Source organism: Pseudomonas cichorii, assembly GCF_003700275.1.
GTDB lineage: Bacteria > Pseudomonadota > Gammaproteobacteria > Pseudomonadales > Pseudomonadaceae > Aquipseudomonas > Aquipseudomonas cichorii_B.
Map to the genome: position 1 here is coordinate 1 of NZ_RBRE01000079.1, position 56,323 is coordinate 56,323.

At 59.4% G+C, this 56,323-nt stretch carries 52 protein-coding genes, 1 tRNA gene and 1 pseudogene (1 of these 54 cut by a window edge); 31 read left to right on the forward strand and 23 right to left on the reverse strand.

Annotation, left to right across the window (positions count from 1 at the left end):
- Window positions 1–9: 9 nt before the first annotated feature.
- Together ALQ04_RS20110 and ALQ04_RS20115 are read left to right on the forward strand one after the other, a co-directional pair.
- Window positions 10–411 carry a ribonuclease domain-containing protein gene (locus tag ALQ04_RS20110; protein WP_122317493.1) on the forward strand — a complete coding sequence of 134 codons (402 nt, stop codon included), beginning with the start codon at window positions 10–12 and terminating at the stop codon, window positions 409–411.
- Window positions 412–421: 10 nt separating this feature from the next.
- Window positions 422–799, forward strand: a complete 378-nt coding sequence (locus ALQ04_RS20115) for a barstar family protein (protein WP_122317494.1) — start codon at window positions 422–424, stop codon at window positions 797–799.
- 18 nt (window positions 800–817) lie between these two features.
- Here ALQ04_RS20115 and ALQ04_RS20120 read toward each other — a convergent pair whose 3' ends face one another.
- Window positions 818–1,222 (reverse strand): DUF4124 domain-containing protein, encoded by a 405-nt coding sequence (locus tag ALQ04_RS20120; RefSeq protein WP_122317495.1) that lies wholly within the window; start codon window positions 1,220–1,222, stop codon window positions 818–820.
- A 156-nt stretch (window positions 1,223–1,378) separates the two neighbouring features.
- Between ALQ04_RS20120 and ALQ04_RS26965 the strand changes: the two genes are divergently transcribed.
- A complete protein-coding gene (locus tag ALQ04_RS26965) occupies window positions 1,379–1,543 on the forward strand; it encodes a DUF6021 family protein (RefSeq protein ID WP_183142233.1) in 165 nt (54 codons plus the stop codon).
- A gap of 6 nt (window positions 1,544–1,549) precedes the next feature.
- Here the strand turns inward: ALQ04_RS26965 and ALQ04_RS20125 are convergent, their stop codons facing one another.
- From ALQ04_RS20125 to ALQ04_RS20135, 3 genes are all read right to left on the reverse strand, one after another.
- Entirely contained in the window at window positions 1,550–1,918 is a 369-nt protein-coding gene (locus ALQ04_RS20125; RefSeq protein WP_122317496.1) for a c-type cytochrome, read from the reverse strand.
- A gap of 87 nt (window positions 1,919–2,005) precedes the next feature.
- Window positions 2,006–2,095, reverse strand: a tRNA-Ser gene (locus tag ALQ04_RS20130).
- Between the two features lie 166 nt (window positions 2,096–2,261).
- Entirely contained in the window at window positions 2,262–3,011 is a 750-nt protein-coding gene (locus tag ALQ04_RS20135; protein ID WP_122317497.1) for a 3-oxoacyl-ACP reductase family protein, read from the reverse strand.
- A gap of 142 nt (window positions 3,012–3,153) precedes the next feature.
- Between ALQ04_RS20135 and ALQ04_RS20140 the strand changes: the two genes are divergently transcribed.
- A complete protein-coding gene (locus ALQ04_RS20140; protein ID WP_122317498.1) occupies window positions 3,154–3,711 on the forward strand; it encodes a cysteine hydrolase family protein in 558 nt (185 codons plus the stop codon).
- A 2-nt stretch (window positions 3,712–3,713) separates the two neighbouring features.
- Here ALQ04_RS20140 and ALQ04_RS20145 read toward each other — a convergent pair whose 3' ends face one another.
- Complete coding sequence (locus ALQ04_RS20145) at window positions 3,714–4,427, reverse strand: DUF3142 domain-containing protein (protein ID WP_122317563.1); 714 nt, start codon at window positions 4,425–4,427, stop codon at window positions 3,714–3,716.
- 6 nt (window positions 4,428–4,433) lie between these two features.
- Window positions 4,434–6,614 (reverse strand): outer membrane assembly lipoprotein YfiO, encoded by a 2,181-nt coding sequence (locus ALQ04_RS20150; protein ID WP_122317499.1) that lies wholly within the window; start codon window positions 6,612–6,614, stop codon window positions 4,434–4,436.
- 282 nt (window positions 6,615–6,896) lie between these two features.
- Here ALQ04_RS20150 and ALQ04_RS20155 point away from each other — a divergent pair, with 282 nt between their 5' ends.
- Window positions 6,897–9,029 (forward strand): TonB-dependent siderophore receptor, encoded by a 2,133-nt coding sequence (locus ALQ04_RS20155; RefSeq protein WP_122317564.1) that lies wholly within the window; start codon window positions 6,897–6,899, stop codon window positions 9,027–9,029.
- Between the two features lie 147 nt (window positions 9,030–9,176).
- Here the strand turns inward: ALQ04_RS20155 and ALQ04_RS20160 are convergent, their stop codons facing one another.
- Window positions 9,177–9,716 carry a cytochrome b gene (locus ALQ04_RS20160; RefSeq protein WP_122317500.1) on the reverse strand — a complete coding sequence of 180 codons (540 nt, stop codon included), beginning with the start codon at window positions 9,714–9,716 and terminating at the stop codon, window positions 9,177–9,179.
- Between the two features lie 147 nt (window positions 9,717–9,863).
- Window positions 9,864–10,304: a hypothetical protein gene (locus ALQ04_RS20165; RefSeq protein WP_122317501.1), complete on the reverse strand. Its 441-nt coding sequence runs from the start codon at window positions 10,302–10,304 to the stop codon at window positions 9,864–9,866.
- Between the two features lie 164 nt (window positions 10,305–10,468).
- Here ALQ04_RS20165 and ALQ04_RS20175 point away from each other — a divergent pair, with 164 nt between their 5' ends.
- From ALQ04_RS20175 to ALQ04_RS20185, 3 genes are read left to right on the forward strand one after another with little or no spacing between them, the layout of a single operon-like run.
- Entirely contained in the window at window positions 10,469–11,254 is a 786-nt protein-coding gene (locus tag ALQ04_RS20175; protein WP_183142234.1) for an endonuclease/exonuclease/phosphatase family protein, read from the forward strand.
- The gene (clsB, locus tag ALQ04_RS20180) at window positions 11,251–12,513 is read left to right on the forward strand and encodes a cardiolipin synthase ClsB (protein WP_122317504.1); all 1,263 of its coding nucleotides are present in this window, start codon (window positions 11,251–11,253) and stop codon (window positions 12,511–12,513) included. Before ALQ04_RS20175 ends, clsB begins: the two co-directional genes overlap by 4 nt.
- Entirely contained in the window at window positions 12,510–13,490 is a 981-nt protein-coding gene (locus ALQ04_RS20185) for a lysylphosphatidylglycerol synthase domain-containing protein (protein WP_122317505.1), read from the forward strand. Before clsB ends, ALQ04_RS20185 begins: the two co-directional genes overlap by 4 nt.
- Before the next feature lie 83 nt (window positions 13,491–13,573).
- Here ALQ04_RS20185 and ALQ04_RS27720 read toward each other — a convergent pair whose 3' ends face one another.
- The 3 genes and pseudogenes from ALQ04_RS27720 to ALQ04_RS20195 all read right to left on the reverse strand — a co-directional run bounded on the left by ALQ04_RS27720 (window position 13,574) and on the right by ALQ04_RS20195 (window position 16,098).
- A complete protein-coding gene (locus ALQ04_RS27720) occupies window positions 13,574–14,020 on the reverse strand; it encodes a methyl-accepting chemotaxis protein (protein WP_409077279.1) in 447 nt (148 codons plus the stop codon).
- Between the two features lie 87 nt (window positions 14,021–14,107).
- Window positions 14,108–14,881 (reverse strand): annotated as a pseudogene (locus tag ALQ04_RS27725) (PAS domain-containing protein); the annotation flags it as partial.
- Window positions 14,882–15,189: 308 nt separating this feature from the next.
- The gene (locus ALQ04_RS20195) at window positions 15,190–16,098 is read right to left on the reverse strand and encodes a MurR/RpiR family transcriptional regulator (RefSeq protein ID WP_122317507.1); all 909 of its coding nucleotides are present in this window, start codon (window positions 16,096–16,098) and stop codon (window positions 15,190–15,192) included.
- A gap of 293 nt (window positions 16,099–16,391) precedes the next feature.
- On the opposite strand from ALQ04_RS20195, the gene iolC reads away from it, so the two are divergent.
- The 13 genes from iolC (at window position 16,392) to ALQ04_RS20260 (ending at window position 33,382) form a co-directional block, all read left to right on the forward strand.
- On the forward strand, window positions 16,392–18,329 hold the full coding sequence (iolC, locus tag ALQ04_RS20200) for a bifunctional 5-dehydro-2-deoxygluconokinase/5-dehydro-2-deoxyphosphogluconate aldolase (RefSeq protein ID WP_122317508.1): 1,938 nt from the start codon (window positions 16,392–16,394) through the stop codon (window positions 18,327–18,329).
- Window positions 18,330–18,374: 45 nt separating this feature from the next.
- Complete coding sequence (gene iolE, locus ALQ04_RS20205) at window positions 18,375–19,274, forward strand: myo-inosose-2 dehydratase (RefSeq protein WP_122317509.1); 900 nt, start codon at window positions 18,375–18,377, stop codon at window positions 19,272–19,274.
- 14 nt (window positions 19,275–19,288) lie between these two features.
- A complete protein-coding gene (gene iolB, locus ALQ04_RS20210; RefSeq protein ID WP_122317510.1) occupies window positions 19,289–20,098 on the forward strand; it encodes a 5-deoxy-glucuronate isomerase in 810 nt (269 codons plus the stop codon).
- A 26-nt stretch (window positions 20,099–20,124) separates the two neighbouring features.
- Complete coding sequence (locus tag ALQ04_RS20215) at window positions 20,125–21,627, forward strand: CoA-acylating methylmalonate-semialdehyde dehydrogenase (RefSeq protein WP_122317511.1); 1,503 nt, start codon at window positions 20,125–20,127, stop codon at window positions 21,625–21,627.
- A gap of 33 nt (window positions 21,628–21,660) precedes the next feature.
- Window positions 21,661–22,491: a TIM barrel protein gene (locus ALQ04_RS20220; RefSeq protein ID WP_122317512.1), complete on the forward strand. Its 831-nt coding sequence runs from the start codon at window positions 21,661–21,663 to the stop codon at window positions 22,489–22,491.
- A gap of 80 nt (window positions 22,492–22,571) precedes the next feature.
- The gene (gene iolD, locus ALQ04_RS20225; RefSeq protein ID WP_122317513.1) at window positions 22,572–24,509 is read left to right on the forward strand and encodes a 3D-(3,5/4)-trihydroxycyclohexane-1,2-dione acylhydrolase (decyclizing); all 1,938 of its coding nucleotides are present in this window, start codon (window positions 22,572–22,574) and stop codon (window positions 24,507–24,509) included.
- 41 nt (window positions 24,510–24,550) lie between these two features.
- Window positions 24,551–25,561, forward strand: coding sequence for a Gfo/Idh/MocA family protein (locus tag ALQ04_RS20230; protein WP_122317514.1), 1,011 nt, complete (start codon window positions 24,551–24,553; stop codon window positions 25,559–25,561).
- Between the two features lie 108 nt (window positions 25,562–25,669).
- Window positions 25,670–26,686, forward strand: a complete 1,017-nt coding sequence (locus ALQ04_RS20235; RefSeq protein WP_122317515.1) for a Gfo/Idh/MocA family protein — start codon at window positions 25,670–25,672, stop codon at window positions 26,684–26,686.
- A gap of 494 nt (window positions 26,687–27,180) precedes the next feature.
- Window positions 27,181–28,110, forward strand: coding sequence for a sugar ABC transporter substrate-binding protein (locus tag ALQ04_RS20240; protein WP_122317516.1), 930 nt, complete (start codon window positions 27,181–27,183; stop codon window positions 28,108–28,110).
- 71 nt (window positions 28,111–28,181) lie between these two features.
- Window positions 28,182–29,765 (forward strand): sugar ABC transporter ATP-binding protein, encoded by a 1,584-nt coding sequence (locus ALQ04_RS20245; protein ID WP_122317565.1) that lies wholly within the window; start codon window positions 28,182–28,184, stop codon window positions 29,763–29,765.
- Window positions 29,766–29,813: 48 nt separating this feature from the next.
- Window positions 29,814–30,839: an ABC transporter permease gene (locus tag ALQ04_RS20250; RefSeq protein WP_122317517.1), complete on the forward strand. Its 1,026-nt coding sequence runs from the start codon at window positions 29,814–29,816 to the stop codon at window positions 30,837–30,839.
- A 294-nt stretch (window positions 30,840–31,133) separates the two neighbouring features.
- Entirely contained in the window at window positions 31,134–31,538 is a 405-nt protein-coding gene (locus ALQ04_RS20255) for a TraR/DksA C4-type zinc finger protein (RefSeq protein ID WP_122317518.1), read from the forward strand.
- Window positions 31,539–31,900: 362 nt separating this feature from the next.
- Window positions 31,901–33,382, forward strand: coding sequence for a DUF2235 domain-containing protein (locus ALQ04_RS20260; RefSeq protein WP_122317519.1), 1,482 nt, complete (start codon window positions 31,901–31,903; stop codon window positions 33,380–33,382).
- A 10-nt stretch (window positions 33,383–33,392) separates the two neighbouring features.
- On the opposite strand, the gene ALQ04_RS20265 is transcribed toward ALQ04_RS20260, so the two are convergent.
- On the reverse strand, window positions 33,393–33,629 hold the full coding sequence (locus ALQ04_RS20265; protein WP_122317520.1) for a DUF2789 domain-containing protein: 237 nt from the start codon (window positions 33,627–33,629) through the stop codon (window positions 33,393–33,395).
- 410 nt (window positions 33,630–34,039) lie between these two features.
- Between ALQ04_RS20265 and ALQ04_RS20270 the strand changes: the two genes are divergently transcribed.
- Window positions 34,040–34,507, forward strand: coding sequence for a hypothetical protein (locus ALQ04_RS20270; protein ID WP_122317521.1), 468 nt, complete (start codon window positions 34,040–34,042; stop codon window positions 34,505–34,507).
- 93 nt (window positions 34,508–34,600) lie between these two features.
- Here ALQ04_RS20270 and ALQ04_RS20275 read toward each other — a convergent pair whose 3' ends face one another.
- The 7 genes from ALQ04_RS20275 to ALQ04_RS20305 form a co-directional block, all read right to left on the reverse strand.
- Window positions 34,601–34,978 carry a Na+/H+ antiporter subunit G gene (locus ALQ04_RS20275; protein WP_122317522.1) on the reverse strand — a complete coding sequence of 126 codons (378 nt, stop codon included), beginning with the start codon at window positions 34,976–34,978 and terminating at the stop codon, window positions 34,601–34,603.
- Window positions 34,975–35,253, reverse strand: coding sequence for a K+/H+ antiporter subunit F (locus tag ALQ04_RS20280; protein ID WP_122317523.1), 279 nt, complete (start codon window positions 35,251–35,253; stop codon window positions 34,975–34,977). Before ALQ04_RS20280 ends, ALQ04_RS20275 begins: the two co-directional genes overlap by 4 nt.
- Window positions 35,250–35,741 (reverse strand): Na+/H+ antiporter subunit E, encoded by a 492-nt coding sequence (locus ALQ04_RS20285; RefSeq protein ID WP_122317524.1) that lies wholly within the window; start codon window positions 35,739–35,741, stop codon window positions 35,250–35,252. The genes ALQ04_RS20280 and ALQ04_RS20285 overlap by 4 nt, the downstream gene beginning before the upstream one ends.
- Window positions 35,738–37,423: a monovalent cation/H+ antiporter subunit D gene (locus ALQ04_RS20290; RefSeq protein ID WP_122317525.1), complete on the reverse strand. Its 1,686-nt coding sequence runs from the start codon at window positions 37,421–37,423 to the stop codon at window positions 35,738–35,740. The genes ALQ04_RS20285 and ALQ04_RS20290 overlap by 4 nt, the downstream gene beginning before the upstream one ends.
- Window positions 37,420–37,764, reverse strand: a complete 345-nt coding sequence (locus tag ALQ04_RS20295; RefSeq protein ID WP_122317526.1) for a Na+/H+ antiporter subunit C — start codon at window positions 37,762–37,764, stop codon at window positions 37,420–37,422. The genes ALQ04_RS20290 and ALQ04_RS20295 overlap by 4 nt, the downstream gene beginning before the upstream one ends.
- Window positions 37,764–40,706: a monovalent cation/H+ antiporter subunit A gene (locus ALQ04_RS20300; RefSeq protein ID WP_122317527.1), complete on the reverse strand. Its 2,943-nt coding sequence runs from the start codon at window positions 40,704–40,706 to the stop codon at window positions 37,764–37,766. The genes ALQ04_RS20295 and ALQ04_RS20300 overlap by 1 nt, the downstream gene beginning before the upstream one ends.
- A 109-nt stretch (window positions 40,707–40,815) precedes the next feature.
- Window positions 40,816–41,742 (reverse strand): DMT family transporter, encoded by a 927-nt coding sequence (locus ALQ04_RS20305; protein WP_122317528.1) that lies wholly within the window; start codon window positions 41,740–41,742, stop codon window positions 40,816–40,818.
- Window positions 41,743–41,849: 107 nt separating this feature from the next.
- On the opposite strand from ALQ04_RS20305, the gene ALQ04_RS20310 reads away from it, so the two are divergent.
- Together ALQ04_RS20310 and ALQ04_RS20315 are read left to right on the forward strand one after the other, a co-directional pair.
- Window positions 41,850–42,419, forward strand: coding sequence for a helix-turn-helix domain-containing protein (locus tag ALQ04_RS20310; RefSeq protein WP_122317566.1), 570 nt, complete (start codon window positions 41,850–41,852; stop codon window positions 42,417–42,419).
- Window positions 42,420–42,457: 38 nt separating this feature from the next.
- Complete coding sequence (locus tag ALQ04_RS20315) at window positions 42,458–43,876, forward strand: FAD/NAD(P)-binding protein (protein WP_122317529.1); 1,419 nt, start codon at window positions 42,458–42,460, stop codon at window positions 43,874–43,876.
- A 49-nt stretch (window positions 43,877–43,925) separates the two neighbouring features.
- On the opposite strand, the gene ALQ04_RS20320 is transcribed toward ALQ04_RS20315, so the two are convergent.
- Both ALQ04_RS20320 and ssuD read right to left on the reverse strand, forming a co-directional pair.
- Window positions 43,926–45,032, reverse strand: a complete 1,107-nt coding sequence (locus tag ALQ04_RS20320) for a sigma-54-dependent Fis family transcriptional regulator (protein ID WP_122317530.1) — start codon at window positions 45,030–45,032, stop codon at window positions 43,926–43,928.
- Window positions 45,032–46,171, reverse strand: coding sequence for an FMNH2-dependent alkanesulfonate monooxygenase (ssuD, locus tag ALQ04_RS20325; RefSeq protein ID WP_122317531.1), 1,140 nt, complete (start codon window positions 46,169–46,171; stop codon window positions 45,032–45,034). The genes ALQ04_RS20320 and ssuD overlap by 1 nt, the downstream gene beginning before the upstream one ends.
- A gap of 255 nt (window positions 46,172–46,426) precedes the next feature.
- On the opposite strand from ssuD, the gene ALQ04_RS20330 reads away from it, so the two are divergent.
- Genes ALQ04_RS20330 through ALQ04_RS20340 form a run of 3 tightly spaced genes read left to right on the forward strand, consistent with a single transcriptional unit; the run spans window position 46,427 to window position 50,841 of the window.
- Entirely contained in the window at window positions 46,427–47,311 is an 885-nt protein-coding gene (locus ALQ04_RS20330; protein WP_122317532.1) for a Ku protein, read from the forward strand.
- A 21-nt stretch (window positions 47,312–47,332) separates the two neighbouring features.
- Window positions 47,333–49,858, forward strand: coding sequence for a DNA ligase D (ligD, locus tag ALQ04_RS20335; RefSeq protein ID WP_122317533.1), 2,526 nt, complete (start codon window positions 47,333–47,335; stop codon window positions 49,856–49,858).
- A complete protein-coding gene (locus ALQ04_RS20340) occupies window positions 49,855–50,841 on the forward strand; it encodes an aldo/keto reductase (protein WP_122317534.1) in 987 nt (328 codons plus the stop codon). The genes ligD and ALQ04_RS20340 overlap by 4 nt, the downstream gene beginning before the upstream one ends.
- Before the next feature lie 30 nt (window positions 50,842–50,871).
- On the opposite strand, the gene pssA is transcribed toward ALQ04_RS20340, so the two are convergent.
- Both pssA and ALQ04_RS20350 read right to left on the reverse strand, forming a co-directional pair.
- Window positions 50,872–52,215: a CDP-diacylglycerol--serine O-phosphatidyltransferase gene (pssA, locus tag ALQ04_RS20345; protein ID WP_122317535.1), complete on the reverse strand. Its 1,344-nt coding sequence runs from the start codon at window positions 52,213–52,215 to the stop codon at window positions 50,872–50,874.
- A gap of 124 nt (window positions 52,216–52,339) precedes the next feature.
- A complete protein-coding gene (locus ALQ04_RS20350) occupies window positions 52,340–53,494 on the reverse strand; it encodes a glycerophosphodiester phosphodiesterase (RefSeq protein ID WP_122317536.1) in 1,155 nt (384 codons plus the stop codon).
- Between the two features lie 263 nt (window positions 53,495–53,757).
- Here ALQ04_RS20350 and ALQ04_RS20355 point away from each other — a divergent pair, with 263 nt between their 5' ends.
- From ALQ04_RS20355 to ALQ04_RS20370, 4 genes are all read left to right on the forward strand, one after another.
- The gene (locus tag ALQ04_RS20355) at window positions 53,758–54,693 is read left to right on the forward strand and encodes a 2-hydroxyacid dehydrogenase (protein WP_122317537.1); all 936 of its coding nucleotides are present in this window, start codon (window positions 53,758–53,760) and stop codon (window positions 54,691–54,693) included.
- Window positions 54,694–54,872: 179 nt separating this feature from the next.
- Window positions 54,873–55,601: a CTP synthase gene (locus tag ALQ04_RS20360; RefSeq protein WP_122317538.1), complete on the forward strand. Its 729-nt coding sequence runs from the start codon at window positions 54,873–54,875 to the stop codon at window positions 55,599–55,601.
- Window positions 55,598–55,921 carry an antibiotic biosynthesis monooxygenase gene (locus ALQ04_RS20365; RefSeq protein WP_122317539.1) on the forward strand — a complete coding sequence of 108 codons (324 nt, stop codon included), beginning with the start codon at window positions 55,598–55,600 and terminating at the stop codon, window positions 55,919–55,921. The genes ALQ04_RS20360 and ALQ04_RS20365 overlap by 4 nt, the downstream gene beginning before the upstream one ends.
- Before the next feature lie 113 nt (window positions 55,922–56,034).
- Window positions 56,035–56,323: the 5' portion of a MarR family winged helix-turn-helix transcriptional regulator gene (locus ALQ04_RS20370; RefSeq protein ID WP_122317540.1), read on the forward strand. Its footprint extends 215 nt past the window's final position; 289 of the gene's 504 nt are visible here — the first part of the coding sequence; it begins with the start codon at window positions 56,035–56,037; its stop codon lies off the right edge, out of view.

A 56,323-nucleotide genomic window follows, 5' to 3' on the forward strand; every position in this document is an offset into this window, starting at 1 on the left:
AGAGAGTAGATGTGTATAAGAGACAGTGGTGGTGGTGGTGGTGGCAAGGGCGGCGGTTCTGTAAACCCACCGACCAGCACGATGACCGAATTCATTTCCAATGCCACCGTGGTCGATCAGAAAACGGGCAAGGTGTATGTCGGCACTGTAGACCTGAGGCCGACCCTGGAACGTATTAAAAGCGGGGGGTCCTATCCGCATCGCAACGACGGCAGTACATTTGAAAACAGGCCTGATAAAGTGACCGGTCAACGCGGTTTGCCTGTTCAGGGCCGGGGTTACTACACCGAGTATGTACACCCCTCGGTGGGCATTGCCAGCCCCGGGCCTCAACGTATTGTTACGGGTAAGGCTGGAGAGGTCTATTACACTCCCGACCACTACGCCAGCTTCATAAGACTCAACCCTTGAGTATTGGTTAATGACTCCATTCACATTTGTAGACGGTGTTGCGGCTTATGACACTTCCAAGGTTTTTTACGCCCGGCTGGAGCCAGGCATTAGCGACAGTGACTATTTGCTGAGAGCCATCAGCGCGCTGCTCTGGTTTCCCGGATATTTCGGTATGAACTGGAATGCGCTGTATGACTGCTTGCGGGATTTTGAGTGGATTCCGTGCACTAAGGTCGTGCTGGTCCATGAAGCACTGCCAAAAATTCCCGAAGCCGAGTTGAAGGTCTATCTGGAAGTGTTGAGTGACGCGGTTCTTGACTGGAGGGAGGGTGAAGAGCATTCATTTGAAGTGGTATTCCCTGAGTCTGAACGCTCCGATATCGAGCGCTTCTTTGCTCAGGCGTAAGGCAGGCGGTGTGATCCGCTACTTCGCGACTTTCTTCGACGATCTCCCACCCGACGGATCAAAACACTGGCTGTCATACAGCGGGCTCTTGCACTGCGATACGGCCGTCGGCGGCGGTGGCCGGTCTTTCTGGTATTGCTTGTAGCTTTCCGTCTCGTAGACAGTCACTTTCGCGCGGCCGCTGACTTTCAGGTATTCGGTGGCTTTCAGGTTGATCTTGTGGGCATGGTCCACGGGTTCGCCCTGGCGCAGCATCTTCTGCGGGCCTTGTCTTTGTACGGAGACCTCTGCGCTGCCGTCGGCGCAGGGAATTGCGGCAAAGCTCACCCGGCCTTCAGGCGATGTGCATTTGAATATTTCGCTGTGGGCGTTGCCGGTGAAGTTCAGCGCGGCGACTGCCAGCGCCAGTGAAGGCCATTTCATCAAGTCTCTCCATTTGTGGCGCAAGGCTAGCATTTGCCAGTAATTTCGGCTAGCTGGCGAGATGCATGCACCGTTGGTCTGTCGCGTTGCACTCTGGTGGGCTGAGGGTTTCTGAATTTCATGCGGCAAATTCAACCCATCTCACTGGAGGTATGCATGAACGGTGATAAATCGAAGACTGGCAATCACGACGATCTGGATTTCAACCCGGAATCCCCGGATGCCGACGATCCGCAAGTAGACCCTGTGAAGCCTGCAAAGACGCCGGCCAAAGATAAGGGCACAAGTGACGATTACCCGCCTTACACCCCTGACAAGTAAGCTCGGCTACTTGTTAGCCTCAAGGTATTCCAGCAGATCCTCCATGCGCTGGTCGTTGCCCCGCCACCAGAGTTTCATGCGGGTGCCGGGTACGACTTCGCCGGGGGCCTGGATAAAGGCGCTGAGTTTTTCGCGGGTCCAGACGATGCCGGAAGCCTGCATTTGCGGGGTGTACTTATAGTCCCCGGCCTGTGCGGCTTGGCGACCGATGATGCCGGTAAGGGGAGGGCCGAATGAACTGCGGGCCGAGGGGCCGATCTTGTGGCAACCGGCGCAGAGACCGGTGAAGACTGCCTTGCCAGCTTCGGCATCGCCAGCAGCCTGGGCAGTTGTCGGGATCAACAAGGCCAGTAGCAATGGCACGGTTTTTTTCATGTGCGTCCTTTGAGGCATTTTTCAAACGCCGAAAACCACGAAGCCCCTGCAATTCGTTGAATTCAGGGGCTTCGCGTTTTTCTAATTTGGCGGTGAAGGAGAGATTCGAACTCTCGATACAATTTCTTGTATACACACTTTCCAGGCGTGCTCCTTAAGCCACTCGGACACTTCACCGTATCTCTTCAGACTGTTGTGTCTGTCGAGGCGCGCTAATGTAGTCGAAACGTTTTCTTAACGCAAACCTTTTTTCCAGAATTTTCATGCGCTTAAGCAAAAAGTAGCGCTTTGGGGTTCGCCCCCGGTTTTGTGGCTGAGCCGGGGGGCGATGCCGGGCAGGCAATCAGGCGCTGAAGCCGCCGTCGATGCTCAGGCTGGCGCCGGTGATGTAGCCCGCTTCCGGGCCTGCAAGGTAAGCCACGAAGCTGGCGATTTCTTCACTCTTGCCGTAGCGGGGGATGGCCATGAAGGTCATGAGGCTTTCAGCGAATTCGCCATGGGCCGGGTTCATGTCGGTGTCCACCGGGCCGGGCTGGACGTTGTTGACGGTGATGCCCTGCGGACCGAGGTCGCGGGCCAGGCCTTTGGTGAGGCCGACCAGTGCCGACTTGCTCATGGCATAGGGCGCGCCACCGGCGAAGGGCATGCGCTCGGCGTTGGTGCTGCCGATGTTGATGATGCGGCCACCTTCGCTCATGTGCCGGGCCGCTTCCTGGCTGGCGATGAACACGCCACGGACGTTGATGGCGAGGATTCTGTCGAAGTCGTCCAGATTGAACTGGTCCAGCGGTGCGACGGCGAGCACGCCTGCATTGTTGACCAGGATATCCAGGCCGCCGAAGGTTTCGGCGGTAGTCTGCACGGCGTGACGAATGGCGTTGGCATCGGCGCTGTCTGCGCGGATGGCCAGGGCCTTGTCGCCATTGGCATTGATGCTGTCCTGCAGGTCGAGTGCGTTGATTTCGGAACTGACGTAGGTAAAGGCCACGGCCGCGCCTTCCTGAGCCAGACGCCTGACGATGGCGGCACCGATACCGCGAGAGCCGCCTTGCACAAGTGCCACTTTGCCGGTGAGGTTGCGATGCTGGATCATGGTGTTCTCCTGTGGGGTTGCATCGTTGAAGACAGCTGACGCTGGACGGTGTGGAGGTTTGAGCATAGACATTGCCGGAGCGCAGGCACTGTCATACATACTGCTGTGATCTGAACCCGTGACGGAGGAGTGATTCAATTAAATGAATATTCATGCCAACAGCGCTTTGATCCTTATCGACCTGCAACAGGGCATCAACCATCCGAAACTGGGGCGTCGCAATAACCTGCAAGCCGAGACACAGATCTCGTCGTTATTACAGGCGTGGCGCCAGAGCGCGCGGCCAGTGATGCATGTCAGGCACTTTTCCAGGTCGGCCGATTCAGTGTTCTGGCCGGAGCAGGCCGGTGTTGATTATCAGCCAGCCTTCGTGCCGCATGCTGGAGAGCGCGAATTGCGCAAACAGGTTCCCGATGCGTTCTGCGGCACGCAACTGGAAGCGTGGTTGCGTGAAGCGTCGATTTCACAACTGGTCATCGTGGGCGTCATCACCAATAATTCGGTGGAGTCCACGGCGCGCAGCGGCGGCAACCTGGGGTTTGAGGTGATCGTGGTGCATGACGCCTGCTTCACTTTCGACCAAGCGGATTTTTTCGGAACCCCGCACAGTGCCGAAGAGGTGCATGCCATGTCGCTGGGCAATCTGCATGGGGAATATGCAACCGTGCTCGGCACGGCAGAAGTCTTGCAGCGCCTGTAGCCTCATGGGTTCTGCAGAAACACCACATAACCCCTGAACCATGCGCTGTCCTGCAGATAACCCGGCGCCTGCCATTCGCCACCCTGGATCAGGCCGATCTTGAACGGCAGGCCGAGGCGGTTCATGCGCGGCAGGTAGGCGGCGTAGTCCGGGATACTGTGGCGGCCTTGATAGGTCTGCACCACCACTTCGTCTACCACGCCCTTGAGCTCGCCAATGGCGTTGGCGTCGGCGTTGCTGCTCCAGTCCATCAGGCCGGTGATGCTCAGCCGGTATTGGGCGGGCAGGCGGCGGCGCAGGTCGCGCAGGAAGTCGACGTATTCATTCAGGTAGCGGGTGCGGGCATCGAAGTCGATCTGGATGCCGACCAGCGTATTGCCTGCCTGTCGCCAGCGCTCGACCTGACCGAACAACTGGCGGTAGACCGACTCCGGCCAGCGCAGGGTGTGGGCGCGATACACCACCCAGAGCTGTTCATGGGGCAGCCGGGTCACGCTCATGCCCTGAGCGATGAAATCCACCCGCTGTTGCGGATCGCGGCGTGAACTGCTGATCTGGCCTTGCAGCACATACAGGGTTCTGGCCTGCTCCAGCACCGGCTGCGCAGTGACGCCACCCCATAGCCAGAAGGCGTCGTAATCAGCCGCGTCCACTGCTGCCTGGGCATGAACCGGGTTCAGCAGCCAGAGCAGCGGCAGGCAACGCCAGAGTTTCATCGACATCTACCAGTAATACTGCAGCGATTTGCCCCAGCGGGTCGCGGCGAAGTCGCCTTTCAGTTGCTTGAACCAGGCCTTGCGTACGGAGGGTTCCACGTCCTTGCCGCCGCAACTGTTATAGCCCGAGGGCGCATAGCAGTTGATGGCCCGAAACAGCGCGTAGGCCTTGTCGTCGCGTGCCGCCTTGGGGTTGGCGATGACCTGTTTATAGCCGTCGAGCCGGGAGAAGACTTCACCGGCAAAGCCCGGTGCACTGCCGCCCAGACTGTCGGCATGCCGGCGCTGGTCCAGCGGCATGCTGTCCAGATGATTGCGCAGGATGAACTCGCCCAGGCAGTTCAGGCCCTGCGGGTTCTTGTTGTCAGCCTGTAAGGCCGCTGCGGTCTGGGCAATGCTCGGGCAGCTGTAACCGGATTCTGCCTTGTCGCCTTGCCAGTGGAAGAGCGCCAGTTCCGGTCCTTTGTCGTATACGTAACCCAGGCTGTAGCCCAGTTTTTCGTCGGGTGGTGTCGTCGGCAACTGTTTGAAGTCTTCGCCGAAGTCGGCGTAGCGGCTGCGCAGCAGGTCCTTGTAGAGGAGCACGAACTGCGCGGTGTTGCGTTCGGTGGCATTCAGGCCCTTGGTGCTCTGCTGGCGCAGCAGGTCGGCATCGGCCACATGCCTGAGCAGGGTATAGCGGACCTGTTCGGACTGGATCGGCGAGTCGGGCGCGAAGACCCTGGCCAGTTGTTCGTCACGCTCGTAACTCATGGCCAGGGCCATTTCCAGTTGTTCGCGTTGCAGCGGTTGCCTGGCCAGCGGCAGCAGGTTTTCCCAGAGTGACTGGGCGGCTTTCCAGTCCTGGCCGGCTTGCAGCGCCAGGCCGCGCAGGATCTGCTGGCTGAAGGACAGGTAATCGAGGTTGCTCGGCAGTTCGTCTGGCAGCAGCGTCAGGGCTTTGCCCGGATTGTCTTCGACATACAGAGCAAACGCGGCCTGCAGATACGCATACAGCGCCGGCTGTTCGGCAAAGATCGCCTTCTGCGCCTGCAGGTCGGCTGCGCTGAGTTTCGGGGTCGATTGTTCGCGCATCCACATCAGGTCATTGATGGCCATCAGCAAGGGTGTTTGCAGCGTTTGCCTGTTGACCGTCAGCAGCTTGATATCCACCTCGCTGACCAGCTCGTCCAGCGACACGTTGCGTTGCGCCGCCGTGGTTTGCGTCAGTTGCAGGGCGAAATCCCCGGCGAGTTTGTCGGAGTCGTTGGCCAGCCAGTGGACACGACGCATCAAACCGCGCGCCGAAGCGGCGTACTCGCCTTGCGGATAAGCCTGCAGGTAATGCTCGAAGCCGTCCTGTGCCTGTTGCAGGCGAGTCGTGTCCAGTTGCTCGGCAGTGCGTTCGCTGTATTCATTGAAGGCGTTTTGCTGGGCATCGTTCAGGGCGGTGCGTGCGCTCATGTACAGGGCGGTCTGCTTGAGCCAGGGCTGCGGGTTTTCACTCAGGGCTGCGAAGCCTTTTGCTGCTTCGGCAAAGCGCCCGCTGTAAAAGTCGCTGGCGGCGCGCAGATAAGTGGCGAATGCCTGGCCGGTTGCGGACTGAATATCGGCAGGGATCATGCTCGCCTGCTGGCTGGCGTCCCAGCCGCAGAGGCTCAGCAGTTGCAGGCGAGCATTGGCCAGTGTGCGGCGTTCGTTGTCGTTCAGCTCCGGGCTGGCGATCAACTGGCCGATAAAGGCGCTGGCACTTGCCGGGGAATTGCTGCGACAACGGCTGCCTTCACCTTGCAAAAAGGCATCGCCAGCGGCTTCGGTGGCGGGCAGCTTGAGCCCCAGCTTTTCCAGCTGGGGCGTCAATGGGCTGTTGGCCGCGACTGATTGCTCTGCCGGCTCGGTTTCCTGCGCTGCTCCTGGTGGACTCAGGCGATACAGGGCGAAGGGCACCGGGCCATAGCCTTGCGCCTTGTCGTCATTGCTCAATGCATGGGGTTGCAACGCCAGCGCACCCTGATCGGCCAGCAACAGGCGCAGATTGACCTGGCTGTCGTTACCGGGGCTGAGAAATGCCAGATTGCTGCAGACATCCAGTCGCTCCTTGATCAGCGACCAGTTCGGATAACAGGAGTCATCACCGCTGGCCTGCACCTGGGTGCAGAAAACAGAGCCAACAGCCAGTGCCAGAGCAGTCAACAGGCGGGTGCGCATGGGGGGCGTCCTTGATCCGTGGTTACAAATTCCGACGATCATACCCGTGGCTTTATTGCCGACGGACAAGGGTGATGCAAAAAATTTCAAAAACCAGGTGAGGTAAATCCATTCGGCGCACGTGTTAGTGAGAATCAGATTCGTTTCAAGACGAACGCCATCACGACTCGGGAGCTCGTTGTACCCATGACAAAGCATCAAGCCGGTTCTTGCATACCAACCCAAAACGCTGTCTTGCCTATGGAGCGGGCTTGTTTCTCATTGCGTCAGAGCCCGGTGCCGATGCTCGGCCTGTGTTCGGCGGCCGTGTTGCTCTGCGCTCTTGGCGGCATGCCTGCGGCCTTCGCTGCTGAAGAGTTGCAGCTCAACCCGGTCAATATCGATGCCCGCTCCGAGCCCTCGGAAGCCGGGAACGTCGAGCACAGCGCCACCAGCTATCAGGCGCGCCGGGCGTCGGTGGCCACGCGCAGCGATGCGAGTCTGGTTGAAACGCCGCAGTCGGTGAACGTGGTGACCAACCGGGTGATCGAGGACCGCGCACCTGCCAGCCTCGACGAGGCGATCAATGCGGTGAGCGGCGTCAAGCAGGGCAACACGCTGGGCGGCACCCAGGATGCGATTCAAAAGCGCGGCTTTGGCACCAACCGGGATAACTCGATCATGCGCGATGGCATGCAGTCGGTGCAGGCGCGCAACTTCACGCCGACCACCGAGCGCATCGAGGTGCTCAAAGGTCCGGCATCGATGCTGTATGGCGTGCAGGATCCGGGCGGCGTCATCAATGTGGTGACCAAGAAGCCGCAACTGACGGCAGCGCATTCCATCTCGGTCTTCGGCAGCAGTTTCGGCGGCGGTGGCCAGCAGATCGACCTGACCGGCCCTTTGGGTGACAACGGCCTGGCGTATCGTTTGATCGTCGACGATCAGAACTACGATTACTGGCGCAATTTCGGCAGCATCGACCAGACCGTGGTCGCGCCTTCCATTGCCTGGTATGGCGAAGACACCACCGTCTCGGCCGCCTACGAACATATGGAGTACTCGGTGCCGTTCGACCGTGGCACGCAGATCAACCCGAGCACCGGCAAGGTGCTGGATATTCCGCGCACCCGCCGTCTCGACGAGTCGTTCAACGTCACCACTGGCCGCTCCGACGCGCTGGATCTGCGTATGGAGCACCGCTTCAACGACACCTGGTCGCTGCGCACCGGTTATGGCTACAGCCGCAATTATTACAACGACTATCAGTCGCGCTACATGTCGGCCAACTACACCACCGGTGTGGTGACCCGCCGCGGCGATGCGACCCGTGATGCCGAGCAGGTTGCGCACACTGCAACCGTCAATACCCTGGGCAAGCTGTATTGGGGCGATACCTTGCATGAGGTGCTGATCGGTGCCGATTACATGAAGAACGAGCGCGATATGGGGGATGTGATCCGCGACACCCAGGGGGCCGACTTCAACTACAACGCGCCGGTGTATGGCAATGCACCGCTGCCGAGCAGGGTCAGTGCGCCAAACAGTGAGCAGACCGATCATTTGCAGACTCACGCTTTCTTTGTTCAGGACTCGATTCACCTGGGCGAGAAGTGGATTCTGCAAGCCGGTCTGCGCTACGACGCCTTCAAGGAAATGACCGGCAAGGGCCGTCCTTTCATCGTCGGCGCCGACGTCAAGGACAGCAAGGTCGTGCCGCGTCTGGGGCTGGTGTACATGATCCAGCCGGACTGGTCGCTGTACACCAGCTACACCGAGTCCTTCCGTCCCAATACCTCCATCGCGACACCGATTGGCGAACTGCCGCCGGAAGAGGGCAAGGCCTACGAATTCGGTACCAAGTTCCAGAACGATGCGATTACCGCTACGGTTGCGCTGTTCAATATCAACAAGAAGAACGTGCAGACCTCGGAAACCTGCGGCACTGAAACCTGCACCCGGGTTTCCGGTGAAGTGCGCTCCCGTGGGCTGGAAGCGGATATCACCGGGCAGATCAACGAGAACTGGAGCCTGACCGGTAGCTACGCCTACACCGACACCGAGGTTCTGGAAGATCCGGTCCTCAAGGGCCAGCCGCTCGATGGCGTTTCCAAACACACCGCTGCGCTGTACCTGACCCGTGATTTCGGCCATGTGGGCATTGGTAACCTGCGCGCTGGTGCCGGTGCACGTTATGCCAGCCGCTGGGGCGTGAACGATGGCACCGGTGTCGAGTACTACCTGCCATCCTCGAAAGTGGCCGATGTGTTTGTCAGCTACAAGATGAAATTCGACGACCGTGACCTGACCCTGCAACTGAACCTGAAGAACATGTTCGATGAACACTATTACGTGTCCAGCAGTGGCCTGGGTTCGCCCGCCATCGTGATTGGCGAACCCCGCCAGTTGATCGCCAGGGCCAAACTGGACTTCTGAACCGCGTAGGTGAATTCATTCGCAAGAGGCCGGCACATCCACAAGAAATGTATCTTCTGGAATAGGGTTTTCGCGGATGAATCCGCTCCTGCAGGCGCCGGGTAGGAGCGGATTCATCCGCGAAGAGGCAACCCACAACCATGGGCATCACAGCATTCGTTTGAGGGTATTGTCCTTGCGCACAAGGTGATGCCAGATCGCAGCCAGCACATGCAGGCCGATCACGTAATAGAAGATCGATGCCAGCAGCTTGTGCAGGTCCTCGAAGCGTTCGGCGGTACGGTCTGAGGTAGGAAACGGCCAGGGGATTTGCAGGTCGGTAAGCGGGATGGGCAAGGCGCCTTTTTCGACCATGACGGTGAGAAACCCGAGTACCGGCTGCACGAACAAAAATGCATATAGCGCATAGTGCGAGGCGGTCGCTGCGATGCGCAGCGCACCTTCCAGCGGCGGTGTGATTCCTGGCGGGCGGTGACGACGGCGTTCGGCCACGCGGAAAAAGGCCAGGGTTAATATCACGATGCCGACCCAGAAGTGGCTTTGTACAACCAGCAGCCGGTATTCAGAACCCTTGCCGAATTCGCTACGGCTGAGAATCAGGGCATACGCCAGCACAATCAGGGCGGCCATGACCCAATGCAGCCATCTGGCCCGGGAGGTATAGCGTTCACCAGGTTGTGCATCCACTGTTGAGTCCCTTGTTCCAAGGCTGATATTGCATAGCTTAGGAGACAGGCAGAAAGCCTGCATCCGGTTTCAAAAAGACTGTTTCCTGACGCTGCTTCTATCCAAATGACATGAAGCAAGGCTCATGCCCGATGGCCGGCAAACGACTCATTGCGTCTTGAGCGGATAACTGAACCTGCCGCCACTCTGCTCGCAGTCATTTCTGGCCTGGGCCTGTTCCTTGATCTCGTAATACCAGGTAATCACCTGTGCTCCATCGGGCACATTCGCTGTGTCCTGGCCGGGTTCCTTACTTGTAGAGCGCTCGTTGGCCAGAGACTCCTGGGTCGCGGTTGCAGTGCATGACGCCACTGCATCGTCGGGGCAGCTTGCAACCTTGCGTTTCTCCCGCGGCGTCGAACCTTTGTCTTCATTGCTGCACGACCAGTCAATGGCACCTTCCGGCATGCCTTTGTATTCATAGCAGATGTGCGGCTGGATAACCGGAACCTGCTCGCTGGCGGAGCGAGTCAGCACATCACAGGCCTGCCCAAGGGCCAGATTGCTGAGCAGGCAGCCGCTCAGGGCCATACAGAGTCGCAGAGTCATTGTTTTTATCTCTTCGCAAGACCTTTCAAATAATCCGAATCGCAAAGCCTGCTTGAAGTTCAGCCGCCGATGACGAGCGGCAAGGCGACTGTTCATTCGACAAAACACGGAACCTGTGCTTTCGCAGGGCTTCATATGACTTGAATGTCATGAAGGAGCGAGTCTTGACCAGTGCCAGTCCCCCCTTGGGCCACATAACGCCGGTAGCAGCCAATATTTCATTGAATGTGCTGACCATGAACATGCATATGGGTTTTGGCATCTTCAACCGTCGTTTCATTCTGCCGGAGCTGCGCGAAGCGGTGCGCAGTGTGTCGGCGGATGTGGTGTTTCTCCAGGAAGTGCACGGTGAGCATCAGCAGCATGCCCAGCGCATCAAGGACTGGCCGACCATCTCGCAGTACGAGTTTCTCGCCGACAGCATGTGGAAAGACTTCGCGTATGGGCGCAATGCGGTGTACCCGCATGGCGATCACGGCAATGCCCTGTTGTCCAAGTACCCCATCATCCAGCACGAGAACCTCGACATTTCGATTCATGGCACTGAGGAGCGCGGGTTACTGCACTGCATTCTCGATGTCCCGCATTACGGCCATGTGCACGCGGTCTGTGTGCATCTTGGGCTGTTCGAGAGCCATCGGCGGCAACAGCTCAAGCTACTGGCCGGGTTGATGGAGCGCCTGCCGGCCGGAGTACCGGTAATTGTCGCCGGTGATTTCAACGATTGGCGTCTGCGGGCCGATGCGTTGCTGGAGGGAACAGGGCTGCATGAAGTCTTCGTCGAGCGCTTTGGCGCGCCGGCCAAGAGCTTTCCGGCCCGCTGGCCGTTGTTGAGGCTGGATCGGATTTACGTGCGCAATGCGACGAGCCACAGGCCCCGGGTGCTGTCCAACCGGCCGTGGTCCCATCTTTCCGATCATGCACCCTTGGCGGTGGAGGTAACTTTATGAGCAACGAGGCCAGGGAGCAGCAAGGGCAGTGGCGCGATGGTAATTGCGTGGAGCTGCTGATCAACGGCGAGGATTTCTTCTCGCGGGTTTTCGAGTGCATCCGCGCGGCCCGCAAGGAAGTGCTGGTCGAAACCTTCATCATTTTCGAGGACCGTATCGGCAAGGCGCTGCAACAGGCCTTGATCGAAGCGGCCAACAATGGGGCGCGGGTGGTGGTCACGGTGGATGACTATGGCACCTCGGACCTGAGTTCCGGGTTTGTCAAAACCATGCTCGATGCGGGTATCCAGATCCAGTTGTTCGACCCGCGTCCGCGTTTCATGGGCATGCGCACCAATCTGTTCCGGCGCCTGCACCGCAAGGTGGTGGTGATCGATGGCGAGCTGGGGTTTATCGGCGGGATCAACTACAGCGTCGATCACATGACCGACACGGGGCTCACGGCCAAGCAGGACTATGCCGTGCTGGTGCGTGGCCCGATCATCGCCGATATCCATCGCAGCGCGTTGCACATGCTCAGCCCGGCGGTGCGGGACAGCCTCAAGCAGATCCCGCTGAAGCTGAAATACGCCGGTAGTGCGCGGATGATGCTGGCCGAGCGCGACAACAGTAATCACACCACCGATATCGAGGAGCAGTACCTCAAGGCCATTCGCGGCGCGACCCAGCGTATCACCATCGCCAATGCCTATTTCTTCCCCAGCTATCGCTTTCTGCGCGAGCTGCGCAATGCCTCACGACGCGGGGTCAAGGTCACGCTGATCCTGCAGGGCCAGCCGGACATGCCGTTCGTGCGGGTCTGTTCACGCCTGACCTACACCTATCTGTTGCGCGATGGCGTGGTGATCCATGAGTACAAGCAGCGCGCACTGCATGGCAAGGTCGCGCTGATCGATCACGAATGGTCCACCATCGGCTCCAGCAATCTGGACCCGCTGAGCCTGGCACTGAATCTGGAGGCCAATCTGTTCATTCGCGATTCGGCCCTCAACCAGCATCTGCACGAACATCTGCGCGATCTGGCCGCCGCGCACAGCACCCAGATCAGCCTCAAGGGCGCGGCACGTGGCCAGTGGTGGCGGGCGCCGATGATCTTTCTGTGCTTTCACTTTCTGCGCCATTTTCCCGCCATTGCCGGGTTGTTTCCGGTCCACGGCATGCGCCTCAAGCCGGTGAGGGCAGGGGATGTGATACCCGAGGCGCGAGTCATCGAACAGCAGGCCCGCCAGGATTTGCCGGATCAGGAGCAATCGTCATGAGCCACGTCGCCGAGGCGTCATCGAGCAATAGCCAGGGAACCCGCTGGAAGTGGGCCAAGCGTGGCTTGAATGTATTTTTCTTTATCGCCGTGCCCGTGCTGCTGTTCATGCTGGTCAAGAATCTCGACTGGCAGGAAGTCAGCCATGCCTTGCAGTCCTACAAGGCCAGTACCCTGGGCATTGCGGCTCTGGTTGCGTTGGCCAGTTACCTGACCTATTGCGGGTTCGATATCCTGGCGCGTCATTACACCGGCCATAAACTGTCGGTCCAGCAGGTCGTGCCAGTGACGTTCGTCTGTTATGCCTTCAATCTCAACCTGAGTTCCTGGGTGGGCGGAATTGCCCTGCGCTATCGGTTGTACTCGCGGCTGGGGCTGGACGTGCCGACCATTACCCGGATCCTGAGCTTCAGCCTGATCACCAACTGGCTGGGTTATATGCTGCTGGCGGGTTTCGTGTTCTCGATGGGGTTCATGAGGCTGCCCAAGGCCTGGGAAGTCGGTGCGACGTCCCTGCAATTGATTGGCGTGGGGTTGCTGGTGTTGTGCGCGGCCTACCTGCTGGCGTGCCGCTTTTCCAAACGACGCTCCTGGAACCTGCGTGGCCAGGAGATCGTCCTGCCTTCGCTCAGGCAGGCACTGATGCAAGCCAGCCTTGGCGCATTGAACTGGTCGTTGATGGCATTGGTGATTTACACCCTGCTGCCTGACAACGCTTTTTATCCGACGATACTGGGCGTGTTATTGATCAGCAGTATTGCGGGTGTGATTACCCATATCCCGGCCGGGCTCGGGGTGCTGGAAACCGTGTTCATCACCTTGCTGGCCCAGCAGTTTTCCAAGGGCAGCCTGCTGGCCGCCCTGATCGGTTACCGCGCCATCTACTTCCTGCTGCCGCTATTGATTGCACTGCTGGTGTATGTGGTGCTGGAAAAACAGGCGAAAAAGCTCAGCGCCAGTAATCAACAACGGTCGTAGCAGCGAATTTATTCGCGAATAAATTCGCTCCTGTCGATAGTCTTTGTTGGCCGGGATACCACCGCGAAGTGGCAAGACGGCTTCTACTGTCGGGCAAACATTTTCACTGCATCCACCGCATTGCTGGTGCCTTCGCTGATCTGCACGATCACCGAGCCGGCCTGGTCCGCCAGATCGACGCCCTTGACGGCGTTGTTGCGGGTGTTGTCCATGCTGTCGATGGCCTGACGGGTTTCGTTCTGGATCACACCGATCATTTCCGAGATTTCGGCGGTCGAGCGGCTGGTACGGCCGGCCAGTTGCCGTACTTCGTCGGCCACCACGGCAAAGCCTCGACCCTGATCACCGGCACGCGCTGCTTCAATGGCGGCGTTCAACGCCAGCAGGTTGGTCTGTTCGGCAATGCTGCGAATGGTGTTGACGATGGCGGTAATCTGCTCCGAGCGTTCGCCCAGTTGAGTGATGATCCGCGACGAATCCTCGATGTTCACCGAGATCTGGCGCATTTCGGTCGCCGCCTGCTGAATCACCTGAGTGCCCTGTTCGGTGACTTTCCGGGTCTGTACCGAGATGTGATAAGCCTGCGCGGCACTGTTGGAATCGCGTTCATGTTGCTCGACGCGGGCGGTGATGTCCGAGGCGAACTTGATGATCTTCCAGAGCTTGCCGTTGACGTCATAGACCGGGTTGTAACTGGCTTCCAGCCACAGGATCTGGCCATGGCGGTTGACCCGCTTGAACTGGCCGCTGAAAAACTCGCCCTTGTTCAGGCGTTTCCAGAAGTCGGCATATTCGCTGCTGCTACTGATTTCCTGTGGGCACAGCATTCGATGGTTCTTGCCGACCAGCTCTTTTTCGCTGTAGCCCATCAACCGGGTCAGGTTGTCGTTGGCGCATAGAATCCGGCCTTCCAGGTCGAACTCGATCACCGCCATGGCGCGATCCAGAGCCTGGAGCTTGTTTTTCGCTTCGCTGTCGGCCTGCACCTTGGCAGTAATGTCCAGGGCGTACTTGACGATTTTCACGGTCTTGCCCGAACTGTCCTTGACCGGGTTGTAACTGGCCTCCAGCCAGACCGTCTGGCCATTGCCTGCCACACGACGGAAAGTCTCGGATACGAATTCTCCGGCTCGCAGACGTGACCACAGCCGGGCATATTCGGGGCTGCGTGCATATTCGGGCAGGCAGAATATCCGGTGCTCCTTGCCCACCACCTGTTCGCGCTGGTAATGCATGGTTTTCAGGAAGTTGTCATTGGCACTGAGCACAACGCCGGTCAGATCGAATTCGATGGTGGCCATCGAGCGGTCGATTGCTTTCAATAACCAGTCTTGTTGTTCGACAGTGTTCTGGAGGGCAATTAATTCTTTCTTGTTTGAATTAAATAGCATGGCGGCGTGGCTCAGGAGGAAGTGGCAGTAAAAGTTCCCGTCCTTCGGCCTGGGGTGCGTAAGGCACTCGTGCGTATCCTTCTGCGATGATGGCACTATAGGTGGCAAGTATGGGGTTTGACAACGGATTATGAAAAAAATACTCGGATGATAATGAGGTGCAACTTTATTATTAATCCGAGCGTTGTTTTAAATTGTTTTAATGAAAAGTTTCAATCAAATGAATAGAGAATATTTTTTGACGCCAGCCAGATAGCAGGCGTATCGCGATAAATAGAGTAACTACTCAACTATCAGGAAGTTTCGGCTCAATCGTCGAAACCTGCCTGTTCGTGAATTTCGTCCACTTTCAATTCCAGACGATAAGCCACGGCGATGAACAGGGCCTGACACAGGCAGAGTGTGGCACTCAATGAACGGAAGGCGAATGAGCTGCCTTCATTGACCAGCAACACCGAATTGGCCCGTTTGGCCAGTGGCGAGAGATTGCTGTCGGTGATGATCATGGTCTTGGCCTGATTGTGCTGGGCGATCCGCAGGCAATGCTGGGTTTCCTTGCCGTAAGGGGTAAAGCTGATGGCGATCACCAGATCGTTGGCGCGTACGCTGCGCATCTGTTCCCGGTAACTGCCGCCCAGGCCGGAAATCAGGTGGATACGCTTGTTGGTGTGTTGCAGGTTATAGACCAGGTAATCGGCCACGGCGAAGGAGCGGCGCACGCCCACCACGTAGATATTGTCGGCGTTGACCACCAGATCCACGGCCTTCTCGAATTCATCGTCGTCCAGGTCCGCGCCCAGGCGCTCCAGACCGGACAGGGTGGCATTCACACACTCGCGCGCCAGATCGCCACCACGGGCTTTCTGCGATTTGTTGGCGATCATGTTGCGGATGCGCTGCTGGTAATTCTGTACCGGCGTGGTCTTGTGTGTGTAGGCCTCGCGGAACAGGGCCTGCATTTCGCTGAAGCCGCTGAAGCCGAAACGCTGCGAGAAACGCACGATGGCCGAAGGATGAACTTCGCATTCGCGAGCGATATCGCTGATGCGGTCGACCATGATCCTGTCGCTCTGCTGGCTCATGTAACTGGCAATACGCTTGAGCTGACGGGGCAGGGCGTCATATTCATTGGTGATCAGCCGCAGCAGACCTTCGGCGCTGGTCGGTGGCGTATCGAGGCCCGTGTCTGGCGGAGGCGGCTGGTCGGTGTTGTGCATGTTTCCATCCTTCTACTTGTTCTTTAGGGCGTCAGGCGCGGTACGAAAGTAGGCTAGCGTCGCTGATCGGCGCTGATCTGGCAGCTTTCGTACCTGGTCTTGAACTATATCTCACCTGCCTGCCCAGTATGCCAGTGCTCCATGCATCAGGTATTGGAAAAAATATTCCACTTGAAAAAATTATAGAATAATTATTGATTGATGCCTCGGGACGTTTTAGGCTCTGTCTCACCAAAGGCATTTCACGCACCTGCTGCGTGACCTGCAGGCTGATAAAAATAACAGGAGCCACCATGGGCCAGACACGCTTTGTCAGTGGGCGTCAGTTGGATCTGATTTGCCTCGGACGCCTTGGCGTCGATCTCTACGCGCAGCAGGTTGGAGCGCGGCTGGAAGATGTCTCAAGCTTTGCCAAGTATCTGGGCGGCTCGTCGGCGAACATCGCCTTCGGCACCGCTCGGCTGGGCCTCAAGTCCGCCATGATCAGCCGCGTTGGCGACGATCACATGGGGCGTTTTCTGGTCGAGTCACTGGCGCGTGAAGGTTGTGATGTCAGTGCAATCAAGCGCGATCCCGAGCGTCTGACCGCCATGGTGCTGCTGGGTTTGAAAGATCGTGAAACATTTCCCCTGGTGTTCTACCGGGAAAACTGCGCCGACATGGCCCTGCGTGCCGAGGATATCGACGAAGCACAGATTGCCTCCAGCAAGGCATTGTTGATTACCGGCACGCACTTCTCCACCGACCAGGTCTTCAAGGCAAGCAGTCAGGCGCTGGATTACGCCGAGAAACACAACGTCAAACGGGTTCTGGATATCGATTACCGGCCTGTGCTGTGGGGGCTGGCGGGCAAGGCCGACGGTGAAACCCGGTTTGTCGCCGATCAGCACGTCAGCCAGCATGTACAGCGCATCCTGCCGCGTTTTGACCTGATCGTCGGCACCGAAGAAGAATTTCTCATCGCTGGCGGCACCCAGGATCTGCTCGGTGCCTTGCGAGTGGTGCGCGAACTGACGGCGGCCACGCTGGTGGTCAAGCTCGGGCCGCAAGGCTGCACGGTGATTCACGGTGCCATCCCGGCCCGCCTCGAAGATGGCGCCATCTATCCGGGCGTGCGGGTCGAAGTGCTGAATGTGCTGGGCGCCGGCGACGCCTTCATGTCCGGTTACCTCAGTGGCTGGCTCAAGGACGCCAGCGATGAACGCTGCTGCCAGTTGGCCAATGCCTGTGGCGGGCTGGTGGTATCACGGCATGCCTGTGCGCCGGCCATGCCGACCCCGGCGGAACTCGATTACCTGTTCGACAGCCCGGTGCCCATTACCCGGCCTGATCAGGATACCGCCCTGCAACGCCTGCATCAGGTCAGCGTACCCCGCAGACAGTGGAAGCAGTTGTTCATCTTTGCCTTCGATCATCGCGGCCAACTGGTGGAACTGGCCCAGCAGGCCGGGCGTGAGCTTGGCAGTATCAGCCAGCTCAAACAGCTGTTCATCACGGCCGTCGAGCGTGTCGAGGCCGATTTGCGCAAGCGTGGCGTCGACGCCGATGTCGGCCTGCTTGCCGATCAGCGGTTCGGTCAGGACTCGCTCAATGCTGCCACCGGTCGCGACTGGTGGGTGGCCCGTCCAGTGGAAGTGCAGGGCTCAAGGCCTCTGGCCTTCGAGCATGGTCGTTCCATCGGCAGCAATCTGTTGAGCTGGCCAAAAGAGCAGATCATCAAGTGCCTGGTGCAGTACCACCCCGATGATGAGCCGCTGCTGCGGCTGGAGCAGGAGGCACAGATCAAGGGGCTGTACGAGGCTTCGCAGGTCAGTGGCCATGAATTGCTGCTGGAAATCATTCCGCCCAAGGACCATCCATCGACTCATCCCGACGTGATGTACCGCGCTATCAAGCGCCTGTACAACCTGGGCATCTATCCTGCGTGGTGGAAGATTGAAGCGCAGAGCGCCGAGGTCTGGCAGCAACTGGACGAATTGATTCAGGAGCGCGATCCGTATTGCCGGGGTGTGGTGCTGCTGGGGCTCAATGCGCCGGTCGAAAACCTTGCTGCCGGGTTTGCCCAGGCGCGTCACAGTACTACCTGCAAGGGCTTTGCCGTGGGCCGGACGATTTTCCGCGAGCCGAGCCGCGCCTGGATGTCCGGGGAAATCGACGACGCGACCCTGATCAATCAGGTGCAGAGTACGTTTATCTGGTTGATCGAGTCCTGGCGCGAAGCCCGCGCCTGAACCCATCGTCATTGACGCAGTGATAACAACAAGAAAGGTGCAGCCATGCCTGTTTCCGCATCCAACATTCGCATCGGCATCAACCCGATTTCCTGGAGCAACGACGACCTGCCGGCGCTGGGCGGCGAAACGCCGTTGAGCACAGCCCTGAGCGAGGGCAAGGAAATCGGTTACGAAGGTTTCGAGCTCAACGGCAAGTTTCCCAAGGACGCCAAGGGTGTCGGCGATGTCTTGCGTCCCCATGATCTGGCGCTGGTGTCTGGCTGGTATTCCAGCCGTCTGGCGCGGCGCTCGGTGGCCGAGGAAATCGAGGCCATTGCTTCTCATGTCCAGTTGCTGGCGCAGAACGGCGCTTCGGTGCTGGTGTATGGCGAAGTGGCCGACTCGATTCAGGGGCAGCGCATTGCGCTGGTCGAGCGCCCGCGTTTTCATACCGATGCCGCCTGGCGCGAGTACGCCGACAAGCTCACCGAACTGGCGCGTTTCACGCTCTCTCAGGGCGTGCGCCTGGCTTATCACCATCACATGGGCGCCTACGTCGAGTCGCCTCAGGACATCGACCGCCTGATGGAACTGACCGGCCCCGAAGTCGGGCTGCTGTTCGATTCGGGCCATTGCTACATGGGCGGCGGTGAGCCTTTGCAGGTCTTGAGCAAACACATCGAGCGCGTCTGTCATGTGCATTTCAAGGACGTGCGCAAACCTGTGGTGCAACTGGCGCGCAACCATCTCTGGAGTTTTCCGGACTGCATCGTCAATGGCACCTTTACCGTACCCGGCGATGGCGATATCGATTTTTCGGCGCTGCTCAAGGTCTTGCTGCAAGCCGGTTATCAGGGCTGGCTGGTGGTCGAGGCCGAGCAGGACCCTGCCGTCGCGCCCAGCTATGCCTATGCCAAAAAAGGCTATGACACGCTGCGCCAACTGCTGGTGGATGCCCGATAGCGGAGGATTGAACAATGAGTCTGTTGACTAAAAGCAAGGCACAGGGACGCGACATCGTCGAGTTGCAGGATGGCGCTCTGCAATATGTAGGCTTCGCGGCCTACCGTCTGGAAGCTGGCGAGCGTTTGCCGCTCAGTGCCGAAGACAATGAACTGTGTGTGGTGTTGCTTGCCGGACACGCCAGTGTCAGTGGTGAGGCGCCGGGGCAGGGCGCTTTCAGTTGGGAAAACATCGGTGACCGGCATTCGGTGTTTGAAGAGAAATCGCCGTTCGCCGTGTACCTGCCGCCGCACAGCCAGGCGCACTTCACCGCGCTGGGGCCGGCGCAAGTGGCGGTCTGCAAGGCGCCCGGCGACAGCTCCAAACGCGCCTCGGCGCGCCTCATCACCCCGGACAGCATGAAACGCAGCGTGCGCGGCAAGGGTGCCAATACCCGTTATGTCTGCGACATCCTGCCGGACACCGAGCTGGCCCATTCGCTGTTGGTGGTGGAAGTGCGGACCCCGTCCGGGCATTCCTCAAGCTATCCGCCGCACAAGCACGACATGGACAACCTGCCCCACGAAAGCTGCCTCGAAGAAACCTATTACCACCAGGTCAACCCGCCCCAGGGGTACGTTTTCCAGCGGGTGTACACCGACGATCGCAGCATCGATCAGGCCATGGCCGTGGAGAACAACGATCTGGTGACCGTGCCCCGTGGCTATCACCCGGTCACGGTGCCGTATGGCTACGAGTCCTATTACCTGAACGTGATGGCAGGCCCCACGCGCGCCTGGCAGTTCCATAACGATCCGCAGCACAGCTGGTTGCTGGATCTTTAATCCTCTTTCGATTTGGAGTCAGTCAGATGAGCGAGTCCCCGGTTATCGGTCATTACATCAACGGGCAGTTGAACAATGGCGATGGCGAGCGTTACAGCGATGTGTTCAATCCGGCCAGCGGCAAGGTCCAGGCGCGGGTTGCACTGGCCAGCCTCAAGACCATCGATGAAGCGGTCGCCTCGGCCCAGGCGGCATTTGCAGCCTGGGCGGATCAATCGTCGCTGCGCCGTGCGCGGGTGATGTTCAAGTTCAAGGAACTGCTGGACAAGCATCATGAAGAGCTGGCGCAGATCATTTGCCGTGAGCACGGCAAGGTGCTGTCCGATGCCCGTGGCGAAGTGGTGCGCGGTATTGAAATCGTCGAGTTCGCCTGTGGCGCGCCGAACCTGCTGAAAAGCGAGTTCAGCGACAACATCGGCGGTGGCATCGACAACTGGAACCTGCGCCAGCCGCTGGGCGTCTGTGCCGGGGTCACGCCGTTCAACTTTCCGGTGATGGTGCCGCTGTGGATGATCCCCATGGCGCTGGTCACCGGTAACTGTTTCATCCTCAAGCCTTCGGAGCGCGATCCGTCGGCGAGCCTGTTGATGGCGCGCCTGCTCAAGGAAGCCGGCCTGCCCGATGGCGTGTTCAGCGTCGTGCAGGGCGACAAGGTGGCGGTGGACGGTCTGTTGCAGCATCCGGGCATCGAGGCGATTTCCTTCGTGGGTTCGACGCCGATTGCCGAGTACATCCACCAGCAGGGCACCGCCCACGGCAAGCGCGTGCAGGCGCTGGGCGGGGCCAAGAACCATATGATCGTGATGCCCGATGCCGATCTGGATCAGGCCGCCGATGCCCTGATCGGCGCGGCCTATGGTTCGGCTGGCGAGCGCTGCATGGCCATTTCGATTGCCGTGGTGGTGGGCGATGTCGGTCAGCGTCTGATCGACAAACTGCTGCCGCGCATCGACCAGCTCAAGGTCGGCGATGGCATGAATGCCGATTCGGATATGGGGCCGCTGGTCACCGCCGTGCACAAGGCCAAGGTCGAGGGCTATATCGATCAGGGCGTGAAAGAAGGCGCGAAACTGATTGTCGACGGGCGCAACTTCAAGGTGCCGGGCGCCGAGCAGGGCTTCTTCGTCGGCGCGACGCTGTTCGATAACGTCACCCCTCAAATGCAGATCTATAAGGAAGAAATCTTCGGTCCGGTGCTGGGCATTGTCCATGTAGCGGATTTCGCCAGCGCCGTGGCGCTGATCAATGCCCACGAGTTCGGCAATGGTGTGTCGTGCTTCACCAGCGATGGCGGCGTGGCCCGTGCCTTTGCCCGCTCCATCAAGGTCGGCATGGTCGGGATCAACGTACCGATTCCGGTGCCCATGGCCTGGCATTCGTTCGGTGGCTGGAAGCGCTCGCTGTTCGGCGATCACCATGCCTATGGCGAAGAAGGCCTGCGCTTCTACAGCCGCTACAAGAGTGTCATGCAGCGCTGGCCGGACAGCATCGCCAAAGGCCCCGAGTTCAGCATGCCAACCGCCAAGTAACCTTCAGACAATGGATTGTGGAGAACAATAACAATGAGCCAGCCCCTGCGTTTTGCCTTGAACCGTATGGTCGCTCCGCGTTTGTCGTTGCCGGATTTTGTCGATCTGGCGGTGAAACTGGGCGCCGACGCCATCGAAATCCGCAATGACCTCAAGGGTGTCGAGATCGAGGACGGCACGCCGCCACAGACAGTTCGCGAGCTGTGTGCGAGCAAAGGCCTGCGGGTGTTATCGATCAATGCCTTGTATCCGTTCGATGTTTGGAATGACGAACGCCGTGCCCAGGCCACCAGACTGGCGCAGTACGCCCGCGATTGCGGTGCCGAGGCGTTGGTATTGTGCCCGCTCAACGAGCTGGCCGATCCGCGCAATGCGGTGCAGCGTGCGACCGGCTTGCGCACGGCATTGACCGAGCTGGCACCGATTCTGCGCGAGCACGGGATTCTGGGTTTTGTCGAACCGCTGGGCTTCGAGGAGTGCGCGTTGCGCCTCAAGCGTCAGGCGGTGGATGCGATCAAGGCGATTGGCGGGCTGGATGTGTACCGCCTGGTGCACGACACCTTCCATCACCACCTGGCGGGTGAAGTGGAGCTGTTTCCAGAACTGACGGGGCTGGTGCATATCTCCGGTGTCGAAGATGCCCAAGCGCCGCTCAACAGTATTCGCGACGGGCATCGGGTGCTGGTCGGCGAGGCGGATATTCTCGGCAACGCCGGGCAGATCGAACGGCTATTGGCCAGTGGTTACAACGGCCATCTGTCGTTCGAGCCGTTTGCCGAAAGCGTGCATGCCCTGGACAACATTCCCATGGCGATCCTGCAGAGCATGAGCCACTTGTCCCGGGCCGTTTCGCTCAATGATTGATGTCTATCGTCTTCGCGGATGAATCCGCTCCCACAGGGTTCGCGAAAGGACTACCCCAATTACAAGAACAAGGTGCGAACATGAGCACAACCCGATTGACCATGGCCCAGGCCCTGGTGAAGTTTCTGGATAACCAGTACGTCGAAGTCGATGGCGTACAGAGCAAGTTCGTCGCCGGCATTTTCACGATCTTCGGCCATGGCAATGTGCTGGGGATCGGTCAGGCGCTGGAGCAGGACAGCGGCGAACTGGTGGTTCACCAGGGCCGTAACGAGCAGGCCATGTGCCATGCGGCCATCGGCTTTGCCAAGCAGCATCTGCGCCGCAGGATCTACGCCTGTAGCTCTTCGGTCGGACCGGGCGCCGCCAACATGCTCACCGCTGCCGCGACGGCGTCGGCCAACCGTATTCCCCTGCTGTTGCTGCCCGGCGATGTCTATGCCAGCCGTCAGCCCGATCCGGTGCTGCAACAGATCGAACAGTTCCATGACCTGAGCATCAGCACCAACGATGCCTTCAAGGCCGTCAGCAAATACTGGGATCGTATAAACCGTCCCGAGCAACTGATGAGCGCTGCGCTCAATGCCATGCGGGTGCTGACCGATCCGGCTGAAACCGGTGCCGTGACTCTGGCCTTGCCTCAGGATGTGCAGGCCGAAGCCTACGATTACCCCGACAGCTTCCTGCAGAAACGTGTGCACCGCATCGACCGTCGTCCGCCCAGCCGGGCGATGCTGGATGATGCGCTGGCATTGCTCAAGGGCAAGCGCAAGCCTCTGCTGATCTGTGGCGGCGGGGTGCGTTATTCCGGTGCCGCTCAGGCTTTGCAGGCCTTTGCCGAACGCTTCAGTATTCCGTTTGCCGAAACCCAGGCCGGCAAGAGTGCGATTGTCTCGGCCCATCCACTGAACATGGGCGGCATTGGTGAAACCGGAACCCTGGCGGCCAACCAGTTGGCCAGGGAGGCCGACCTGATCATCGGGGTCGGTACGCGCTACAGCGACTTCACCACAGCCTCGAAATGGCTGTTCCAGAATCCGCAGGTACAGTTTCTCAATCTCAATGTCGGCGCTTTCGATGTACAGAAACTGGACGGCGTTCAACTGCTGGCGGACGCGCATGTGGCCTTGCAGGCCTTGACCGAAGAGTTGCAGGCCGATGGCTATCGTGCAGCCTGGGGCGACGCGCCCGCCAAGGCCCGCGCCGAACTGGATGCCGAGGTTGATCGTATCTATGCCGCCGAATACCAGACCGAGGATTTCACACCTGAAATCAACGACCACATGGACCCGGCGGTACTGCGCGAATTCATCGAGCTGACCGGTTCCTGCCTGACCCAGAGCGGCGTGCTGGGTGTGCTCAACCAGAGCCTGCCCGAGGATGCAGTGATCGTTGCTGCTGCCGGCAGCCTGCCCGGCGATCTGCAACGCGCCTGGCGCAGCACCGGGGTCGATACCTATCACGTCGAGTACGGCTATTCCTGCATGGGCTATGAGGTCAATGCCGCTTTGGGCGTCAAGCTGGCCGCGCCACAGCGGGAAGTCTTCGCACTGGTGGGCGATGGCTCCTACATGATGCTGCACTCGGAGCTGGCGACCTCAATTCAGGAGCGGCGCAAGATCAACGTGGTGCTGCTCGACAACATGACTTTCGGTTGCATCAACAACCTGCAAATGGGTAATGGCATGAACAGCTTCGGCACCGAGTTCCGCTTCCGTAACCCGGAAACCGGGCTGCTCGATGGCGACTTCGTGCCTGTGGACTTCGCCATGAGCGCGGCAGCCTATGGCTGCAAGACCTACAAGGTCAGCACTCTGGAGCAATTGCGAGCGGCCTTGCAGGATGCGCAGCGCCAGACCGTCTCGACCCTGATCGATATCAAGGTCCTGCCCAAGACCATGATTCACAACTACCTGTCCTGGTGGCGGGTCGGCGTAGCCGAGGTATCGACCACTGGCCGCACGGCGCAGGTGTACGAAAAGCTCAACAAGGAACTGGCCAAGGCCCGTCAATATTGATTGCGGTCATTTACCCGAATAAATACAACAGGAGCACTGCAATGGCGTTGAAATTAGGCGTAATCGGCACAGGCGCAATCGGTCGTGATCATATCCGGCGTTGCAGCAAGACTCTGCTCGGCAGTCAGGTGGTGGCGGTCACCGATATCAATCTCGAACAGGCGGCCAGTGTGGTGCGTGAGCTGGATATCACCGCTGAAGTCTATGCCGACGGCCACGCATTGATTGCTGCCCCGGATGTGCAGGCCATTCTGGTGACTTCCTGGGGCCCGACCCACGAAGAATTCGTGCTGGCGGCTATTGCCGCAGGCAAGCCGGTATTCTGCGAAAAACCCCTGGCGGTGACTGCAGAAGGCTGCCGCCGTATCGTCGATGCCGAAATCGCGTTCGGCAAGCGTCTGGTGCAAGTGGGCTTCATGCGTCCTTACGACGAAGGCTACCGGGCCCTGAAGTCCGTGATCGACAGCGGCCAGATCGGCGAGCCCTTGATGTTGCACTGCGCGCACCGCAACCCGACCGTGGGCGAGAACTACAAGACCGACATGGCGATCACCGACACCCTGATCCACGAGATCGACGTGCTGCGCTGGTTGCTCGACGATGACTATGTTTCGGTGCAAGTGGTATTTCCGCGCAAGTCCGGCAAGGCCTTTGCGCATCTCAAGGATCCGCAGATCGTGCTGCTGGAAACCGCCAGGGGCACCCGCATCGACGTCGAGGTCTTCGTCAACTGTCAGTACGGTTATGACATCCAGTGCGAAGTGGTGGGCGAGAGCGGTATCGCCAGGTTGCCAGAGCCTTCGCAGGTGCAATTGCGCAGTGAGGCCAAGTTGTCGAATGCGATTCTCATGGACTGGAAGGATCGTTTCATCGCCGCCTATGACGTCGAACTGCAGGCTTTCATCGATGGTGTGAATGCCGGTAAAGTCGGTGGTCCTTCAGCCTGGGATGGCTATGCCGCCGCCGTGACCGCCGATGCCTGCGTCGAGGCGCAGCAAAGTGCTGCGATCGTGCCGGTAACCCTGGGCAGTCGCCCGGCGTTCTACGACTGAGGCGGGCAGGGAAGAGCGTGCCGACGAGTCGGGCCGTTTCATGGCGGAACGACTCAACAGTGAACTGCTCAGATAGGGAACAAGGCTTACGGCTTCAAGGAGAACTGCATGCGAACAGGATTGGTGGGCTACGGAAAGGGCGGGCGTTACTTTCACGCGCCGCTGCTCTCGAGTTTGCCCGATGCAACATTTGTCGGGGTGGTTACCCGCTCGGCCGAACGCCGACAGGAAGTGGCCAAGGATCACCCTGACGTTGCGACCTTCGATACCCTGGCCGATCTGGTCGCGGCCGGTGTCGATGTCGTGGTGATTTCCACTCCGCTGGCCTCGCGCCGCGCCCTGATCCTCGAAGCCATCGAGCTGGGCGTGAACGTGGTCAGCGATAAACCTTTTTCCGACGATGCCGCCCAGGCCCGTGAGTTTGTCGAGGCGGCGCAGCGGCGCGGTGTGCAGCTCAGTGTCTATCAGAACCGGCGCTGGGATTCGGACTTTCTCACGTTACGCAAGCTGATCGACAGCAATGTGCTGGGTCCGGTCAGTCGTTTTGAATCCAGCATCGAACGCTATTCGCCAAGGTCGGTGGGCAAGACCAGCGGCGGCGGCCTGCTGCGTGATCTCGGCAGCCATCTGGTGGATCAGGCCCTGGTGCTGTTCGGCCCGGTCAGTCGGGTGTATGCCGAACTGCAGTGTTCCGCGGCGGATGCGCCGGACCACGCCTTCTTCATATCCTTGACCCATGCCAATGGTGTCGTTTCGCATCTGTCTGGCAGTTGCCTGCAGAACAGCCCGAGGCCGCGCTTCCGGGTCAGCGGGCCACAGGGTTGCTACAGCGTCGAAGGCCTGGACGGCCAGGAAGCGGCGGCACTGGCAGGTTTGACACCCAAATCGGAGGGCGAGCGCTGGGGCGTCGAAGAACATCGCCGCTGGGGCTGGTTCGAGCAGGGCGATCACCGTGAGCGGGTGCCCTCGGAGCAGGGCTGCTGGCTCGAGTTCTATCGGCAGTTGCAGGATTCCATCGACGGTAACGGGCGCAATCCCGTGGACCCGAACGATGCAGTCGCGACAGCCGTGGTGCTGGATTCTGCACGTTTGAGTGCCAGGGAAGGGCGAGTGATTACAGTCTAGATCGACGTTTTTCCAGTGTTGTACCCAAGCCCTGGTTCTCTTCAGCAGAGAGCCGGGGCTTGCTGCAATGGCCATTTGAAACAGGAGCAAGAAAAACATAATAAAATTCTAAAATTGGTTGAATTGGAAAATATTTTCCAATAAAGTCGTTTTCAGGTTGCCGACTATCGAATCACCTGCGCTGTCAGATCCGTCTGAAGGTCGTAGGAAACAAGCAAACAAAAACAAGACAAAAGATAGGTACCGTCGATGAAAACCCTCACCCCTACTGGTGCCCGTGCTCCAAAGGCCCGGCACTCTGCCCCCTCATCATTCTGGATCTCTGTCATGGAGCGTTTCCTGACGCTTGTCGCACGTGGCATGTGCGTCCGGGACAAGGATGCGTTGCTGTTCTGCATACCCGGCGCCACAGGCATTCGCCTGCCGAAATAACCCGCTCTTCGCTACGTCGTTACCAAGTCTGAACAACAACAAGAATTTGGAGACAGACCTTCATGAAGACCAAGATTCGTTTCACCTCACTGGCTCTGGCATTGATGCTGGGCAGCGGTACGGCACTGGCCGATATCAAAATCGGTGTTGCCATGTCGCAGTTCGATGACACCTGGCTGACCTACCTGCGCGATGACATGAGCGCCAAGGCCAAATCCATGCCTGACGGGGTGTCGCTGCAATTCGTCGATGCCCGTGCAGATGTGAATAAACAGATCGATCAGGTGCAGGAACTCATCGGCAAGAAAGTCGACGCGCTGATCGTCAACCCGGTCGATACCGCCGCCACCGCCCGCATCACCAAGTCCGCCACCGCCGCCGGTATTCCGCTGGTGTACGTCAATCGCCGTCCCGATGATCCGAAACTGCCCGAAGGCGTGGCTACCGTCACTTCGGACGATATCGAGGCCGGTCGCCTGCAGATGCAGTACATCGCGGAAAAGATGGGCGGCAAGGGCAACGTCATGATCCTGTTGGGCGACCTGGCCAACAACTCCACGCAAAACCGCACCAAGGGCGTGAAAGAGGTGCTGAGCAAATACCCTGACATCAAGATCGAACAGGAACAGACCGGTATCTGGGCACGCCAGAAAGGTATGGACCTGACCAACGACTGGATCACCCAGGGCAAGGAATTCAATGCGGTGCTGGCCAATAACGATGAAATGGCGATTGGTGCGGCCATGGCCCTGAAGCAGGCAGGCGTCAAGAAAGGCAGCGTGTTTGTTGCCGGCGTCGACGGCACGCCCGATGGCCTGAATGCCGTGACCCGCGGCGACCTGACGGTTTCGGTGTATCAGGATGCCAAGGGCCAGGCCAATGGCGCGATCGACGCCGCCGTGAAAATGGCCAGGAAAGAAAAGGTCGAGCCCCAGGCCATCGTGATTCCGTATCGCCTTATCACGCCTGAAAACGTCGCCACCTTCAAATAAAAACAGTGAACAGGCCAGGGAGGGCTTGCCACATAGCCTCCCACAGCCTGTTGCTTGAGGAGTTTGTGATCATGTTCGGTTCCGCTACTGCTACCCGCCATGCTCAGCGCGATACGCCGTCCGCTGCCCCTGTCGATGATCGTGCAGCCACTGATGTTCCATCCCCCTACCTGTTGGAAATCAGCAATATCAGCAAGGGTTTTCCGGGCGTCATTGCGCTCAATGACGTGCAGTTGAGGGTTCGCCCCGGCACGGTGCTGGCCTTGATGGGTGAGAATGGCGCCGGCAAGTCGACCCTGATGAAGATCATTGCCGGGATTTACCAGCCCGATGCCGGCGAGATTCGTCTGCGCGGCAATCCGATCCGCTTCGATACGCCTTTGGCGGCCTTGCAGGCGGGGATCGCGATGATCCATCAGGAACTGAACCTGATGCCGTTCATGAGCATTGCCGAGAACATCTGGATCGGTCGCGAACAACTCAACAGCCTGCACATGGTCGATCACCGGGAAATGTTCCGCTGCACCGCCGAGCTGCTGGAGCGCTTGCGCATCAAGCTCGATCCGCAGGAACTGGTCGGCAACCTGAGCATTGCCGAGCGGCAGATGGTGGAGATTGCCAAGGCGGTTTCCTATGACTCCGACATCCTGATCATGGACGAGCCGACTTCGGCCATTACCGAGACCGAAGTTGCTCATCTGTTCTCGATCATTGGCGACCTGCGCGCGCAGGGCAAGGGCATCATTTACATCACTCACAAGATGAGCGAGGTGTTTGAAATCGCCGATGAAGTCGCGGTATTCCGTGACGGCGCCTATATCGGTCTGCAGCGCGCCGAAAGCATGGACGGCGACAGCCTGATCTCGATGATGGTCGGACGCGAACTGACCCAGCTTTTTCCCGAACGCGAAAAACCGATTGGCGATCTGCTGCTGTCGGTGCGTGACCTGAGCCTGGACAGGGTATTCCAGGGCGTGTCCTTCGATCTGCATGCCGGCGAGATTCTTGGGATTGCCGGGCTGATGGGCTCCGGCAGGACCAATGTGGCCGAAACCCTGTTTGGCATATCGCCCAGCCAGGGCGGCGAAATCCAGCTCGACGGCGTTCCGGTGCGCATCACCGATCCGCATCAGGCGATTGAAAAAGGCTTCGCGCTGCTGACCGAGGATCGCAAGCTCACCGGCCTGTTTCCATGCCTGTCGGTGATGGAAAACATGGAAATGGCCGTTCTGGCCAACTATGCGGGCAATGGCTTCGTCCAGCAGAAAGCCTTGCGCGGGCTGTGTGAAGAAATGTGCAAGAAGTTGCGGGTCAAGACGCCGTCCCTGGAGCAGTGCATCGATACGCTCTCGGGCGGCAATCAGCAGAAGGCATTGCTGGCTCGCTGGCTGATGACCAACCCCAGAATTCTGATTCTCGATGAGCCGACCCGCGGTATCGATGTGGGGGCCAAGGCGGAGATCTATCGCCTGATTTCCTTCCTGGCTGGCGAAGGCATGGCTGTGATCATGATTTCCTCGGAATTGCCCGAAGTGCTGGGCATGAGCGACCGGGTCATGGTCATGCATGAAGGCGAAATGATGGGCATCCTCGATCGCAGTGAGGCTACCCAGGAAAAAGTCATGCATCTGGCTTCCGGCCATTTGGTTCACTGAGTTCGCCCGGCCGGGCGCGTGCAGAAGAAGAACAAGAGGGAAAACAAAATGAGCAACGCGATCTCGCAAAACAAACCGGCGCTGGCGCCGACCAAGAACAAACGGCGGCTGCCTACCGAGCTGAGTATTTTCCTGGTGCTGATCGGTATCGGACTGATCTTCGAGCTGTTTGGCTGGATCGTCCGCGATCAGAGCTTCCTGCTCAACTCCCAGCGACTGGTGCTGATGATTCTGCAAGTCTCGATCATTGGTCTGCTGGCCATCGGTGTCACGCAAGTCATCATTACCACGGGTATCGACCTGTCGTCCGGCTCGGTGCTGGCCCTGTCGGCGATGATTGCCGCGAGTCTGGCGCAGACTTCCGACTTCTCCCGGGCGGTGTTCCCGTCGCTCACCGACTTGCCGGTCTGGATTCCGGTGGTGGTGGGGCTGGGGGTCGGTCTGCTGGCCGGGGCGATCAACGGCAGCATCATTGCCATTACCGGAATTCCACCGTTCATTGCGACCCTGGGCATGATGGTTTCTGCCCGTGGCCTGGCGCGTTTCTACACTGAAGGCCAGCCAGTGAGCATGCTTTCGGATTCCTATACCGCCATTGGCCAGGGAGCGATGCCGGTCATCATCTTCCTGGTGGTCGCGGTGATTTTCCATATTGCCCTGCGCTACACCAAGTACGGCAAGTACACCTACGCCATTGGCGGCAACATGCAGGCTGCGCGGACTTCTGGTATCAACGTCAAGCGCCATCTGGTCATCGTCTACAGCATCGCCGGCCTGCTGGCCGGGCTGGCTGGTGTGGTCGCTTCGGCACGGGCTGCGACCGGGCAGGCGGGGATGGGCATGTCCTATGAGCTGGATGCAATTGCCGCAGCGGTCATCGGCGGAACCAGCCTGGCCGGTGGCGTCGGGCGGATTACCGGCACGGTAATCGGCGCACTGATCCTCGGCGTCATGGCCAGCGGTTTTACCTTTATTGGTGTGGATGCCTATGTACAGGACATCATCAAGGGGTTGATCATTGTGGTTGCCGTGGTGATCGATCAGTATCGCAACAAGCGCAAAGCCAAGCGCTGATAGCGAACGATCCAGTATAAAGGGCCATTCCTGGCCCTTTTGTGCTTTTCAGCTGGCCGGAACTGATCATTGAAAGCAGAGTCAGAGGCTCTTCGGAGAGGTATCCATGCCCGGCTTCATGGGGCTTCAATGCAGTTGTTGTACAAAATCCCTTCAATTGTATTGCCGACGGGGCAAGCCGGGCTTAGACTGCCGCCCCTCGTAAATTGAGTGCCTGGTGGCGCTTGGAGATCATGGCGCTTTTACGGCAACGTTGAGCCGCTCCTCAATGCACGTTTTTTTATAGAGAAATCAATGACAAAGGAAAAGTTGCTGGCCATGCCGGCCGATGACTACATGAATGCTGAACAGCATGCTTTCTTCGTCGAGCTGTTGCAGTCCATGAAGGTCGAAATCCACGAGCGTATCGAGCAGAGCCGCATTGCCATCGAAAGCCTGGACACTCCGGCCGACCCTGCCGATGCTGCTTCGGTAGAAGAAGAGCGTCACTGGCTGGTGAATGTCATCGACCGCGACCAGCGCATGTTGCCTCAGCTGGAAATGGCTCTGGCACGTATTGCCGATGACAGCTTTGGCTGGTGCGACGACAGTGGTGAGCCAATCGGCCTGAAGCGTCTGCTGATCAGCCCGACGACCAAATATTGCATCGAGGCGCAAGAGCGCCACGAGCAGATCGACAAGCACCAGCGCCAGGCCTGATCCTCAGGCCTGAGTGGGATGTTACCTGACCGGGAGGCTATTTTAGCCTCCCGGTTTTGTTGTGCCTGTAATTTATTCATCGGCCGATGCTGATACACACATCTATAACCCGTTCACTAAAGAGTGTTGATCAAGGTATTACAGGCTCTGTGTTTGTTATCCTGAATGTCACTTTTCTTGTTTATTGTGGTATTTGTTTATTGTTTAGTTTGAATAGTATTGATTCGGTTTGTAGGATTGCTCTGTAAATTCTTCCATTGCTTGACTGTTGTCCGCTGTTAGGCAAGCTGTTTAATCAATTGTATTTAAATTGGTTAAAGGGCAGTCGCGCAAAGTGGCTGTTTTCTATGGATGGATGGAAGATGAAAAATACATGGACGGTTAGTCAGAAGTCGGCAGTGCCGGGCACGGCGGTGCTGCATGTTACGGTGCGTGCAGGCCTGTTTTTCGACGGTACAGGCAATAATCGCGTCAATAGCCAGATAGGCGCCGATTGTCGCGCCATGATGGAAATAAATAATGGCAAGCACATAGCCGAGTGTTCGGGACGGCACTCCGACCCCAACAGCAGCTATAGTAATGATTTGAGTAATATTGCCCGTCTGGTTGCACTTTATCGTCATCAATATGTTGCCCGCAATGACGGTCAGGGTTTGAAGGTATATTGGCCGATTTATATCAGTGGCGCGGGTACAACTTCCGGTGCAGGGGATTCTCTGTGGCCCGGACAAAGTTTCGGGCGCGGCGCCACGGGCGTTGTTGCCAAGGCCGAGCATGCAATCAAGAAGCTGGCTTCTCGTCTGAAAGCATTTGCACTGGATAATCCCGGATGCGTCATCGAAGCCCTGGAGCTGGATGTTTTCGGTTTCAGTCGCGGCGCTGCTTCGGCCCGGCACTTTATCAATGAGGTGCTCAGGCAGGCTCAGGGTGCGCTCGAACCGGCACTGGCAAGTCGCAAGGTCCCGTTGGCTGCGGATTTTGCCTGGGACAATGACAGCGTCAGGGTCATGGTGGTCGGCCTGTTCGATACGGTGGCGGCGATTGGCAGTTTCAAGGATTTCTACAATGTCCGCGATTCGTTCAGCAAGCGGGTCAATCTCTATCTGCCTCCAGGCTGTGCACGGCAGGTGCTGCATCTGGTGGCGCGTGACGAGTCGCGGCGCAACTTTGCGCTCAACAGCGTTGCGCCCGAGTGGAGTCGGGAAATCGTGCTGCCGGGCGCGCATGCCGATATTGGCGGGGGTTATCCGCCGCAGATGGAAGAAAAGCTCCTGCTGACCCGGCCACGCATGAGTGTGGCCAGCCGTGACAATCCTTGTGAGGCGAGTTCTGCCTGGCAACAGGCGCAGGACGACTTGCAGGCAATGGAGGCCGGGCAGTGGATTGATCCGCTGGATCAGCAGGCGTCATTGCGGGTGGAATGCTGCGAAACCTATGGGCATGCGCGCAGTGCTGCCTTCGGACTCAAGGCGGTAATGGCGGCGGCCTGTCTGCGGCGGCAGGTTTTCGGGCATCTATCACGAGTGCATCTGCGGGTCATGCATGCGCTGGCCTGCGATGAAGGCGTGCCGTTCGAGCCCGTTCCCGACACCCAGGAGTTGCAACTGGTGCCGGAGCTTGAAGGTATTTCACGCAAATTGATCAGCTATGCCCGGGGCGGTGCCTATACGCTGGACGAGTCTGAGGAGCGCCTGCTGCGCTGGCGTTATATTCATCACTCTGCGCACTGGAATGCGATCATCGGTCGAGTCGGCAGTTTCAGCGATGCGGTATTCGTGCATGCGCCCGAACCGGGTGGCCGGGTCCGGTATCCGAATGCAAGCCATTCCGGATACCGGAATTGAGCGGTGCAGGCTATGGGCTCTTGTGCAGCAGCACGTTGAGTTCGTCGACCACGGGAGCCCAGTCGGCATCTTCACGCAGTTCCTCTTTCAGGAAGCGCGCCTGTTGCGGCGTCCAGAACTCGGCATCGATCAGTTTCACATCGTCGGGCAGTGAATGGTTGGCAACGAAGTTCTGGATGCTATCCTCATCCGAGTCCAGGCCCAGCTGAGCAAACAGATTGGGTAGAGAGTGGGTTGGCAATTCCATGTCATCTCCTTGATGGGTGCATCACCCATGCTATGGGTTTGGCCTTTGTCCTGTATCGGAGTACCGGGGACGGACAAGAGTTCGATGTTCATGGCTGGACGGCTTTGATCTTTTATTGATCCGCTGGCAAGTGATAATGTTCGGCCTCGCGTGTCGAACACTGTCGTTTTTCCTGCCCGGATATTTCTCTGTACAAAAGGTATATAGGCCGTTGGGGTGGTCTGTCGGTAGAATCCGCCCCCAGCCTGCCAGGCAGGTGGCGACCATGGATTCATCGCCCTCGGTTTTCTTGCCCAGGCGCGCGTGTCAGCAGGTATTTCAGCCGCTTCAGCGGCCTGTAAGGATGCTTACTTTTTTGGCTGTCCTGGCTTTGCCGGGCCGCTTTATTTTCATGTTCGAGGGTTTGTACATTGGCTGTAAGTAATCTGGATACCCATTCTCTGTTTGTGCTCGGAGATCTACGCGCACAGTTGGTCAAGCAGTTCCAGTCACGTTTTGTCTATGTCACCGAGCAGTCGCCGGATGGCATCTACATGTCCGAAATCGACACCGAAACAGCAATGGTGGTCGATGACAAACCGCGCCTTGAACTCAAGGTGGGCGATCATTTTCGCGCTTCGGTGCTGCCCAGCCGCGAAGGCGGGAAATTTGAACTGAAGTTTCGTGACATCAAGTTCACTGTCTACGGCCTGGGCGATTATGCCTATGTCGACATCCCGGAAGGCCACGGCATTGTGTTCAGGGAAGGCCATGGCGTCTTCATGGTATTTGCCGCCAACGAGCAATTGCAGGGCGGCTTGAGCAAGCCTTTGAAGGCGGCGATCGGCAAGGCTGCCAAGTGGCGCAAGGGTGAGCTGACGTTCAAGGCCAGTGAGTGAACTGCACCGCCGGTTAGCGTGAGTGCAGGGGGGCTTGTCTTCGTGAGCAGGCCTTCGCGAGCAGGGCCGCCCGCGAAGAGCCTGGCAGTCAAATCAGTTTTCGCTGGATTCGCGGGCAGGGCGATCGCCGCTGACTTCCGGTGGAACATCGTCACCGGCCATGCGCTTGCGAAACAGTCCGGTACGCGCCAGTAGCAGCGTGGTAACCGGCACCGTGATCGACAGCAGGATGGGAATCAGCCAGGCATGGATCACTGGCCCGGATTTGAGTGCCGAGAAGTAAATGATCGAGGCCAGGGCAACGCACCAGGCTCCCAGCGTGGAGGCCAGGGCGGTTGGGTGCATGCGCTGAAAGAAGGTCTTGAGGCGCAACAGGCCTATGGCGCCCGTCAAGGCAAGCACGCTGCTGGCAACCAGCAGCACGGATGTGATGACTTGCACCCAGAAGGGAACGGTCTGTAGCGAATTCATTCGATCACCTCTCCGCGCAACAGGAACTTGGCCAGGGCAAAGGAGCCGACGAAGCCGAACAGGGCGACCAGCAGCGCTGCCTCGAAATAAGTGTCACTGGCATAACGTATGCCCAGCACCAGCATCATCAGCATGGCGATGACATACAGGTAATCCAGCGTCAGAACCCGGTCCTGTGCCGACGGCCCCCTGAACAGGCGAATCAGGGTAATCACCATCGCCAGGGCAAAGATGAACAGGCTCAGCACAATGGCATGATCGAGCAGGGCACTCATTGGAAAATCTCCATCAAGGGGCGCTCATAAGTGGTCTTGAAGTGCTCGATGAATTGCGCTTCATCTTCCAGATCGAATACGTGCATCAACAGAATACTGCGGTCCAGTGCCAGTTCCGACCAGACGGTGCCCGGAACCACGGTGGTGACGATTGCCAGCGCAGCCAGGGCGTTGGGATCGCGCATATCCAGCGGCACCTTGACGAAGGCCGAGCGTGGCGGTCGGCGCTTGAGGCTCCAGACGGCAAAGAATATCTGCAGGTTCGACACCAGCGTGTCGTAGCCCACCCGAAGGAAAAACTTCAGGATCGTGCCCGGCTTGCGAATGCGCACCGGCGTCGGTCGCAATGGCGACATGAGCAGCGGCGCGAGGAATCCGAGCACCGCGCCCAGCAGCAGATTGCCGGGGCTTACCGACAGGTTCAGCACCAGCCATAGCAGCCACAGTGCCAGGGAAAACCACGGGGCAGGGAAAAAGAACTTTCTCATGGCTGCACCTGCGAGACGGCTTGTGGACCGGCCGGGCCGGGTACGGGACGTGTGGCCATGACCGACTGCACATATTGCGTGGGCTCATGCAGAGCGGCAGCAGTGTCCTGCGTGTAGCGCAGCAGCGGCTCGGCCTTGATGGTCAGCGCAATGCACAGGCCGAGCAGGATGATGATCGGCAGGCATTCATTGCGGCGCAGCAGCGGCGACGGACTTTCCAGCGGAGTCCAGAAACGCTGGGTGCCGAGCCGCGAGAAAGCAATCAGCGAAGCCAGGCCCGAGAAGATCAACAGACCGATCAGCATCCAGCCTTGAACGGACACCGCTGCGTCCTTGGCGACATCCAGCCCCAGTGGATTGAGCAGCGCGCTGAGCAGGGTCAACTTGCCGATGAATCCCGACAGAGGCGGCATGCCGATGATCAGCAGGGCGCAGGCCACGAAGCTCAGGCCCAGAAAAGCCATGGTCATCGGAATGACCTGGCCGACCACGGCTTTCTGTTCATCGTCGAGGTTGGTGCCCGGCGGTGGATTCAGCGACTCCATATTGCGCGGCAACTGGTCGGCATCGTCTTCGAGCGGGATTTCATTGGACGAACGCGAGCGTTCGATCAGCTCGCCGAGCAGGAACATCGCACTCAAGGCCAGGGTCGAGCTGACCAGATAAAACAGCGCGCCAGCGGTCAGGCTGGGTTGGGCAAAGCCGATGGCTGCCAGCAGGATGCCCGCCGACACCAGAATGCTCAGGCTGGCCATGCGCTCCAGGCGCTGGGCGGCGATAATCGCCACGGCGGCAGTGACGATGGTCGCCATGCCGCCGTAGATCAGCCAGTCACCGCCGAAGAAGGCCGAATGCCCGGCCTGCTCGGAAAACAGCAGGGTCCACAGGCGCAGCAGGGTATAGATGCCAACCTTGGTCATGATGGCAAACATTGCCGCGACCGGCGCGCTGGCCGCCGAGTAGGCTGGCACCAGCCAGAAGTTCAGCGGCCACATGCCGGCCTTGGCGAGGAATGCGGTAGCCAGGATTGCCGCGCCGGCATGCAACAGGCCGAGGTCGGATTCCGGCACCAGCGGAATCTTGAGCGCCAGATCGGCCATGTTCAGGGTGCCGGTCACGCCGTAGATCAGCGCCGCACCAATCAGAAACAGCGACGAGGCCAGCAGGTTGATCGAAATGTAATGCAGGCCTGCCGATACCCGGGCACGTCCGGAACCGTGCAGCATCAAGCCGTAGGACGCCGCCAGCAACACCTCGAAGAACACGAACAGGTTGAACAGGTCCGCGGTCAGGAAGGCACCATACAAACCCATCAACTGGATCTGGAACAAGGCATGGAAACTGGCCCCGGCCCGGTCCCAGCGCGCCAGGGCGAACATCAGGGCGCACACGGCGATGATCCCGGTCAGGACCAGCATCATTGCCGACAGGTGATCCACCACCAGCACGATACCGAACGGCACTTCCCAGTTGCCCGGCAGGTAGACGCCAATGGAACCGGTGCTGCCGCTCTGCTGGACCCACATCAGCAAGGTGATGGAAATTCCCAGCCCCAGCATGCTGGACAGCAGGTTGATGCGGCCCTTGAGGGGCCTGTGTTTCTCGCCCAGCCAGAGCATCAGCCCGGCGGTCACCAGTGGCAGCAGGATGGGGGCAACGATCAGTTGGTTCATCCAGTTCATGCCTTGGGCTCCCTGCCATCCACATGGTCAGTCCCGGTCAGCCCGCGGGAAGCCAGCAGCACCACCAGAAACAGCGCGGTCATGGCGAAGCTGATGACGATGGCGGTCAGTACCAGGGCCTGGGGCAGGGGGTCGGTGTAGTTGAGCAGATCCTGCGGGATGCCTTCCTTGATGATCGGCTCCTTGCCGATGAACAGGCTGCCCATGCTGAAAATGAACAGGTTCACGCCATACGACAGCAGGCACAGGCCCATGACCACCTGGAAGGTACGTGGACGCAGGATCAGCCAGACACCGGATGCAGCGAGAACGCCAATGGCGACTGCGATGACTTCTTCCATCAGACGGCTCCTTGTGTGGTCACGGTTTCGGCAGCGGGGCTGGCAATCGGTTTCGGCAGTTGGGTCGGACGATGGCTACGCACCGACTGGTGAGCCAGGGCGGTGAGAATCAGCAGCGTCGAGCCGACAACCACGGCATACACACCGACATCGAAGAACAGGGCGCTGGCGAAGTGGATATCTCCCAGGATCGGCAAGTGCAGGTGCGCGGTGTGGGTGGTCATGAACGGATAGCCCAGCGTCATGGAAACCAGGCCGGTGATCACCGCACACAACAGGCCGGTGCCCATCCAGCGCAACGGCCGCAGGCTCATCTGTGCTTCGACCCACTGCGTGCCGGCAACCATGTACTGCAGGATGAACGCCACCGACATCACCAGGCCGGCGACGAAGCCGCCGCCCGGCTGGTTATGGCCGCGCATGAACAGGTACATCGAAACCATGAACGCGATGGGCAGCAGCAGGCGCACCAGTACCGCCGGCACCATCATGAAGCCCAGCGCGGTGTCGCTGGCGCTGCGCGGGTTGATCAGGTCGGTGACGACATCGCGGGCCAGCAGGCGCTGCTGGGCGGGCAGGGCAATGCTTTCCTTCGGCGGACGGAAGCGACGCAGCAGGGCGAACACAGTCAGGGCCACGGCTGCCAGCACCGTGATCTCGCCGAAAGTATCGAAGCCGCGGAAGTCCACCAGCATCACGTTGACCACGTTGGTGCCGCCGCCTTCCGGCAGTGCGCGGCTCAGGTAGAACGAAGAAATCGTGTTGGGCGTCTGGCGGGTCAGCATGGCATAGGACAGCAAGGCCATCCCGACACCGACCAGTGCCGACAGCGTCAAGTCGCGAATGCGTCGGGTACGGGCATTGATGCGCGAACTCACCGATGGCGCCACATCTTCGTTGCGTCGCGGCAGCCAGCGCAGGCCCAGCAGGATCAGCACGGTGGTCACCACTTCGACCACCAGTTGGGTCAGCGCCAGATCCGGTGCCGAGAACCAGACAAAGGTGATACAGGTCATCAGGCCGCATACGCTGACCATGACCAATGCTGCGAGACGGTGATACTTGCCTTGCCAGGCGGCGCCCAGGGCGCAGGCAATCGCGATCAGCCACAGGGTAACGAAAACCCCGGAGCCCGGAATCTTCGGTCGGTCGCCCCAGGTCAGGCCGCTGAAGTACATCGGGATAAACCCGAACACGGTTGCCGCCAGGACCAGCAGGAACAATTGTGGTTGCAGGCGACGGGTGCTGACCTGACGCTCGAAGCGCCGTGCCCAATGCATCAGTATCACCAGGCAACGCTCGAAAAACAGCTTGCCGTTGAGTCGCGAAACCAGTGGCGGACCGACAAAGCGTTCCTGGCGGAACGACTTGCGCAACAGCAGGTACAGGATAATACCGCCGCCCATGGCGACCAGGCTCATGATCATCGGCGCGTTCCAGCCGTGCCAGATCGCCAGGCTGTACTCGGGCAGCGTACCGCCCACCACCGGTTGGGCGGCAGCAGCCAGTAGCGGCGCGACCGACTGGGCCGGGAAAATGCCGACCACCAGACAGGCCATGACCAATAACTCCACCGGCGCACGCATCCAGCGCGGAGGTTCGTGAGGCAGCAGCGGAAGGTCTTTTGCCGCCGGGCCGAAAAACACATCGACGGTAAAGCGCAGCGAGTAGGCCACGCTGAAAGTACCGGCCAGGGTGGCGACGATCGGCAGGGCCATTTCCACCCAGGCGGTGGCGGAAATGAACACGGTTTCGGCGAAGAACATTTCCTTGGACAGGAAGCCGTTGAGCAGCGGCACCCCCGCCATCGAGGCGCTGGCCACCATGGCCAGGGTCGCGGTATACGGAATCAGTTTGACCAGTCCGCTGAGACGGCGGATATCCCGGGTCCCGCTTTCATGGTCGATGATCCCTGCCGCCATGAACAGCGAGGCTTTGAAAGTGGCGTGGTTAAGGATATGGAACACTGCCGCGACGGCCGCCAGCGGGCTGTTGAGGCCCAGCAGCAGGGTAATCAGACCCAGGTGGCTGATGGTCGAGTAGGCCAGCAGGCCCTTGAGGTCATTCTGGAAAATCGCCGCGTAGGCGCCCAGCACCAGGGTGCAGGCCCCGGCCCCGCTGACGATCCAGAACCATTGCTCGGTGCCGGACAGCGCAGGCCATAGCCGGGCGAGCAGGAACACTCCGGCCTTGACCATGGTCGCCGAGTGCAGATAAGCCGAAACCGGCGTGGGCGCCGCCATGGCGTGGGGCAGCCAGAAATGGAACGGAAACTGTGCGCTTTTGCTCAGTGCGCCGATCAGGATCAGGGTCAACAGCACCGGATACAGGGCGTGGGCACGGATGGCATCGCCCGAGGCCAGTACGCGGTCCAGGTCGTAACTGCCGACCACATGACCGAGCAGCAACACGCCGACCAGCAATGCCAGGCCACCGGCGCCGGTGACCATCAGTGCCATGTAGGCACCGCGGCGGGCGTCGTTGCGGTGGTGCCAGTAGCCGATCAGCAGGAAGGAGAAGACACTGGTCAGTTCCCAGAAAAACACGATCTGAATCAGGTTGCCGGATATCACCAGGCCGAGCATCGCGCCCATGAAGGCCAGGAAAAACGCAAAAAAGCGCGGAACAGGGTCATCCGGTGACATGTAATAGCGCGCATACAAGGACACCAGCGTACCGATGCCCAGTACCATCATCGAAAACATCCAGGCGAACCCGTCCATGCGCAGGACGAAATTCAGCCCCAGGCTGGGCAGCCAGAAATATTCTTCACGAATCACACCGCCGTCGGCGATCTGCGGGAACCACAACGCAACCTGCACGGCACCGATCAAGGCGATCAGGCCGGCGAGCAGGGATTCAGCGTTACGTGCGTTATGCGGCAATAATGCCGCCAGACAGCTGCCGATGAAAGGCAGAAGCAGTAGAACTATCAGAGACATAGGCTTCTAATCTGCAGGGAAATGTTAAGCATCATACGTGCCAGACGTTGCATCTCCAAACGCAGTGCTTCAGGAATTTCCTACAAGAAGTGTCTATGGGGTGTCTGGCTTAGTCGATTTTTCCCACAGCTTCTTCTTTCTGCTCTGCTTCAAGATCCTGTGGTCTGGCCCGAGCCTTGATCTCGCTGACGATCACCCCGGCCACAATCAAGGCCGCACCGAACAGCGCGATACCCGGCAGACGTTCGCCTGCCAGCCGCCCGGCAATGCCTGCCCAGACCGGTTCGCCAGCATAGATCACGGTGGCCTTGGTGGGCGAGACGCTTTTCTGTGCCCAGTTCATGGCGACCTGAATCACGGCGCTCATGGCTCCGAGGCCCACGGCGCTGATCACCAGCAGCCACGAGAACCCCGGCAGGCGCTCGCCGGTGGGAACGATGACCAGAAATGCCAGGATCGAGGCGGTTGCCAGTTGTACGACGGTGACCCGCCGCACATCGACCTTGCCGGCATAGGCGCTGATCAGGATGATTTCGGCAGAAATCGCCACCGCGCTGATGATGGTCGCAATCTCGCCCGGACTGAATTGCAGCGAGGCACCTTCAGGCCCCGAGAGCAGTATCAGCCCGGTAAAGGCCAGGGCAATCCCCAGGCTGGGCATCAGGCCGGGGCGGCGCCCGAGTACCAGCCATTGCAGCAACGGCACGCAGGGAACATACAATGCCGTGATGAACGCCGACTGACTGCTGGGAATGGTCTGCAGGCCGATGGTCTGCAAACCGTAGCCGAGCATGATCGAGGTGCCGATGAAAACTCCGGCCTTGAATTCGAGCCAAGTCAGGTCGCGCATTATTTTCAGCGAGAACAGCGCTACGATGAGCGCCGCTGCGGCAAAGCGCAGGCCGACGAAGAACATCGGACCGCTGACGGTCAGCGCATGCTGGACCAGCAGGAAGGTGCCGCCCCAGAGAACGGTGATCAGGATCAGTACCGCTTCTGCTTTACTGACGCGCGGTAGCCGGCGAATAGAGGTCATGACGATTTCCAGGCTTTCAAAGCCTTGCGTGCAAGGGGAAGTGCGACACACAATGCACCGCAAAAAGTGGGCAGTATAATGCGCAACAGGTTCAGGTGAGCAAGATCGTGCACAAAGAAAATTCCCAGCGTGCGCCGGTGCTGCAACATGTCAGCCAGAATGTCCGGCGCCTGCGCAATGCCACAGGCTTGAGCCAGACGGCCCTGGCGGAAAAGTCCGGGGTCAGTCGGCGCATGTTGGTGGCTATAGAAGCCGGTGAGAAGAATGTCAGCCTCGCGACCCTGGACCGGGTCGCGGAGGCGCTGGAGGTTGCGTTCAGCGACCTGATCCAGGCGCCGGAAGTGGCCGATCACAGTCGCATCAACGAATTGGCCTGGGCCGGAACCCTGCCCGGCAGCAAGGCGGTATTACTGGCCAAGGCGCTGGCCCGACGCGAGGTCGAGCTGTGGGAGTTCAGCCTTGAACCGGGCGACAGTTACGTTTCCGAGCCAGACCCGGAAGGCTGGAGCGAGCAGGTGTATGTGGTGGAAGGGCACCTGACCATCATTTTTGCCGAGCGTGATCAGGTGCGCGAGGTCGCACCGGGCGAATTTTTCATGTTTCCCAGCAATCAGTCTTACAGCTATCGCAATGCGGGTCAGGTTACTCTGCGTTTTGTCCGTAACGTGGTGTTGTAGATTCAGACTTCCCTGTAACCAGCCCGAGGCGATGTTCGATGCTCGATGACAAGACCCAGCCTGCCGTAGCCGATGTCCTGATTATCGGCGGTGGCTTGAGCGGCAGCATGCTGGCGGTGCAGTTGCTGCGCCAGCCCGGCAGGCGGCGAATCCTGATCGTCGAGCCCCGTAGCGAGCTGGGCAGGGGCGAGGCCTATAGCGCCACTGAACCCGGGCATACCCTCAATGGCAATGCGGCGCGCATGAGCGTCGACCCCGACAACCCTGACGACTTGACCCAATGGCTGACCGAGTATCTGGCCGCAGGTGGCTGGCCAGAAGCCCAGGAGCAGCATGTCCCGGTGTCGGTGCTGTTTCCGCCGCGAGGCGTGTTCGGGCTTTATGTGCAGCAACGCTTGCGGGAAGCGCAGGTGGTCGGCCAGGGGCACGGCTCCAGTGTCGAGCATATCTGCGCGGAAGCCGTCGACCTGCGCACGGGCGAATCGGGTGTGACCGCGACCCTGGCAGACGGGCGCGAGGTGCAGGGCCGTCTGGCGGTTCTGGCCACCGGCATGTACGCCGCTGCCCGTACGCCGCAGCGTCAGTCCGACGGACTCAACGCGGCAGCGCTCGACCCTTGGGATGTCGGGGTGATGCGCCAGCTCGATCCGCACGCGACGGTCCTGATCATCGGTTCCGGGCTCACCATGGTCGATGCCGTGGTATCGCTGCAGCAGTCCGGTCATCGCGGTCCCATCAGGGTGTTTTCCCGCCATGGCCTGTTGCCCCATGTGCGTCGTCAGCCACCGGAGTGGGTCGATTTTCTCGGCCGGGACCCGGATATTCGCAGCCCTGGGCAACTGCTGCGCAAGGTGCGTGAGCAATGCGAACTGGCCATCGAGAGCGGCATTGACTGGCAAGCGCCGCTGGACACGGTGCGGGTCAATATCGGCCGGCTGTGGAGTCAGGCCACCGACCGTCAGCGTCGGCAATTCGTCCGGCACGCGCGGCCATGGTGGGAAAGCCATCACCATCGTTCGCCACCGCCGAGTGCAGCCTTGCTGACAGAGCTGGTGCAGCAAGGCCGGCTGACCATTCAGGCCGCCTCCTTGCAAGCGGTGCAAACCCTGCCTTCGGGCCAGGTACAGATCCAACTCCGGCTGCGCGGCGAGAGTCAGCCATCGCAGGTTTTGGGAGATGCCCTGATCAATTCCACGGGGATCGAATACGACTGGCGTCGGGTCGACCGTCCCTTGCCCCGCCAGTTGCTGGCACGCGGCCTGATTCAACCTGGGCCATTGGCGCTGGGTATTGCCGCCGATGCGGGTGGCGCGGTGCTTGATGCCCGGGGGCTCTGCTCGGCACGGCTGTTTAGCATGGGCCCGCCGTTGCGCGGCATGTGGTGGGAAAGCACGGCGGTCACCGACGTGGCGATTCAGGCCAAGGCGCTGGCCTTGCGTCTGGCGTCCTTGTCATAGGTTTTGTACGCAGGCTTTGCAAGTAAAGCGGCTTTTCGTACAGAACCGCTCAGACCGACAGATGCAGCATCTGGCCGCCTTGCAGGTTTTCTCCGGGGCGGCGCTTGTTGACCGCCAGTTCGCCGATCCGGATCAGGTGTGCCCGGGTGACATTGCGGGTCAGGCCCAGCAGATTGGCGGTATGCACCTGATTGTGATGACAGAAGCGATAGGCCGCTCTGAGCAGTGCGTCCTCGACTTTCTCATGCAGTGCACCAGCCTGTTCTTCAAACAGCTTTTGAAAGGCTCGCTTGAGCAGTTCTTCGGCCGATTGATCGTTTCTGGAGGTGTCTTCCTGACGCTCGATCCTCAGGTTCGACAGGCGCAAATCCTGATGCTGGATAATGCCGTTACGGCACACCAGCAATGTGTGGTGGATGACGTTTTCCAGCTCGCGAATATTACCCGGCCAACTGTAGCTCTTGAGTTTCAATTCGGCTTCGGGGCTGATGCGCACCGGGCTGCAATTCAGGCGTTGGCTGTAGACGTCGATGAAGTGGCGGGCCAGCGGCAGAACATCGCCCGAGCGTTCGCGCAGCGGGCTCAGCTCCAGGTTGACCACATTCAACCGGTAATACAGGTCCTCGCGAAAATGCCCGGCATTGATGGCTTTCTCCAATTGCACATTGGTGGCTGCCAGCACGCGCACATTGATGGGAATGCTCTTGCGTGAACCCAGGCGGACCACTTCTCGCTCCTGCAGAACGCGCAGCAGTTTGACTTGAAGCGGCATGGACAGATCGCCGATTTCATCCAGAAACAGCGTGCCGCCATTGGCCTCTTCAAACCAGCCCGGGCGTGTGTTCAAGGCTCCGGTAAAGGCGCCTTTCTCGTGGCCGAACAGTTCGGCCTCGATCAGTGATTCGGAGAATGCGCCGCAGTTGACCGCCACGAACGGTTTGTCGTGACGATCACTGAGCCCGTGAATATGCCGTGCAACCAATTCCTTGCCGGTGCCGGTTTCGCCGATGATCAGCACGCTGGCATCGCTGGGCGCGACCTGCTGCACATGGGCCAGCAAGTCTCTGGATTTCGGGTCCTCGAACACCTGGGCGGTAGCCCGGATCGAAGTCGCCAGGGCCGGCGAAGGCGGCAAGGTCAACAGTTGCACAGACATCATTTGGCCTGCGGCGGCAGGTCATTGGCGATCATTTCGCCAAACGGGCCGGTGAGGTTGGTGATGCCGCGTCCAGCCAGGCTGGCGTAAGGCTCGGGCAACAACGGGAAGACCAGTTCGGCGAAGCGATAGGCTTCTTCCAGATGCGGATAGCCGGAGAAGATAAAGCTCTCGATGCCCAGGTCCGCGTATTCCTTGATGCGCTCCGCGACTTCCTGTGGATTGCCGACCAGTGCCGTACCGGCACCGCCACGCACCAGGCCGACACCGGCCCACAGGTTGGGAGCGATTTCCAGGTTGTCACGGCGCCCGTCATGCAGGGCTGCCATGCGTCGCTGGCCTTCGGAATCGAAACGGGAGAACGACTTCTGTGCTGCGGCGATGGTTTCGTCGCTGATGTGTTCGATCAGGGTGCTGGCTGCTTTCCAGGCTTCTTCACTGGTTTCGCGGACGATCACATGCAAACGAATGCCGAACTTCACGGTGCGGCCCTTGCGTGCTGCACGCTCGCGGACATCGGCCAGTTTCTGGGCCACGGCTGCCGGTGGCTCGCCCCAGGTCAGGTAGACATCCACCTGCTCGGCGGCCAGGTCATGGGCGGCGTCGGAAGAACCGCCGAAGTACAGCGGCGGGTAAGGTTTCTGGATCGGTGGATACAGCGCCTTGGCGTTCTGTACGCGCAGATGCTTGCCCTCGAAATCCACGGCTTCGCCTTGCAGGACACGGCGCCAGATCTGCAGGAATTCATCACTGACTTCATAGCGTTCGCTGTGATCCAGAAAGCTGCCATCGCCCCGGTTCTCATCCGGGTCGCCACCGGTCACCACGTTGATCAGCAGGCGACCGCCCGACAGGCGATCCAGCGTCGCCGCCATGCGCGCCGAAACCGTCGGTGAAATGATCCCTGGACGAATCGCCACCAGATACTTCAGGCGCTCGGTCAGCGGCACCAGCGCCGAAGCGATGACCCAGGAGTCTTCGCAGGAACGACCGGTGGGAATCAATACGCCGTAGTAGCCCAGATCATCGGCTGCCTGGGCTACCTGCTTGAGGTAGTTGAGCGTAACCGGGCGTGCGCCCTTGGTCGTACCCAGAAAATGGCCATCACCGTGGGTCGGAAGAAACCAGAAAACGTTCATGAAAAGTCCTTGGAAAGATCAGGCAGTGTTGATAACTGACAGAGCCAACTGTTGCCGTGCAGACAGTTGACTAACAGCGCTCGGGATGTGGGACTTTATAAAGGCTCTGATTTATTCCGTAAAAGAACGTAAATCCATATTTTTATATCTTTATTGAATATGCGCGCTCTCCTGCAGGCTTGACGCCTGTCTGCGCGGCGAAACTTTGCCCCGCCAGCCCGGTCGGTCTTGTTTACAGGCAAAGGGAGAATGGCAATGGCAAGGGCAATCTGGAAAGGCGCGATCAGTTTCGGGCTGGTGCATATTCCGGTGGCGCTGGTATCGGCAACTTCGTCGCAGGGCGTGGATTTCGACTGGCTCGACAAGCGCAGCATGGACCCGGTTGGCTATAAGCGGATCAACAAGGCCACTGGCAAGGAAGTGACCAGCGAGAACATCGTCAAAGGCGTGGAGTATGAAAAGGACCGCTATGTGGTGCTCAGCGAGGAAGAGATCCGCGCCGCGCATCCCAAGGCGACCCAGACCATCGACATTTTCGGTTTCGTCGATGGCCAGCAGATTCCCTTGCAGAACATCGACACGCCTTATTACCTGGCCCCGGACAAACGGGGCGGCAAGGTCTACGCGCTATTGCGCGAAACCCTGAACGACACTGGCAAGGTGGCCCTGGCTAATGTGGTGATTCATACCCGCGAGCATCTGGCTGCTGTCATGCCACTGGAGTCGGCCCTGGTGTTGGTGATGCTGCGCTGGCCTGCCGAGGTGCGTGAGCTGGATGTACTGGAACTGGATGAGACGGTGACGGAAGTCACGCTGAGCAAGAGCGAGCGCGACATGGCCAGGCGACTGGTCAGGGACATGAGTGCCGACTGGCAGCCGGAGAAATACCGCGACACCTTTCAGGAAAAGATCATGCAACTGGTCGAAACCAAGGCGCGGGAGGGCAGTATCGAAGAGGTCGGTCTCGATAGCAGTGACGAGGAACGGCAAAGCGCCGATGTCATCGACCTGACCGATCTGCTCAGACGCAGCCTGGCCGGCAAGGGCAGTACCAAGAGCAGTAAACCGGCCAGCAAGGACAAGCCCAAACCTGCCAAGCGGAGTACTTCGACGACCCGCAAGAACAGCAAGGCTTCCTGAGTCGTACGGAGATAACCGAACATGGCCAGGCCTGTCAGCGAATACACCCGCAAGCGCAACTTTGATGTCACCTCCGAGCCGCCGGAAGCCCAGGCAAGGAAGGGCAGGACGGGGGATCGGGCGTTGAGTTTCGTGATCCAGAAACACGATGCGCGCAACCTGCATTACGATTTTCGCCTGGAGCTCGATGGCACCCTGAAAAGCTGGGCGGTGCCCAAGGGGCCGAGCCTGGATCCGACGCAAAAACGCCTGGCGGTTCATGTGGAAGACCATCCGCTGGGTTACGCCGGTTTCGAGGGCAGTATCCCCAAGGGGCAATATGGCGGCGGCGATGTGATTGTCTGGGACCGCGGCATCTGGCAGCCCCATGGCGATCCGCAGGAGACTTACCGGCAGGGCAAACTCAAATTCACCCTCATAGGGGAAAAGCTCAGCGGCGATTGGGCCTTGGTGCGCACACGTCTCAAAGGCAGTGGCGACAAGGAGCAATGGTTGCTGATCAAGGAAAAGGATGCCATCGCCAGACCTGCTGCCGAGTACGACATCACCCACGAACAGCCGCAAAGCGTCATCAGTGGTGCTGTGGTCGGCAAGGCGCGGGCTGTGAAAGCGTCAAAGCCGGCGAAAAAGCCCCGCTCCGGGAAGCAGGCCGCATTTCCCGAACAGCTTGCCCCGCAACTGGCGACGCTGGTGGATGCACCGCCGCCAGGCGACTGGCTCTACGAAATCAAGTTCGATGGCTATCGGATCCTCGCGCGCATTCATGATGGCGAGGTGCGTCTGTCAAGTCGCACCGGCAATGACTGGACCGAGCGCATGCCGCAGCAGGCCAAGGCAATCAAGGCCCTGAAACTCAAGGACAGTTGGCTGGACGGTGAAGTGGTGATGCTCGACGAACAAGGGCTGCCGGACTTTCAGGCGTTGCAGAATGCCTTCGAGACCGGACGCAACAAGGACATTCTCTATTACCTGTTCGATGCACCGTTTCTGGATGGCCAGGACATGCGCGACAAGAGTGTCGAAGAACGTCGCGAAGCGCTCAAGCACGTGTTCGACAAGCAGCGCAGTCGTTTGCTGCGTTATTCCGATGCGTTTCGTTCCGGGCACCGGGACATTGTCCAGAGTGCCAGCGCCATGGGACTTGAAGGCGTGATCGGCAAGCGCGTCGGCAGTCCGTATGCGAGCAAGCGCAATGCCGACTGGATCAAGCTCAAGTGCCGATTGCGCCAGGAGTTCGCGATTGTCGGCTATACCGCGCCGCAGGGCAGCCGCAGTGGTTTTGGTGCCTTGCTCCTGGCCGTCAATGACGACGAGGCGGGGCTGGTTTATGTTGGTCGGGTCGGCACCGGATTCAGCGCCGTCACGCTCAAGCAACTGCATCAGCGTCTGCAGCCTTTGCGGCGCGATACTTCGCCGCTGGCGAAAAAACTCGGCACGGCCCAGAGCCGTGGTGTGCAATGGATCAAACCACAACTGGTCTGTGAGGTGGAGTTCGCGCAATGGACACGCGAAGGCATCCTGCGGCATGCAGCCTTCGTCGGTCTGCGCAGTGACAAGCCGGTCGGCGATATCGTGCGTGAGTACCCGCAACAGGCCGATGCGCCTCGCCAGCCTCAGGCCAGTCCGCGCAGCAAGGGCAAGGTCAGCGTCGCCGGTATCGGTATCAGTCATCCCGAGCGGATTATCGACCGCGAAAGTGCGACACAGAAAGTTGATCTGGCGCATTTCTATGAATCCATCGCCGACTGGATTCTGCCGTATCTGGCCAAGCGGCCGGTGGCTTTGTTGCGCTGCCCGGAAGGTGTCGAAGGCGAACAGTTCTTCCAGAAGCACGCCGAGCGTATGGCGATCCCGCATATTCAAAAGCTCGACCCGGCGCTGGATCCAGGCCACGCGGCGCTGATGGCAATCGATAGCTTGCAGGCACTGATCGGCGTGACCCAGATGGGGGCTATCGAACTGCACACCTGGGGCGCGACCCATGACCGGATCGAAACCCCTGATCATCTGGTTCTGGACCTCGATCCCGACCCGGCCTTGCCATGGCGCAGCATGATCGAAGCCACCCAGATGCTCCTCGCGGTCCTGGACGAACTGGGGCTGGAAGCCTTTCTCAAGACCAGCGGCGGCAAGGGCATGCACATTATCGTGCCACTGGCACGCCATGCCGACTGGGACAGCGTCAAGGCGTTCGCCAGGGCGATTGCCGAGTTTGTCAGCCATCAATTGCCTGAGCGTTTCACCGCGGTGATGGGGCCGAAAAATCGTGTCGGCAAGATTTTCGTCGACTATCTGCGCAATACTCGGGGTGGCAGCACGGTCACCGCCTATTCCGTGCGTGCAAGACCCGGTCTTCCGGTGTCGGTGCCCATTGGCCGCGATGAACTGGCCGGTCTGCAATCCGCCCGGCAATGGCATATCGGCAACCTTGAACAGCGCTTGCGTCAACTCAAGAGCGACCCCTGGGCGGGGTATCGAAACAGGCAGCGCATTACACAGAAGATGTGGAAGCAGTTGGGCGCCGAACCAACCAGGAAAACGCCATGAACTCATCTACCCGATTCACCCGCAGACGGCTGCTGACCCTGGCTGCCGGAACTGCGGCAGCGCTGGCGTTCGATACCGCCGCCGCGAATGACAAGCCACCGACCATTCCCTCGCCGTCGTCCCCTTCGGCACTTCCTTCCAGGCTGACCCATGAAGGCATGACTATGCTGACCCGAGCGATTCCTTCAAGCAACGAACCCTTGCCCGTAATCGGGCTGGGCACCTATCGCGGTTTTGATGTGGCGACCTCAAGCCCGGCCTACAAGCAACTGCGCCCGGTGCTCGATGCGCTGTTCACGGCAGGCGGCAGTGTCATCGATAGCTCGCCCATGTATGGCCGTGCCGAGCAGACCACTGGCGAACTGCTGTCGATTCACGAGCCTCGTTCCCCAGCGTTTCTGGCAACCAAGGTCTGGACCCGCGGACGCAAGGAAGGCATCGCACAGATGGAAGAGTCCTTCAGGCTGTTGCAGACCGAGCGCATCGACCTGATGCAGATCCACAATCTGCTGGACTGGAAAGCCCATCTGCCGACCCTGCGCGAGTGGAAGGAGCAAGGACGCATTCGTTACATCGGCATCAGCCATTACACCTCGTCGGCCTATGACGAAGTGGAAGCGGTGCTCAAGGCCGAGCCGCTGGATTTCCTGCAGATCAATTATGCGCTGGACGACCGCAGCGCCGAGAAGCGTCTGCTGCCGCTGTGCCGTGAGCGTGGAGTGGCAGTGATCTGCAATCGTCCGTTCGGTGGCGGTGGTTTGCTCTCGCGACTCAAGGAAAAGCCCTTGCCTGGCTGGGCCGGGCAGGTGGAAGTGAACAGCTGGCCGCAATTGGCGCTGAAATTCCTGCTGGCCCATTCGGCGGTGACCTGTGTGATTCCGGGCACCGGTAACCCGCGTTACATGGCCGAGAATGCCGGCGCGGGTTTTGGTCCGATGCTGACCGATGCCCAGCGCCAGCAGTTGATTGACCTGGTCGGGTGAAACGATCGCGGGCAGGCTCGCGATCGCTATTCACAATATCCGGTACAACAAACGCTCGATCCTGACCCGGCTGACCCGGCGCAGAAACTTGCTGACGCCTTCCGGATAATTGGCGAGGGTATCCAGTTCGTCGTACTGGCTGACCCGTTGGGTGTTGCGCATCAGTTGTGCCAGCTCGGCCTCACGCGGCTGGCGCCATTGCGCCTTGGGATCATCGATCAACAGGCCGTTTTCCAGGTCCAGGTTGAAGGCCCGCGGGTTTAGGTTGTTGCCGGTCAGCAGGGTATAGCGTTCATCGACCCAGACGCCCTTGAGGTGAAAAGTGTTGTCGTCGTGTTTCCACAGATGCAGGTTCAAGCGGTGCTGGGCAATCGCCTTTTTATGCTTCTGGGCGAAACGGCGCAGGCTGATCTCGTACAGATAGGGCAGGGCGGAAATGACCTTGAACGGCTCCTCGGGAGGAATGAAGAAGTCGTTGGCGGTCTTGTCACCGATGATGATGTCGACTTTCACGCCGCGCTTGAGGGCACGATTGATTTCCCGGGTCACCGCCACCGGCATGTTGAAGTAGGGCGTACAGATGGTCAGTTGCGTCTTGCTGGAAGCGATCAGGTCACAAATGGCGCGATTGAGCGGGTTGCGCGGGCCGACACCCAAAAGTGGCACGATACGCAGTTCGCCGTTTTCCCTGTCGCCTGCGCTGGTGTCGTAGGCCGCCTTCTTCAGGTTGCTGCGAAAGGCCCGGATCTCGCCGCGCAGACTGCGCGAATCGGGAGGCGATTGCAGGTCGAGGCGATGCACCGCCGGTGATGGCAGGATTTCGCGCTGGACCATGTCCACGAAACTGTCGGCCAGCGGCTTGCTGTGTATCAGGTGATAGCGGTCCAGACGGTATTTGTCGAGTTTGTGCAGGTAGACGTTGTTGATGCTGGCGCCACTATAGATCACGCAGTCGTCGATCACGCTGCCCTTGAGATGCAGCACGCCGAACAGTTCGCGGGTCTGCACCGGCACGCCATGGATCGGCACTTCCTCGTCATATTCCAGATTCTGCGCCTGATACCAGGCCGAATTCCCCGCTTGACGCCCGGCCCCGATCAGCCCGCGCTGGGCACGAAACCAGTCGACCAGCACCACGACTTCCAGCTCGGGGCGCGCTGCCTTGGCGGCATAGAGTGCATCGAGGATTTCCTGGCCGGCTTCGTCCTGTTGCAGATACAGGGCGATGATGTAGATGCGCCGGGTGGCAGAAGCGATCTTCTCCAGCAGGCATCGTCGATATTCAGCGGCTGAAGGAACAATGGTCACGGCATCGTCGGACAGGGCAAAACCGCGAAGCGATGCGAGTGTCGAGCGTCGGAAGTTGGACTGCATAAGCCTCTCGATGGGATAACCAACAGCGGACGAGCTTACACCACTGTCAATCCAAGGTCGTGCTGAAGTCTTTTCTATCGGTTTCCAACGTTGACCGCGCCGGGCGGCGCGGTCATTGCCTTGCTCAATAGCCGTTACGTTTCAGAATGCTCTCGATACTGTCCTTGGCCGGGCGGCCATAGAACTTGAGGAGTTCCGGGGTGCGGTTGGTGAAGAATCCATCGGCGCCATCGGTGCTGATTTTCTTGAAGTCCACGGCTTCATCCACGGTATAGGGGTGAACCACCATGCCTTTGTCGTGGGTCAGGTTGTTCATCCATGGCTTGACCAGATCCATATAGCTCTGGTCGCCGCCATCGGTGAGCTGCGAAGACGGGCCGGTGCCGATGGCGCCATGCGCCTTGGCCCAGTCGATCCAGGCCACGAATTCTTCCTGGGATTTGATTTCCTGCGATGCGTAATAGCTGGCCTTGTCCTTGAACCCCGAGTCCTTGAACGGAACCGTGGACTTGGGCTCTATCGAACCTTCACCGATCCACAGCAACAGCACCTTGGGAACCTTGGGCATTTCCTTCTGCAGCAGCACCAGGCTGGACTTGTCGAACGTCTGCAACACCACGCGCCCCGGCATATGGGCCACGTTCACATTGCCCGCGGCGGCGGCCGGACGCTGGCCGAGCCAGCCGCGCTTGGCCAGGGCCTTCTTCAGATCGGCTTCGATGCCCGGAAACTGGGTGGGTACCTTGGTTTCGATATACAGCCCCGGCTTGTTCGCGCCGCCTTCGGCAATATCGATCACTTCATCCAGGGTCAGAATCTGCAGACCTGCATAGCTGTCGCGGGCACGTGCCGGGTAAGCCTTGTTGAACCAGGTGCCGGCGTCCAGCTCCTTGAGCTCGGCCAGGGTAAAGGTGCTGACCGGGTCCTTGCTGCGTTTGGGATAGACCTGGGCGATGTTGGTGGTGCGATCGAGCGTGTCGTCATGCAGGGCAATCAGGACTCCGTCCCGGGTGCGCTGAATGTCCATTTCCAGATAATCCGCGCCCAGATCCCGTGCCAGGATGTAGGCCGGAGTGGTTTCTTCCGGCGCATCGAACGAAGCCCCGCGATGCGCGATGACCGCAGGCCACGGCAGACCATTCTTCTCGCTCAGCACCTTGCCCGGCGCCTCGGCTGCCGAGGCTGTACCTGTCGATAACATCACACCCGCCATGACTGCGGTGGCCAGCAAACGGGTCAATGGTCGTGTGTGAAACGGGAGTCGGGAAAATCCTTGCATGATTTGCTTGTTCCTTGTGTGCACTGGGCTTTGTACGAAAAGTGGCTGTGCTCGGTGATGCTGCGTTAAAAACAGGCCTGACCTTCGCTCGCCGAGTTTTCGTACAAAGCCTAAGGGTCATGACGAAGCCACAGCATGAAGCATTAACAGCGTTCAGAGGAAGTGGGGCGGTGGTTCAAATTGCGCATTTGTCATTGACCTCTGCACAAGCCCCCCGAGTCGCGTTACTGTCGGTCTTTTTCATGACCGTGAAGGAAGAGTGCATGACGACGGTACTGGTGCTGGTCGAGAGCGTTAATGAATATCTGCCCATTCTGGAAAGCAGCGGCTTTCGTCTGATCCGTGCGCCCACGGCGGCGTTGCGTGCCCAGGCGATTGCAGCCCATGGCCAGGAAATCACCGCGGTCATGACCCGCGGCCCGCTGGGTTTGTTTGCCGAAGAAATGGACGCCTTGTCGCACTTACGGATCATCTGTGTGTCCGGCGCCGGTTATGAGAAGGTGGATCTGCCGGCCGCCGAGGCGCGTGGTATTACCGTGACCAATGGCGCCGGGGTCAATGCGCCGACTGTGGCCGACCATACAATGGCGCTGCTGCTGGCGCTCGTGCGTGATATTCCCCAGGCCGATGCGTCCGTGCGGCGCAGTGAATGGCGCAAGGTCACCTGCCCGTCATTTGCGGGCAAGCGCTTGGGGATCGTGGGGCTGGGAGCGGTCGGGCTGGCGATTGCCAGGCGTGCTGAGGCATTCGACATGACTATCCAGTATCACAACCGCAAGTCGCGCAATGATGTGGATTACCTGTGGTACGCAACCGCTCTTGAACTGGCGGCCGCTTCGGATTTCCTGATCATTTCGACGCCGGGCGGCAATGGCACGCAGCACTTGATCGATGCCCGGGTGCTCGAAGCGCTGGGGCCTCAGGGCTATCTCGTGAATATCGCCCGGGCCAGTGTTGTCGACACTCCGGCGTTGGTCGAGGCCCTGCAACAGCGCCGGATCGCTGGTGCCGCTCTGGATGTGTTTGATGATGAACCGCAAGTGCCGGACGTTTTCAAGAGCCTCGATAACGTGGTGCTGACACCTCATGTCGGCGGGCTGTCGCCCGAGGCGTCGAAGGATATGGTCCTGATGGTCAACAAGAACCTGCTGGCTTTCTTCTCCGGGCAACCGGTCCTGACGCCGGTGTACAGCCTGTAAGAAAGGCCCAGGCAGGAACGAACTTGTTCGCGAAGAGGCCGCCCGATCCTGTCCCTCAAGCAATACAGCCTGCATGTGTTTCATTGCGGGCTGGCATTGAATGCTTGTCTGAATGCCAATTCTGATTGTGCCCGTGCACGCCTATAGTCCTGCCAACACTGGAGCGGAGGGACACAGGAATGCTGGACGGAAAAAACAAGACACTGCGAATAGGTCTGGCAGGAGATTACGATGCAGGCGTAATCGCTCATCAGGCGATCCCGCTGGCGCTGGACATGGCTGCCGATGTCGTCAGTCTTCGGGTGCAGCATCAATGGTTGCCGACAGCGGATATAGGCAACGGGGAAATCCTCGCCGGTCTTGACGGTATATGGTGCGTCCCCGCCAGTCCTTATCGGGATATGCAGGGCGCGTTGACCGCTATTCGTTTTGCACGGGAACAGCAGATCCCCTTTCTGGGCACCTGTGGCGGTTTTCAGCATGCCTTGATCGAATATGCGCGCAACCGGTTGAGCTGGCTGCAGGCCGACCATGGCGAAACCTCACCGGACTCGCCTCACGCGATCATTACCCCTTTGAGTTGTTCGCTGGTTGAAACCACGGCCTCCATTCATCTGCTGCCCGGCTCATTGATTGCGCAGGCGTACGGCATGCTGGAAATCGCCGAATGCTATCGGTGCAGCTATGGTCTGCGCCCCGAACTGGAGGCCGCGATGTTTGGCGATACGCTGAAGATCAGTGGTCGCGGGCCTGAAGGCGAAATTCGCAGTGTTGAGTTGCAAGACCATCCGTTTTTCGTCGCCACCTTGTTCCAGCCGGAACGGGCAGCCATGCAGGGAACCCTACCTGCGCTGGTTGCAGCTTTCGTCAAGGCCTGCGCGCTAGGTTCTGAAGGTGTTTATCCATGATTGCGGCCTGTTTTCCGAAACCTTATTACGCGGTGATTTTCACTTCGCTACGAACTGCTCAGGGCGCCGAGGATTATGAGCGAGCAGCGCAGAGAATGGTCGAGCTGGCCAAAGTGCAGCCAGGTTTTCTGGGCATGGAGTCGGCTCGTGGTGAAGATGGGCTGGGCATCACGGTTTCTTACTGGACCGATGAGCAGGCCATTCTGGCGTGGAAACATCACCTCGAACATGCCGAAGTGCGTGAGCAGGGGCGAGCCCGCTGGTATCAGGCGTGCACCACAAGGGTGTGCAAGGTCGAGCGGGATTATGCGTTCGGCTGAACACATGCAAACACAATTTCGGCCCTCCGGCTCTGTCTGAATCTGCGGGGATATGCCAGCATTGACTTCTTTCAGCCACAAAGCCGCTTTTGTGTGTCTGCACCGGAGCCCTTATGAACGAAAAAAACGTCCAGCCTGCTGTGCTGCGTATCCCCGAAGGTTTGCAGGTTCCTGCCCAGGTAATTTGTCATGCGACCAGCCTGCGGCGGGCAAGCCGGCGTATTTGCCAGCTCTATGACGCGATCATGGCGCCATGCGGTTTGCGTTCGACCCAGCGTTCGATTCTGATGCAGATTGCCCGTAACCAGGCCTTGAGCATGACCGATCTGGCCTATTTACTGGTGCTGGATCGCTCGGCCCTGGCCCAGAATCTCAAACCGCTGGAGCGTGAAGGCTTCGTGG

Excerpts from the sequence above, each read along its gene's own strand:
- ALQ04_RS20110 (WP_122317493.1), top strand. The coding sequence starts at position 10 with ATGTGTATAAGAGACAGTGGTGGTGGTGGTGGTGGCAAGGGCGGCGGT.
- ALQ04_RS20115 (WP_122317494.1), top strand. The coding sequence starts at position 422 with ATGACTCCATTCACATTTGTAGACGGTGTTGCGGCTTATGACACTTCC.
- ALQ04_RS20120 (WP_122317495.1), bottom strand. The coding sequence starts at position 1,222 with ATGAAATGGCCTTCACTGGCGCTGGCAGTCGCCGCGCTGAACTTCACC.
- ALQ04_RS26965 (WP_183142233.1), top strand. The coding sequence starts at position 1,379 with ATGAACGGTGATAAATCGAAGACTGGCAATCACGACGATCTGGATTTC.
- ALQ04_RS20125 (WP_122317496.1), bottom strand. The coding sequence starts at position 1,918 with ATGAAAAAAACCGTGCCATTGCTACTGGCCTTGTTGATCCCGACAACT.
- ALQ04_RS20135 (WP_122317497.1), bottom strand. The coding sequence starts at position 3,011 with ATGATCCAGCATCGCAACCTCACCGGCAAAGTGGCACTTGTGCAAGGC.
- ALQ04_RS20140 (WP_122317498.1), top strand. The coding sequence starts at position 3,154 with ATGAATATTCATGCCAACAGCGCTTTGATCCTTATCGACCTGCAACAG.
- ALQ04_RS20145 (WP_122317563.1), bottom strand. The coding sequence starts at position 4,427 with ATGAAACTCTGGCGTTGCCTGCCGCTGCTCTGGCTGCTGAACCCGGTT.
- ALQ04_RS20150 (WP_122317499.1), bottom strand. The coding sequence starts at position 6,614 with ATGCGCACCCGCCTGTTGACTGCTCTGGCACTGGCTGTTGGCTCTGTT.
- ALQ04_RS20155 (WP_122317564.1), top strand. The coding sequence starts at position 6,897 with ATGCTCGGCCTGTGTTCGGCGGCCGTGTTGCTCTGCGCTCTTGGCGGC.
- ALQ04_RS20165 (WP_122317501.1), bottom strand. The coding sequence starts at position 10,304 with ATGACTCTGCGACTCTGTATGGCCCTGAGCGGCTGCCTGCTCAGCAAT.
- clsB (WP_122317504.1), top strand. The coding sequence starts at position 11,251 with ATGAGCAACGAGGCCAGGGAGCAGCAAGGGCAGTGGCGCGATGGTAAT.
- ALQ04_RS20185 (WP_122317505.1), top strand. The coding sequence starts at position 12,510 with ATGAGCCACGTCGCCGAGGCGTCATCGAGCAATAGCCAGGGAACCCGC.
- ALQ04_RS20195 (WP_122317507.1), bottom strand. The coding sequence starts at position 16,098 with ATGCACAACACCGACCAGCCGCCTCCGCCAGACACGGGCCTCGATACG.
- iolC (WP_122317508.1), top strand. The coding sequence starts at position 16,392 with ATGGGCCAGACACGCTTTGTCAGTGGGCGTCAGTTGGATCTGATTTGC.
- iolE (WP_122317509.1), top strand. The coding sequence starts at position 18,375 with ATGCCTGTTTCCGCATCCAACATTCGCATCGGCATCAACCCGATTTCC.
- iolB (WP_122317510.1), top strand. The coding sequence starts at position 19,289 with ATGAGTCTGTTGACTAAAAGCAAGGCACAGGGACGCGACATCGTCGAG.
- ALQ04_RS20215 (WP_122317511.1), top strand. The coding sequence starts at position 20,125 with ATGAGCGAGTCCCCGGTTATCGGTCATTACATCAACGGGCAGTTGAAC.
- ALQ04_RS20220 (WP_122317512.1), top strand. The coding sequence starts at position 21,661 with ATGAGCCAGCCCCTGCGTTTTGCCTTGAACCGTATGGTCGCTCCGCGT.
- iolD (WP_122317513.1), top strand. The coding sequence starts at position 22,572 with ATGAGCACAACCCGATTGACCATGGCCCAGGCCCTGGTGAAGTTTCTG.
- ALQ04_RS20230 (WP_122317514.1), top strand. The coding sequence starts at position 24,551 with ATGGCGTTGAAATTAGGCGTAATCGGCACAGGCGCAATCGGTCGTGAT.
- ALQ04_RS20235 (WP_122317515.1), top strand. The coding sequence starts at position 25,670 with ATGCGAACAGGATTGGTGGGCTACGGAAAGGGCGGGCGTTACTTTCAC.
- ALQ04_RS20240 (WP_122317516.1), top strand. The coding sequence starts at position 27,181 with ATGAAGACCAAGATTCGTTTCACCTCACTGGCTCTGGCATTGATGCTG.
- ALQ04_RS20245 (WP_122317565.1), top strand. The coding sequence starts at position 28,182 with ATGTTCGGTTCCGCTACTGCTACCCGCCATGCTCAGCGCGATACGCCG.
- ALQ04_RS20250 (WP_122317517.1), top strand. The coding sequence starts at position 29,814 with ATGAGCAACGCGATCTCGCAAAACAAACCGGCGCTGGCGCCGACCAAG.
- ALQ04_RS20255 (WP_122317518.1), top strand. The coding sequence starts at position 31,134 with ATGACAAAGGAAAAGTTGCTGGCCATGCCGGCCGATGACTACATGAAT.
- ALQ04_RS20260 (WP_122317519.1), top strand. The coding sequence starts at position 31,901 with ATGAAAAATACATGGACGGTTAGTCAGAAGTCGGCAGTGCCGGGCACG.
- ALQ04_RS20265 (WP_122317520.1), bottom strand. The coding sequence starts at position 33,629 with ATGGAATTGCCAACCCACTCTCTACCCAATCTGTTTGCTCAGCTGGGC.
- ALQ04_RS20275 (WP_122317522.1), bottom strand. The coding sequence starts at position 34,978 with ATGAATTCGCTACAGACCGTTCCCTTCTGGGTGCAAGTCATCACATCC.
- ALQ04_RS20280 (WP_122317523.1), bottom strand. The coding sequence starts at position 35,253 with ATGAGTGCCCTGCTCGATCATGCCATTGTGCTGAGCCTGTTCATCTTT.
- ALQ04_RS20285 (WP_122317524.1), bottom strand. The coding sequence starts at position 35,741 with ATGAGAAAGTTCTTTTTCCCTGCCCCGTGGTTTTCCCTGGCACTGTGG.
- ALQ04_RS20290 (WP_122317525.1), bottom strand. The coding sequence starts at position 37,423 with ATGAACTGGATGAACCAACTGATCGTTGCCCCCATCCTGCTGCCACTG.
- ALQ04_RS20295 (WP_122317526.1), bottom strand. The coding sequence starts at position 37,764 with ATGGAAGAAGTCATCGCAGTCGCCATTGGCGTTCTCGCTGCATCCGGT.
- ALQ04_RS20300 (WP_122317527.1), bottom strand. The coding sequence starts at position 40,706 with ATGTCTCTGATAGTTCTACTGCTTCTGCCTTTCATCGGCAGCTGTCTG.
- ALQ04_RS20305 (WP_122317528.1), bottom strand. The coding sequence starts at position 41,742 with ATGACCTCTATTCGCCGGCTACCGCGCGTCAGTAAAGCAGAAGCGGTA.
- ALQ04_RS20315 (WP_122317529.1), top strand. The coding sequence starts at position 42,458 with ATGCTCGATGACAAGACCCAGCCTGCCGTAGCCGATGTCCTGATTATC.
- ALQ04_RS20320 (WP_122317530.1), bottom strand. The coding sequence starts at position 45,032 with ATGTCTGTGCAACTGTTGACCTTGCCGCCTTCGCCGGCCCTGGCGACT.
- ssuD (WP_122317531.1), bottom strand. The coding sequence starts at position 46,171 with ATGAACGTTTTCTGGTTTCTTCCGACCCACGGTGATGGCCATTTTCTG.
- ALQ04_RS20330 (WP_122317532.1), top strand. The coding sequence starts at position 46,427 with ATGGCAAGGGCAATCTGGAAAGGCGCGATCAGTTTCGGGCTGGTGCAT.
- ligD (WP_122317533.1), top strand. The coding sequence starts at position 47,333 with ATGGCCAGGCCTGTCAGCGAATACACCCGCAAGCGCAACTTTGATGTC.
- ALQ04_RS20340 (WP_122317534.1), top strand. The coding sequence starts at position 49,855 with ATGAACTCATCTACCCGATTCACCCGCAGACGGCTGCTGACCCTGGCT.
- pssA (WP_122317535.1), bottom strand. The coding sequence starts at position 52,215 with ATGCAGTCCAACTTCCGACGCTCGACACTCGCATCGCTTCGCGGTTTT.
- ALQ04_RS20350 (WP_122317536.1), bottom strand. The coding sequence starts at position 53,494 with ATGCAAGGATTTTCCCGACTCCCGTTTCACACACGACCATTGACCCGT.
- ALQ04_RS20355 (WP_122317537.1), top strand. The coding sequence starts at position 53,758 with ATGACGACGGTACTGGTGCTGGTCGAGAGCGTTAATGAATATCTGCCC.
- ALQ04_RS20360 (WP_122317538.1), top strand. The coding sequence starts at position 54,873 with ATGCTGGACGGAAAAAACAAGACACTGCGAATAGGTCTGGCAGGAGAT.
- ALQ04_RS20365 (WP_122317539.1), top strand. The coding sequence starts at position 55,598 with ATGATTGCGGCCTGTTTTCCGAAACCTTATTACGCGGTGATTTTCACT.